The sequence below is a fragment of the Pelagimonas varians genome (genome assembly GCF_003208435.1).
Lineage (GTDB): Bacteria > Pseudomonadota > Alphaproteobacteria > Rhodobacterales > Rhodobacteraceae > Pelagimonas > Pelagimonas varians.
Window position 1 is genome coordinate 56675 of sequence record NZ_QKMF01000013.1, and the last position, 55570, is coordinate 112244.

The following is a 55570-nucleotide window of genomic DNA, read 5'->3' on the forward strand; positions in this document are numbered from 1 at the left end:
GCAGTGCGGGCCTTGGCCACCAAAGATTTGACCGGTGCCAATGTCTGGCGCGTGATCAGGCGTGAAATTTTGGTGGGGTTTGTGAACGGGGTGGTTTTTGCCGTGATCATGGGGGCGGTTGGCGTCTTTTGGTTTGGTTCGCCGGGTCTTGGCGCGGTGATTGCGGCGGCGATGGTGATCAACCTTGTGGTTGCCGGGCTGTCGGGAATTGCTGTCCCGCTTGTGATGGAAAAGGCCGGGGTCGATCCTGCTTTGGCATCGGGGACATTTGTCACGACGGTAACCGATGTGGTTGGTTTTTTTGCCTTTTTGGGCTTGGCCACGATTGTTTTGCTTTAGGGGGCGGGAATGACACTAGACGATCAAAAAGCGCAGGCGCGCAAGGATGCTTTTGCACGGCGCAAGATTGCCTTTGACACCCGTCTTGGAGGTGCCTCGGGCCATTTGAGTTCAGTTTTAGCGGGATATCGCGGCGTACCATTGTCTGGCTACATGCCCATCCGGACGGAAATCAATCCTGTCCCAGCAATGGAAGAAGCCGCAGCGCATGGACCTGTCGGGGTTCCAGTGATTACGGCCGCTGGTCAGCCATTGCGGTTTGCCGAGTGGGAGCCGGATTGTGCATTGGAAGATGGGCCATTTGGCGCAAAAATTCCTGCGGATTTGGTTTATTTCGAGCCAGAGATTTTAATTGTCCCGCTGGTTGCCTTCAGCCGTGACGGTGGCCGTTTGGGCTATGGCGGCGGGTTTTATGACCGGACTCTGGAAGGGCTGCGCGCCAAGCGTGCGACGCTTGCCATCGGGTTCGCTTTTGCCGCGCAAGAAGCAGACAATCTACCGCTCGAGGCCACCGATCAGCCGCTAGATATGATTGTCACCGAGAATGGTGTTTTGCAGATCAGCTAACGTTGGGAGCCAGAACCTTTGTCAGCCCTTCGACCGATATTTGCACGGGTTTGCGCCACGGTCCGTTGGCTTTAACGATAAAAGCACCCAATCCGATCAGCAAAAGCACAGGCATTGCAACGGCGCTTAACCGGTCGCTGCTGAGGCCCGAGATCCCGATGGCAATGGCAAGACCCAACCCGCCAGCCAAGGTGAGCAGGCCAACTGCAAACATGGCCCATTGTGCACCGGGGGAGTCGCCCAGATACACCGGCAAAGCGGAATTGTGACTGGCAAGCAGCTGCGCAACGCTGGCACACAAAGCCAAATGCGCTGCGCGGTCGGGATCATCGTCGCCAGCGGCTGACCCGATGTTCAAGGCGATTTGAGTGGTTCCCGTTGGGGAAACCAAGTCGAGCCGGGTCATACGGCTGTCGGCGATCCGGTGGTTTACCCAACGCAACCGTGTCACAGATCTTAGATCGCAATCGCCATCCGGCCCCGTCAGGGTGTGACCGGCAATGTGCCAGTCAGCAACCCTGCGCAAGAGGGCCGGGCGAAAGGAAAAGACCTCAGCCAAGGGCGCGCCACCCGATATCACGGCGCACAAAGCCGTCTGGCCAATCTACACCATCCACCAAAGCGTAAGCGCGATCGCGGGCCTCTTGCAGGGTCGCGCCGCGCGCTGTTGCGTTGAGAACGCGGCCACCGGTGGCCAATATCTGTCCGGCCTCAGACGCGGTGCCTGCATGGAACATCATATTGGTGCTGTCATTGGCCAGCGCATCCAAGCCATTGATCCGTGACCCTTTTTGATAAGGCCCAGGGTAACCGTTTGCCGCCATAACAACGGTTACAGCATGGTCATCAGCCCAAGTGACCTGCGCCTCTTCCAAGCGGCCTTCGGCGCAAGCTTGCATCAAATCCAGTGCTTGTGCGCCGAGGCGGAGCATCAAAACCTGACATTCGGGGTCGCCAAAGCGGACGTTATATTCCACCAAACGAGGCTGGCCGTTTTCAATCATCAACCCGACATAGAGCACACCTTGATAGGGCGCACCGCGACGGGTCATTTCCGCCATTGTCGGACGCACGATTTCATCCAGCGCCTTTTGAGTGACAGCGTCGTCCATGATCGGGGCAGGGGAATAGGCACCCATACCACCGGTGTTCGGGCCGGTATCGCCTTCGCCAACACGTTTGTGATCTTGGGCGGTGCCGATGGGCAGGCAGGTGTCGCCATCGACCAGCACAAAGAACGACGCCTCTTCGCCGGTCATGAATTCTTCGATTACCACCTCAGCACCCGCAGCGCCAAAACTGCCACTAAACATATCGTCGATGGCAGCTTCGGCCTCTTCAACGGTTTCGGCGATGATGACGCCCTTGCCAGCAGCCAACCCGTCGGCTTTGACAACAGTCGGCGCGCCGGTCTGGTGTACATGCGCTTTGGCAGCATCCGCATCGGTGAAATGGCCGTAGGCTGCAGTTGGGGCTTTTGCCGCGTCGCAAATTTCTTTGGTAAAGCTTTTGGATGCTTCAAGTTTGGCTGCCGCAGCCGACGGCCCAAAGACGGATACACCGGCTTCGCGGAGGCGATCAGCCACACCGTTTGCCAAAGGGGCCTCTGGGCCGATGATCACCAGATCAATGGCGTTTTCGCTGACGAATTCCGCCACGGTGCCGCCATCGTCTATATCAAACTGGGCGCATTCCGCGATCTGCGCGATGCCGGCATTTCCGGGGGCAACGATCAACTTGTCGCACTTGGGGTTTTGCAAGGTTGCCCATGCCAAAGCGTGCTCTCGCCCGCCGCTTCCGAGAATAAGGATGTTCATGGCGCGCTCCTGTCTTGGCCTTGCTTGCTCGGCGTTCTAAAGTCACAAGGAGCCAAGGGCAAGCGAGGCATCATGGACCTTTTCGACGACGGACCAGAAGACGTGGGCGGCAACGCACCGGAATTTACCGTGACCGAGCTTTCGGGGGCGGTCAAACGCACAATTGAGGGCGAGTTTTCATTTGTCCGGGTCCGCGGTGAAGTCGGGCGGGTCAGCCGACCACGATCAGGCCACATCTATCTTGACCTCAAGGATGACAAATCGGTCATCGCGGCGATTATGTGGAAAGGTGTCGCATCGCGGCAGCAAACCCAACCCGAAGAAGGAATGGAAGTCATCGCCACCGGCAAGATGACAACCTTTCCGGGGCAGTCGAAATACCAATTGGTGCTTGAGGAAATTCGCCCCGCTGGTGCCGGAGCGCTGATGGCGATGCTGGAAAAGCGCAAGGCGCTTTTGCAATCCGAAGGGCTATTCGCGCCGGAGCGCAAGAAAAAACTGCCCTATCTGCCCGACGTCATTGGAGTTGTAACATCCCCCTCGGGCGCTGTTATTCGGGATATCCTGCACCGGCTGCGGGACAGGTTTCCGCGCAAAGTGTTGGTGTGGCCAGTGGCGGTGCAGGGCACCAAATGCGCCCCCGAAGTGGCGCGCGCAATCGAAGGTTTTAACGCAATGACGCCCGGCGGCGCATTGCCTAGACCGGATTTGTTGATTGTTGCACGTGGTGGCGGCTCGGTCGAAGACCTTTGGGGGTTTAACGAGGAGCTGGTGGCGCGGGCCGCGGCGGCCTCGGACATTCCTTTGATTTCGGCGGTTGGGCATGAAACAGATACGACCTTGATCGACTTTGTTTCCGACATGCGGGCCCCAACACCGACGGCGGCAGCTGAACTGGCTGTGCCGGTTCGGATGGAGCTTTTGGCAGGGCTGCGTGATTACAACGCCCGTATAACGCGGGCAGTTGGACAGCGGTTGGACCAACGTGGCCAGCGGTTGCGCGATGTATCTCGTGCCTTGCCGCGTGCCGACACCCTTTTGGAAGGGCCGCGACAACGGCTTGATATACAAGGCGATAAATTGCCACTGGCCCTGCGCCGCTTGGTGGATCAGCAGAGACTAAGGTTGTCTGAGAGCGCCGGAAGTTTGCGGCCGTCTGTTCTGGGGCGAGCAATTGCAGTAGAGCGCGGCCGGGTATCGGACCGGGCCATGCGGCTGTCCCCTGCGCTTGCAAGGCTGGTCGCAACCCGGCGTGAAGCCTTGGCGCGGCGATCGGACGGTCTGTCTTTGCGGCCAATCCGTCGGGAAATCTCGGCCCAATCAGATAGATTGACGGGCCTGTCCCGCCGTTTGGACGAAGCGCAAAATCAACGCATCGCCGAGATTCGCCAAAGGCTGGGTGCCTTGGACCGGTTGCGCGAAACTTTGGGGTATAAAGAAACGCTGCGCCGCGGCTATGCGGTGGTGCATGGCGACGGGCATGTGGTCACCAACAAAGCGGCGGCCGAGGCTGCATCAGGTCTGGAGATTGAATTTGCAGACGGAAAGATGCGAATTGGCGGCGGCCCAAGCCCCCGAAAAGCAGCCAAAAAACCAAAGCCGGAGCAAGGCAGCCTGTTTTAGTGATACGGAAGTGCTCCTATCCTTATGGCAGGCTTTCTTTTTGTGCTGCACTCGCATAGGATTTGCTGCGATGCTGCATCGTAGGGGAGGCGAAGATGGCCGAAACAATTAAACCGCTCTTGATAAAGCGCTACGCCAGTCGGCGTCTTTATAACACTGAGACGTCGGACTATGTGACCCTTGAGGACATTGCGGGCTTTATCCGTGATGGCCGCGACGTTCAGATTATTGACCTGAAATCGGGTGATGACCTGACCCGTCAGTATCTTTTGCAAATTGTGGCCGAACACGAAAGCAAGGGCGAAAGTGTTCTTCCGATCAATATTCTGACCGATCTGGTGCGCAGTTATACCACCCAAGCAGGCAGCTCCGTTCCGCAGTTTCTGGCGGCCAGTTTCGACATGTTCCGTGACAGCCAATCCCAATGGGTTGAGAAAATGGGTGGCATGAACCCCATGGCCAAAATGAACCCGTTGTCGGGCATGCCGGGTTTTGAAGCCATGCAGGCGCAGCAAGAGGCCTTTATGAAGGCGATGACCGGCGGCGCTGCAGCTGGTCAGACAGGTGCCAAGAAGGATGTTCCTGAAAAGGAAGAAGACTTGGATGCCATTCGCAAACAGCTGAGCGATCTGCAGGTCAAATTGTCGAAAATGAACAAGTAGTTTTCTCAAACTCATGTTTGAGCGGCGACACGAGAAGGCGGGGTTTGCCCCGCCTTTTGCTTGTAAAAAGCCCTAGGTTCCGTAGACGCGTAGCGGTCCCATCACTTGTTCCACAGCCTGTAGCAACACTTCCGCGACCATATCGCATTCGCTCTCGGTGAGACGGGCGGGCAACCTTGTGTCGCAGGCTCGCATCAACATTGAACGGGTTTGCGGCAGGTCGGTTTGCTCTGGCAGGAACTGCCAGTTCCAAAAGGCACGGGCATTGTCTGAAGACAAACCAAAGACCTGAATTTTGACTCCCAAAGACTCTGCAGCGGCGACAATGGCCAGAACATCTTCGTCCTGCAGGCCGACAAGGTTGAATTGCAGCGAATCCGGAGCCCTCTGTTCAGCCGGTAGTTTTTCCGGAACGCTGATCCAAGGACTGCGATTGATGGTGCTGGCCACGCGGTCATGATTGCGCCGGCCATCATTTACCCGCTGGGTCAGAACAGTCAATTGCGGGCGGATCACAGCGGCTGACAGGTTGGACAGGCGCAAGTTGTACAGCGGCAGTTTGTTCTGCGAAAGCGCAAACGCGGCCTCCAGCTCAGGACAATTGTCTTTGCGGTCCATATGCTTGCGCCAGTTGTGTTCATAGGCTCCGGACAAGATCACGGCGCGGGCGATCAGATCGGCGTCATCGGTTACCATGATACCGCCTTCGCCAGCGTTGATCATCTTGTAGCTTTGGAAGCTGAAACAGCCGACTTTGCCAATGGTGCCGATGTTCTGACCATTCCAAGTGGTTCCCAGACTATGCGCGGCATCTTCAATCACCGGAATGTTGCGGGCAGTGCACAGAGACATGATCGCATCCATATCGGATGTGTGGCCACGCATATGGCTGATGATCACGGCTTGGACCCCTTCCAGTTTGGCCGCGAAATCCCCTAGATCGATCCGGTAGTTGTCTTGGACCTCACACAGAACCGGTACGCAATCCGCGTGTATGACCGCAGATGGTACAGCCGCAAAAGTAAAGGCCGGGATCATCACACGCGCATCGCGGGGCAAGCCAAGCGCCTTGAGAGACAAGAACAAGGCCGCAGAGCAGCTGCTGACCGCCAAGGCGTATTTACTGCCCAAAAGGCTGGCAAATTCCGTTTCCAACAAAGCGACAGGGGCATCCTTTGGGGCGGTGTAGCGAAACAGATCTCCTGACTGCAAAAGTCGGTCAATTTCGGCGCGGGCAGTTGCAGGGATGGGTTCGGCATCGTGCATATTGGGAAGCATGAATTTCAATTTCCTGAATTCCAGTTTCCGATATTCTTAATGTATAGCGGTGCGCAGGCCAAGAATTTTCCGCCAATATACGCGAATTTTCATCGTAACGTCATGTAAAGGTATGAAATTTAAAGGCCGAACCGATCGCGCATCGCAAACCACGTCATTGCCAGTGCCAGTAGCGGTGATCGCAGCCCCGCCCCCCCGGGAAAGCTGGGGCTGGGTAGCGCTGCAAAGGCATCAAAACCGTTTGACTGGCCCTTGATAGCCTCAGCCAGCAAGCGTCCGGCTTGGATGGCATTGCCGACACCGTGGCCGGAATAGCCCGAGGCCGACAGCATATTGGGGCCAACCCGTGCCAAATGGGGCATGCGTTTGACCGTGATCGCCAGCGTGCCGCCCCAGGCATAGTCCAGCTCGACATCTTTGAGGCTGGGGAACACCTTTAACATCGGTTTTGACACCACGGCGCGAATGTCGCTCGGAAAGCGGTAGCCATAGCTTTCGCCGCCGCCAAACAGCAGGCGCTTGTCTTCGGACAGACGGAAATAATTTACGACAAACTTGTCATCTGCGACTGCGACATCGCGGGTCAGCACGTCGGCGGCGCGCGGGCCAAGCGGTTTGGTCGCTACGATAAAGTTATTGATCGGCATCACCCGCGCGGCGACCTTGCGGTTCAACCCGCCCAAGTATCCGTTGGCGGCAAAGATCACATGATCGGCCTCGACATGACCGGCGTCCGTAGCGATCCGCGCTTTGCCCCCGGGTTTGACATGATGGACATGGGCGCGTTCATAAATCCGCGCGCCCGCATCTGCAGCGGCCCGTGCCAGCCCCAAAGCCAACCGCAACGGGTGCAGATGCGCGGCCCCCTTATCCAGCATTCCGCCTTGATAGTCGGGCGACGGACAGAGGCTGTGAAACTGCTGTCGATTCAAAATCTCAACCGGATAGTTATAGTGCTTTGCCAAATGCTCGGCGTAGCCATGTGTCCAAGCTGTGGACTTGTCCGAGGTTGCAGCCCAAGCGACACCATCCTTTAGCGCGCAGTCAATGCTGTGCTTGGCAATTAGATCGCGCACCAACGCCTTGGCGTCTTGGCCCAAATCCCACATTCTATGGGCTGCGTCATGGCCCACCATGGCCTCTAGTGTTTCTTGGTCCTGCCTTTGGCCTGATCCCAACTGCCCGCCGTTTCGTCCCGATGCGCCAAAACCGACGCGGTGTGCCTCCAGCAAGACGACATCCACACCTGCCTGTGCCAAATGCAAAGCCGCTGACAGGCCGGTAAAGCCGCCGCCAATGATACAGACATCCGCCGATGCCGCGCCTTTCAGGTTGTCGAACTGGGGATAATCACCGGCGGTGGCCGCATACCAGCTGTCTGGATGCGAGCCGCGTTTGTCATTGGAAAACAGGAGGTTCACGCCGTCCCCCTATACGTTCAGAAGCAAATGTTCACGCTCCCACGGCGAAATCACTTGCAAGAATTCATCATATTCCGCCCGCTTGACGATTTCATAGACCCGCGCAAAATCAACTCCCAACACCTCGTGCAAAGACTCTGCCTTGGCAAAGAGATCCAAGGCTTGTCCCTGAACGCGGGGGATATCACCAGCACCTTGATAGGCATCACCGCGAAATTGTTTGGAGGGGTGTTTCTTTTCCATCAGACCCAAATATCCGCAGGCCAGTGAGGCGGCGATGCCCAAATACGGATTGCAGTCCATTCCCGCGATGCGGTTTTCCACCCGCCGCGCTTGCGGATCTGACAAAGGCACCCGAATGCCGGTGGTGCGATTGTCACGGGCCCATTCCAGATTGATCGGCGCGGCATGGTCGCGGACATAGCGGCGATAGGAATTCACGTAAGGCGCAAGGACGGCAATCGCTGACGGCAGGTGTGTTTGCAGCCCGGCAATAAAGTGGAAAAACGCGTCGGTTTCTCCTTCTTGCGGGCCAACAAAGATGTTTTTACCGGTCTTCACGTCCAGCACCGAGTGGTGGATGTGCATGGCGCTGCCCGGTTCGTCAGCGATCGGTTTGGCCATGAAAGTTGCAAAACAATCGTGACGCAGGGCGGCTTCGCGGATCAGGCGTTTGAAGTAAAAGACCTCGTCCGCCAATTTGACGGGATCGCCGTGCCGCAAGTTGATTTCCAGCTGACCGGCACCGCCTTCTTGGGTGATACCATCGATCTCAAACCCTTGGGCTTCGGCGAAATCATAGATGTCATCGATCACCGGGCCAAACTCGTCCACGGCTGTCATGCTATAGGCCTGACGGGCGGCGGCGGGCCGACCGGATCTGCCGGTCATCGGTTTGATGTCTTGGGCAGGATCCAAGTTGCGGGCGATCAGGAAAAACTCCATCTCGGGGGCAACAACGGGTTCCCAACCTTGGGCATGGTACAAATCTACAACCCGCTTGAGGACGTTTCGCGGCGCGTATGGAATGGGCTCCCCATGCCGGTCAAAGGCGTCGTGGATCACTTGCAGTGTCCAGTCTCCGGTCCAAGGGGCGGCAGTGGCTGTGGTCAAATCGGGACGCAACACCATGTCTTTTTCGATAAAGCCATCATCATCTGCGGCTTCTCCCCAATCGCCGGTGATGGTTTGGAAAAAGACTGAATCCGGCAAATGGAAATGCTTTTGGCGTGCGAATTTCGATGCCGGAACGGCCTTGCCGCGGGCGATACCGGGCAGATCGGCGATGATACATTCCACCTCGTCCAGCCGGTGACCGGTCAAATAGGTCTGTGCGGATTCAGGTAGGGTCTTGATCCAATCGCTCATGCGATTCTCCCTTCTCGGAAAAATAAGGCAAATTGATCGGCCAATGCTTTTTGCGACAATGGTGTGCCGATTTTGGCGTCCGCGTCGTCCAGAATGTTTTGTGGGACAATGCCGGGGCCGCGTGTGTCGATCAGCCCTTTGGTATAGGCGTCGCTAAATTCCGGGTGCGGTTGCACGGAATAGGCTTGCCCGGGGTAGAGCAGGGCCGCGTGGGCACAAAAGTCATTGCTGCCCACGGTGATTGCGCCTTTGGGGGGCGATGTGACTTGATCTTGATGCCATGCGTTCAGCGTAACTTGAGCACCGTTGAGGTCATAGACCTGCGGGCCAACGGCCCAGCCGCCCTGAAATTTTTCGACGGTGCCGCCTAAAGCCTGCGCGATGATCTGGTGGCCAAAACAAATTCCTACCACTGGTTTGCCTGCCGCGAAAGCGCCGCGCACCAAATCTTCAAGCGGCGCGATCCATGCGTGATCTTCATAGGCTCCGTGCCGCGAGCCGGTGATCAACCAGCCGTCGGCGGCTTCTGGCCCGCTGGGGAACTCGCCGCGCACAACAGAATACGTTTCAAAGTCAAACCTGTTTCCTGCAAGGAAATTCATAAAGACTTGCGGGTATTCGCCATGTTCCTCGCTTAGATTTTCGGGAACAAGGCCGGTTTGTAATATGCCAATTTTCACGGTGCACCATGGTGTTGCGCCCAATCGTCGGGGGCTTGGCACCCGCCGGGATCGGGGTGTTTTGAGGTCAGACAGTATCGAGGTAGATTTCAACCTGCTCGGCCGGTGTCAGGTCCTGCATATCACGATGCTCTTGTTTCTTGGTCATCAGCAGGTTGCTGATCAAAGTCTCGGAAAAGATGCGCGGGACATGCGGGCTGGATTCAAACCGGTCGATGGCAGTTTTCCAATCAACGGGCACTTGCGGCAGGTTTTGGTCATAGGAGTTTCCGGTAATTGGTGCCGGCGGCAGTTCGGCATCCTCAATCCCGTTCATCGCAGCGCCCAGGATGGCAGCCAGAACCAGATAGGGGTTCACATCCCCGCCCGCAACGCGGTGTTCGATCCTGCGGGCAACCGGTGCACCTGATGGCACACGGATCGCAGCCGTGCGGTTTTCATAGGCCCAGCAAACACTTGTCGGCGCATGAGATCCCGGCACCAAGCGGTCATAAGAATTCGCATGCGGGGCGAAAACCAAGGTGCTGTCCTGCAGCGCGTTCAAACATCCGGCAATGGCATGTTGTAAAACCGGTGTCCCTTTGGGACCACCATCATCAAAGATATTGGTGCCGTCTTTGTCCAGAACCGAGAAATGCGCATGCATACCGCTGCCGGAATAATCATCATAGGGTTTCGCCATAAAGCTTGCGGCGAACCCGTGTCGCCGCGCCAGCCCTTTGACCAACATTTTGAACAACCAAGCATCATCGGCCGCGCGCAAGGGATCCGCGACATGGACCAGATTGATTTCGAACTGGCCCAGACCGGCTTCGGAAATCGCGGTATCGGCAGGGATCTCCATGGCTTCGCAGGCGTCATAAAGTTCGGTGAAAAACTTGTCGAAGGCGTCCAGTGCCCGAATAGACAGAATTTCGGCACCTTTGCGACGCTTGCCGGATTTCGGGCTAACAGGCATCTGCAAATTGCGGGTGCTGTCATCAATCAAAAAGAACTCAAGCTCAACCGCGACAACCGGGGTCAGACCCATCGCCGTATAGCGATCAGCAACCCGGGCCAGTGCATGGCGCGGATCGCCGTCATAAGGGCGGCCGTCTTCGTGGAACATCCAGATCGGCAAAAGACCAGTCGGCGCATCCAGCCAAGGCATGGGAACAAAACCGCGATCTGTCGCGAACAATTGACCGTCTTCATCGCCGGTCTCAAAGACCAAAGGGCTGTCTTCGATATCTTCGCCCCAAATGTCGAGATTCAGAACTGACATTGGAAAGCGGGTGCCATCGGTCAGGACTTTTTCAGCGCTGGGAATGGGCATTCGTTTGCCGCGCGGCACGCCATTTAGATCGCAAGCCGCAGCGCGGATGGTTCGGGCCTGCGGATGGGCGCGAAGCCATTCAGAAGTGGGGGCGGACATCGGAGTTCCTGAGCTTCAATAATTTGATCATATTCACCGTAACGCCAACAGAACTCTACTGGCAAGAGCCAATATCGAGCAGGTAGTTTGCTTGATCAGCGCAAAAGGCGCGGGCGAAAGCGTAGTTTCGGTCTGGCGTTTTGGGGAAGGTGTCGGTTCAACCGGTTGTTCACAAGACTGAAAACCCAGATGACCACCAGCGTCAACAAGATGAAATATCCCGCCAAAATCGGGTATGGGACAAACGGATTGAACGTCTTGTCGGCAAAATAGTTGGCATAATACAGCGCGTCTCCGCGTTGTTTTAGTGCTGGAAACCCTGAAAAATAGACCAATGTTGTGGCGTGGAACAAGAAGATAGCTTCGTTAGTATACGCGGGCCAAGCCAGCCGCAGCATCGTAGGCCACGTGATTTTGCGAAACTTGTTCAGTCCGGAAAACCCATATGCATCAGCTGCTTCGGTGTCACCTTTCGGGATCGATAGCAGTGCGCCATAAAAGATTTCACCGGAATAGGCGGCGGTGTTCAGGAACAAAACCGTCAATGCCCCAAGCCAGGGCGCAGTAAAGGCCCCCAAGGCAGGCACGGATCCTTTGAGCGCGACGAACAAGAAATAGGCAAAGAAGAACTGGATAAACAGCGGTGAGCCGCGAAACAAAAAGATAAACCAATCCGAGCACTTGCGCAGAACCCAAGTGTTGCTTGATTTCCCCAAAGCGAGGGCGGTGGCGAGGAAGAACCCCGCCATGAGCGCCAGCACGCCAAAGTAGATGTTCCAAATCATACCAGAGCCGATCAGCGTAAACTGTTGGCACAAGGTGAAATCGCCGCGCGGGAGCAGTCGTTCGCCATAACCAATTGAACGCAGACTATAATCCGCAATTGTCTGCCAGCAACTCATGCCGCTTTCCTTTGCGCTTCGCCGCCAGAGGTGGCTTGACCTTTTGTCAGCCGTGCCATGATGCGATCCAAAAAGACCTCGGACACTTTTGTGAAGGCGAGGTAGAACACGAGCAGCGCAAAGAAGTACCACATCCGCCAATCACCGTGCGGATAGTCTGTAAAGCGCGCTGTTTTGGAGCCGCCAAGTTCGCGGGCCCAATAGACGATGTCTTCAACGCCAAGCAAGAACAACAGTGGCGTGGCTTTGATCAAAACCATCCAAAGATTGGACAGACCAGGTAGGGCGTAGACCCACATTTGTGGCACCATGACCCGCCAGAATGTCTGACGCGGAGACATGCCATAGGCGGCTGCGGTTTCCAGTTGGGCATGGGGGACCGCCCGCATTGCCCCAAATAGGACATTGGCTGCAAAGGCCCCAAAGACGATGGCAAAGGTCAATACCGCCAAGGTCAGGCCATAAGCTTCGTGCAACCATTGTGCCGAAGTCGACAAGGGCAATTTGGCTTGGGCACAGACAACAAAATCATTGCCCTGCCGAATGGGTTGATCCCAATCAGGGCAAAGCGCTTTGTGGCGCATCCATTCAAAAGCCTGATCCAAAGCGATGACAAAGAACAAGAAAAAGGCAATGTCAGGAACGCCGCGCACAATAGCGATATAGCCGCGCCCGAACCAGCGAAGCGGGGCTATGGGCGATCGCGCGGCTGTAGCACCGCCAAAGCCGAACAACAGGGCTGTCGGGGCGGTGATCGCCAGCAAAAGAAGGACCGTGCCAAAGGAGCCATAGAATGACAGGTGCTTGCCTGTGGTCAGGTAGCACGACAGCCATTTGATGCCTGCAAGCGTATCGGGATCTGCGCAATATGCGAAAATAACGGACCTCATCATGTTGGCGGCTTTGACGCATGGGCGGCTTGCCGTGTCATGAAAAGGGCGCGCGGGATTGCGCGCGCCCCTAGATTAGCTGATCAGAAACGGGGGCTGTCTTCGCCCAGCCATTTGATGATCAATGCATTCAGCGTTCCGTCAGCCTTCATCGAGCCAACCGCCGCATCAAATTTTGCCCGCAATTCGGGGTCGGATTTGCGGAATGCCATGCCGATGCCGCCGCCCAAAGGCACATCGTCGCCAACGAACATCAACTCAGCCGACGCTTCGACTTCGGGGATCAGATAGTCTTTGTCGGCGATAACCGCGTCTGCTTCGCCATTTTTGACGGCAGCAATCGTTTCATCGGGGCTCGGGAATTCCAACAGTGTCGCGCCAGTGTCGACAACGTGGTTGGCCTGGATGGTGCCGGTCTGGGCTGCGATCACGCCGCCTGACAGATCGGTATCTGCTGACATGGCTGCATAAGCCGATGGCGACGGAGGTGTGTAGTTTTGCGAGAAATCAACAACTTCTGCGCGCTCTGCCGTGATCGACATGCCAGCAATGATCGCGTCATAGTTCGAAGACACCAAGTTTGGAATGATGCTGTCCCAATCGTTGGTCACCCATTCGCAGGTCACTTCGGCACGTTTGCACAGCTCGTCGCCCAGCTCGCGCTCAAACCCGTCAACTTCGCCAGCGTCGTTGAGAAAGTTATACGGAGGGTATGCGCCCTCAGTGCCCAAACGAACAGTGCCTTCGGCCATTGCCGCGCCTGCCAACATCGCCAAGGCGGCGGTTCCGATCACTAGATTTTTCATGAATTTCTCCAAGTTGGTATTTCCGGCTATTGGCCGGTCCGCCCTTTTCCTAGGCGTGTGTTGTTGACCGCAAGAACCCTTGCAGCCGCTCTGATTTGGGTGCGCCAAACAGATCCGCTGGCGAACCTTCTTCTTCGATCAAGCCTTGATGCAGGAACACAACGTGATCGCTAACATCGGCAGCCAATTTCATATCATGCGTCACAATCAACATGGTGCGCCCTTCGGCAGCGAGATCCTTGATGACCTTGATGACTTCTTGTTCCAGTTCCGGATCCAGCGCGCTGGTAGGCTCATCGAACAGCAACGCCTCGGGCTCCATGCACAGTCCGCGCGCAATCGCGGCGCGTTGTTGCTGGCCGCCGGAAAGTTGCGCCGGATAGGCGTCACATTTATCGACGATTCCAACTTTTTCGAGATGCTTGCGGGCTGTTGCTTCTACTTCGTCACGGTCACGGCCCAGTACTGTCACTGGGGCCTCCATCACGTTTTGCAAGATGGTCATGTGAGCCCACAGATTGAACTGTTGAAACACCATCGACAGATTGGTTCGAATACGCAAAACCTGTTTGGCATCGGCAGGCTGACGGCTTAGCGCTTTGCCTTTCCACGACACGGGTTCACCTTTGAACAAGATGTCGCCCTGTTGGCTGTCTTCCAGTAGATTGCAGCACCGCAGCAAGGTGGATTTTCCGGATCCGGAAGACCCGATCAAAGATACCACGTCGCCGGCATGGGCGGTGATATCGACACCCTTGAGAACCTCAAGCTGGCCATAGGCTTTGTGCAGATTTCGGATCTCGATGACAGGGCTTTGTTCGTTCACGGCTGACCTAAGCAATATTGTTTTGCCACGCAGCATGGAGCGAAACATATGCCGTATGCAATGGACAAAACGACTGCAATGTCGGGGGAAATGATGGTTTACGACACGTTAACCTGCGCAAATTGTAGCGCTGGCGGCGTCGAAAGATCCAAGTAGGTTGATTCGTTCAAAGTCTGAATTCCGTGTAGACTGATCTTTGAGCGGGTGTCTTCGTCCAGACGGGAAATGGCGCGCCCCAGCGCAGAGCGAATCGCCCTGACGTTTTGGTTCAAACCAGTGATAAAAGGCGTGGCCGGGGTCGGTGTAGTGCGAGTAACTTCACGCAGGTTTGCGGCGTGGGGATCGTACCGTTTGATCAAACGCCAACTGAGCGCGTCAATGGCAGCGAGATCGCCGTCGCCGCGGGAAATCATCAACGCCGACAAGGCATGGCCACCGCTTTCACCGACAATGTGTGGCACGGCACTGCATGCTTGAGCGTGAAACCATAGTGCGCCAAAGCCGGATTGGCTGTGGTTTTGGTTGATAATAACACGCGCCTGCAACAAGGCATCGAGGGGGCGATCATCATCCGCGCGAGCAATCAAAACGCTGTTGTAATATCCAGGGGGGCAGCCGGGCAACTGATAGTCTGGACTGCCGACAAGCTGCACTTTGCCACGCAATTGTAGCCTGTACGGTAGGTTACAGGTCTGCCCAAGAAGCAAATCCGGTGCTGTCCATTGCTGCCAAAGATCACCAGAGCGGGTCAGCGTCTTGGGTCCAAACCCCAGTTCCTCGCGGGTCAATCCCCACAGTCTATCATTGGCCGCAGCTGTTTCAACGCGGTCGTACATCGGCAGAGCGGCGATCATTCAGATCGTTCAACCCGTTGGCGAGCCAATGCGGAATCGCGATCACTCACACCCAGCATGGAGGCAACAAGGCGGACCAGCGCGTCTTCGAACTGATCCCGCTCACCGTCTGATAAAGCCACCTGCCAAAGCGCTTCGATCACGCCAACACGGTCTTCGAAGGGCACGGCTTCCTTGATTGCGCGGGTAAAACGCACGGTATCGGGGGCTTCGGCCTCCAGGGTTTCAGCCTCGGCACGCAGGGCTTTGGTTTCTGGATCGGAGAGGTTGAAACGGGCGGTGACCACCTGATCAATCCGCGCCTTTTCGCTGGCGGCATAGGCACCGTCAGACCGGGCCACACGAACCAAAAGCGCCGTCAGCGCAAGGCTGGATTCATTTGCCGCAAGCGGGTCAGGCTGGGCGGCGGTGATGCGGGTGAGAAATGATCCAAACATAGGGTTCGATATAGGGCGGCTGAGGCCGATAGACAATCCGCCCTATAACATCACTAGGTTAGACTTCACGCGATGGATGCGGCCAAACGGGCGGCATCAGAGTCGTTGCGATCGACGCCAAGGACTTTTTCAACAAGCTCAACCAGCGCCATTTCACGTTCGTCCGAAATGCCATCCGCAAGAACAACTTGCCAAAGAGCTTCGACTTTTTCGCGCCGATGCTCATATTCGACATTGTCGCGGATCAATTGCGCCATTTCGACATCGTCCTTGATCTCAAAGGCCAACCTCTCGCAGGAGGCGCGCATTTTCGCCGCTTCGATCGGTTTTAGATCATAGGCTTTGGCCAAAATGCGGTCGATCTGTTCAATCTCTTCAAACAAATACGCTTTGTCGGCCATGGCGACCCGCACCAAAAGCGTTCCCAATGCCACGCGTGCATCTGGTGCCGGCAAGGGGGCCTCAGGCACATGTTTGCGTTGAAAAAATGCGGCCAACTGCTCAAGCATCTGGATTTCCCTTCTTGTTATCCCTGCGACATTTGGTTCGCCGCAGACCGAAGTCTAACACATCTTGTGGTTCTTGGGCCACATATTGTCACATGTAGACAGATAGGGCCGGTCCCCTAGTTTTGCAAATAGGGAAAACTAGCGCCTTGCGGCCAGTTTGGAAAACCGCTTGCTCAATGTGTTGGTAAACTCTGCCAGCCCCCAAGGAGGGTTGATAACAAACATTCCCGAACCAATCATACCGTGACCTTCACGCGCAGGCGGGAATTTCACCTCATGGTTCAAGGCGTCTGGATAGGCATCGCGCAGGCCCTGCATCATTTCGCCATGACGGTTATCTGTCAGGATGGGATACCAAAGCATCACAATGCCAACATTCCATTTGCGGGTCACATTGTGGATGGCAGCTGGAATGACCTTGTAGTCGGTTTTGATTTCCCATGACGGGTCAATCAACAACACGCCGCGGCGCGGGGTCGGGGGGGCAAGGCTCAGCGCCAGCTCGATCCCGTCTTGCTCATAGATTTTGGTGTTACGCGCCCAAGCCACACGCCCAAGAGCCTTGTTTTCGCCGGGGTGCAGTTCGGCCAGATGCAGGCTGTCCGTCGGGCGCAAGAGAGCCTGCGCAATCAAGGGAGAGCCGGGATATGCCGTTTCGCCATGTGTGTCGCGACTGGCAGCCAATGCACGCAAATACGGGTTCTTGCGGTCAAACCAATTGGAGACCTTCAAAATGCCTTGGGCAGCTTCACCGGTTTTTTGGGCGTCTTCATCGGTCAAATCATACAGCCCGCGCCCCGCGTGGCTTTCGATATAGCTGACGGGTTTGTCTTTTTGCGTCAGGTAGTCCAGCACAAAAGCCAAAATGGCGTGTTTTTGCACGTCCGCCAAATTTCCCGCATGAAAACTATGTTGATAAGACAGCATAAAACGCCCCGGAATGTTGGATTAGAAGGATCGGTTTCGACGGATACTTCGACACATCCGGCAGCAAAACGCCCCGAGGATGATCTCGGGGCGTTTTGTATTATACCAAGCGTGAGGCTTCTTTGGCAGCCCGTACAAAATCTTTGAACAAGGGGTGCGGGTCGAACGGTTTGGATTTTAGTTCGGGGTGGAATTGCACGCCGATAAACCACGGGTGGTTTGGCCATTCCACAATCTCGGGCAGTTTACCATCGGGTGACATTCCCGAGAACCGCATGCCAACCTTTTCAAGCTGTTCACGATAGGCTGTGTCAACTTCGTAGCGATGCCGATGGCGCTCATCAATCGTTTGTTTGCCGTAGATTTTTTCAACCAGCGACCCTTCGGTCAAAACCGCATCATACGCGCCCAGCCGCATTGTGCCGCCCTTGGCATCAGTCACCTTGCGGTTCACCTTTTCGTTGCCTTGAACCCATTCTTTGAGGTGGTAAACCACTGGCTCAAATCGTTTTTCTCCGGCTTCGTGGTCAAACTCTTCTGATCCGGCTTTGGCCACACCCGCAACATTTCTTGCGGCTTCGATCACGGCGACCTGCATGCCCAAACAAATCCCAAGATAGGGCACATTGTTTTCACGCGCGAACTGCGCTGCTTTGATCTTGCCCTCGGTTCCGCGTTCGCCAAACCCGCCCGGCACCAAAATGGCGTTGTATTTAGCCAGATGGGGGGCGGCGTCTTCGCGCTCGAACATCTCGGCGTCGACCCACTCGATGTTGACCTTGACCCGGTTGGCCATTCCGCCGTGGGTCAGAGCTTCGGCGATCGATTTATACGCGTCTTCAAGCTGGATATATTTGCCAACGATGGCAACTGTGACTTCGCCTTCGGGGTTGAACACCCGATCCGCGACGTCTTCCCATTTTGTCAGGTTGGGCTTGGGGGCTGGCGCGATGCCGAATGCATCCAGAACCGCCTGATCCATACCTTCGCGGTGATAGGCAAGCGGGGCTTCGTAGATGGACTTCAGGTCTTGGGCCGCGATCACGCTATCTGGGCGGACGTTGCAGAACAAAGCCAGCTTTTCGCGTTCTTTCTTTGGGATCGGCCCTTCGGATCGGCACACCAGAATGTCGGGCGCAAGGCCAATGGACCGCAGTTCCTTGACGCTATGCTGGGTTGGCTTGGTCTTTAGCTCGCCCGAGGCTTTGATAAACGGCAGAAGCGTCAGGTGCATAAAGACACATTGGCCGCGTGCCTTGTCATTGGCGAATTGGCGGATGGCTTCAAAGAAAGGCAGGCCTTCGATATCGCCTACAGTGCCGCCAATCTCGCACAGCATAAAATCTACGTCGTCTTCGCCAATACTGATGAAGTCTTTGATTTCGTTGGTCACATGCGGAATGACCTGAATGGTTTTGCCCAGATAGTCGCCGCGGCGCTCTTTTTCCAGAACATTGGTATAAACGCGGCCTGAGCTGATGGAATCCGTACGTGTCGCGGGAACGCCGGTGAAGCGTTCGTAGTGGCCCAGATCCAGATCGGTTTCAGCGCCATCATCGGTGACAAACACTTCGCCATGTTCAAAAGGCGACATCGTGCCGGGATCGACGTTTAGGTAAGGGTCCAGTTTGCGCAAACGGACCGAATAACCACGTGCCTGCAGCAAGGCACCCAAGGCCGCAGATGCAAGGCCCTTGCCAAGCGAAGAAACCACACCGCCGGTGATAAAGATAAAGCGTGCCATGTGGAGCAACCCCGTGAGTTTAGCATGAGTAGGAATCTCAAAACACTGCGTTGCAAGCCGTTAAAAAACGACTGCATCACGGGATTTGAGCTGTAGTGGATTCGCAAGCAAATGTCCAGCCAAGCGCAACATACTGTTGCGGCACCTTAGCTGGAGCCAATTTCTTGTAGAAGTTAGTCGGCGGTTGGCACCAAAGGCGCATCCGCATCACCACCAGCCGAAGGAGGCGGCAACAATGCGTCGGTATCCAATTCACCAGCAGGATCAGCTGTTTCTTCTACAGCCGGAGCACCGCCGCCAACACGATCCAAGATCGAAGAGCCAGAAGCGTTTTTCGCGGAGATGACAGTCAAAGAAATCGAGGTGATGATAAAAGCAATGGCAAGGGCCCAGGTCACTTTGCCCATGGCTGTCGCAGCTGAGCGTTGGCTCATGGCCCCGCCGCCGCCGCCGCCCATCCCAAGGCCACCGCCTTCGGAACGCTGCAAGAGCACTACGCCAATAAGGCCTAGCGCAAGAAGAAGGTGGACAATGAGAATTACGTTTTCCATGGGGCCTGCAGCATGCTTTCGGTTTCGCCGGTATGTAGGGGATGCAGCCGCGCGGCGCAAGCCGAAGTCGCGCGGGTTTGTGCGAAACCGCTGGACGCAGTGCAATGCTTTGGCCATGATCTGCCCATGCCACATGATATCCATGACGACGATCACGCCCATTCCTTGCTGCCGCCAGACCCTGCACTGAGGGTGAAGGCGCTGGAAACATTGTTAGAACGCAAGGGGTTGCTGGATCCGGCCGCCTTGGATGAAATTATCGAAACCTATGCTCATAAGGTTGGTCCGCAAAACGGTGCACAGGTTGTGGCGCGCGTTTGGACGGATGCGAATTTTCGCACTCTCTTGATGAATGACGCCACCGAAGCGGTGTCCCAGATGGGGTTCTATGGCCGTCAGGGTGAACATATGGTGGCGATTGCCAATACGCCCGAGGTTCACAACGTCGTCGTTTGCACCCTGTGTTCGTGCTATCCGTGGCCTTTGTTGGGAATCCCGCCAGGCTGGTATAAATCCGACGCCTACCGCGCCCGTGTTGTGCGTGAACCGCGCAAAGTATTGGCCGAATTTGGTGTGATATTGCCTGAAACGCAAAAAATCCGCGTTTGGGATTCCACTGCTGAGGTTCGCTATTTGATAATCCCGCAGCGGCCAGCCGGTACGGATGGGATGAGCCAAGCGCAATTGACGCAATTGGTCACCCGCGAATCTATGATTGGCACCGGGCTGGCACAGGTGCCGCAATGAGCCGGGTGCATGACATGGGTGGCCGCTTTGGTGATGGAGCGGTCGGATTTGAGCCGGACGGTGAAGCAATTTTCGTAGAAAATTGGCATGCGCGCGCGCTGGCACTGACATTGGCAGCTGGTGGTTTAGGCAAATGGAATATCGACATTTCCCGCCATGCCCGCGAATGCCTATCCCCCAAAGATTATGCGCGCTTTACCTATTATGAAAAATGGATGGCGGCGTTGGCTGTTTTATTGGTGGACAGCGGTGTGGTCACCAAAGCCGAGATGGCAGGAGCCGAGCCCTCCCCATCTGATTTGACCGACAAAACCTTGCGTGCAGACAAGGTTGCTGCTGTTTTGGCATCGGGCGGGCCATCTGCCCGTGATGGGGCCGCGCCTGCGTTCAATATTGGTGATCGGGTACGAACCCGCCATGTCGCCCGCAATGTTCTTGTCTCTGGCGGGCATACCCGCTTGCCCGGATATGCCGCTGGCATGAAGGGAGAGGTCATCTTGTCCCATGGCTGCCACGTCTTGCCGGATGCGTCGGCGCACCGTTTGGGGGATAGGCCCGAACCATTGTATACCATTGCATTTGATGCGGCGGATCTTTGGGGAGAGGCAGAGAGGGTAGGCGACGAGGTCACCTGCGATTTGTGGGAAAGCTATCTGGAGCCCGCGCCATGAGTGGCGCGCCATCCCCTGTGTTCGAAGCCCCATGGCACGCCCAAGCCTTTGCTCTTGCTGTTTATCTGAACGAGCGCGGAGTTTTTGACTGGCCAGAATGGACACAGGTCTTTGGCGCTGTCTTGGCCGAACATGGCCTGACCAAGGAATTGGACGGTGGGGACGACTATTTTCTAGCCTGGGTGGGCGCTTTGGAGCGTATTTGCTCAGAAAAAGGTGTTGCAGAACTGGAGGCGCTCAGTGCGCTAAAAACGTCTTGGGAGCGGGCCTATTTGGCCACACCGCATGGCGCGCCGGTGCGTATTGCGACAGGTGAGGCGGGGTAGACCCCCGCCAATAACGCTTATTCGTCGATGTCGTCGGCATCGATCTGGCCAGAGAGTTTGCGCCGGATGATCGACCAGCTGAGGCCAACGCCCAATACAATGGACAGGGCCAGAATGCCGACCCATGTTGCCAGTTTCGGTTTGGTGAGGTCGAGCAAGCCAAAATCCCAAAGCACCCAGAGAATCGCAGCAACCAGCGCGAAAACCAACGCCATGCCAAGCCCGCCAATACTGCGCAAAGTGGCGCGAATGTAGATTACGTAGCCAATCACCAACAATAAACCTGACAGGGCAATCAGCGGCAGGTCAGTGTTCCAACTTGTCGTTGCCCAATGGACAAAGCTAATTTGGGTGGGGTTATAGGTGGCGGCCAAAAGGACAAAGGCAAACAGCCAACGTAAGGCAAAACTCATAGGGTTCTCCGAGGGGACTTCGAAATTTATGGGTTCAGGTCTAGCGGATTGCCCCGTCAGGTCCAGCGGTTTCGAGCGATAGGCGCATCAAGGCCCGCGGCAACTGCTGGCCCAAACGTTCAACGGTTTCATGTCGAAGCAGATCAAATCCGAGCGCGGCAAAGGGCGCTTGGGCTGTAAGGCTGGCATGGGTTGTGATTGCCACTAGCTCCAACGACAAGGCGCGGGTTTGAATCATGGAAACCATTTGGCGCAAATGTCCATTTCCGCGGGCTTCGGGCAGCAGAAACGCCAAATCCAGATAGCCGTCTGGCCCTAAAGTGACCATTCCAAGCAAGTGCTGTCCCTGCACGGCGACGGCCACATGTTGCGCGGTAAGCTTGGCGTTCCAGTCAGGTCCGCTTGGGGGTTTTGGGCACCATGCTTGACGCTGTGCAGATGAATATGCACTGGGCTGCGCATGGATCGCATCATACATGATTTGCCCCAAGGTTTCGTAATCTTCAGGCCGCGCCCAGCGATATGAAACAAAGCTTTCTGCAGATGCGTCCATTTAGCGGTTTCCTGTTTCGATACGCTTGGATATACCGGCGCGGGTTTGAAAACCATCACCGAAGAGGATGTGTTATGGCGAATGTGGTTGTCGTGGGCGCTCAGTGGGGCGACGAAGGCAAAGGCAAGATTGTGGACTGGCTGTCAAGCCGCGCAGATGTAATTGCGCGGTTTCAGGGTGGTCACAATGCTGGCCATACGCTGGTAGTGGACGGAAAAGTCTATAAATTGCATGCACTTCCATCGGGAGTGGTGCGCGGCGGAAAGCTGTCGGTGATTGGCAACGGCGTGGTGCTGGACCCTTGGCACCTGATCAAAGAGATCGAAACTGTGCGGGCTCAGGGGGTCGTTATTTCCCCTGAAACGCTGATGATCGCCGAGAATACTCCGCTGATCCTACCGATTCACGGAGAGCTGGATCGCGCCCGTGAAGAGGCTGCCTCAAAAGGCACCAAGATCGGCACCACCGGTCGCGGCATCGGCCCAGCCTACGAAGACAAAGTGGGGCGCCGGTCGGTTCGTGTTGCAGATCTGGCGGATGAGGCAACACTGGAATCCCGGGTTGATCGCGCGTTGCAGCACCATGATCCTCTGCGCAAAGGCTTGGGGATTGAGGCAGTTGATCGCGATGCGCTTGTCGCGCAGCTCAAAGAAATTGCAAAAGAAATCCTGCCTTATGGGGCTCCGGTTTGGAAAGTGCTGAATGAAAAGCGCAAGGCCGGAAAGCGAATCTTGTTTGAAGGCGCTCAAGGTGCCCTTTTGGATATCGATTTTGGCACTTATCCCTTTGTGACATCATCGAATGTGATTGCAGGGCAGGCGGCAACCGGGGTTGGTATGGGCCCTGGTGCGATCAACTACGTTCTTGGGATCGTTAAAGCCTACACGACTCGTGTTGGCGAAGGTCCGTTTCCGACGGAACTGGATGATGACAATGGTCAACGTCTGGGTGAGCGCGGCCATGAATTTGGCACCACAACCGGCCGAAAGCGCCGCTGTGGGTGGTTTGACGCCGCTTTGGTGCGCCAAACCTGTGCGACGTCTGGTATCAAAGGCATTTGCCTGACAAAGCTGGATGTTCTTGACGGGTTTGAGACCCTTAAGATTTGCACCGGCTATGAGTTGGACGGCAAGCAACTGGATTATTTGCCCACAGCGGCAGATCAGCAGGCGCGCTGCAAGCCGGTGTACGAAGAAATGCCCGGATGGTCTGAAAGCACGGAAGGTGCGCGCAGCTGGAACGATCTGCCTGCCAATGCGGTGAAATATGTGCGCCGTATCGAAGAGTTGATCGAATGTCCGGCTGCCTTGGTGTCGACCTCGCCTGAACGCGATGATACCATTTTGGTAACTGACCCGTTCGAGGATTGAGCCTGTGGCCCTAAGTTACAAAGCCAGACGGCGCTGGGCGCTGTTTATCTTGCTGATAGGCATGCCGATCTACATCGTGGTTGCGGTTACAATCGTGAACCGGGTTGACCTTTCTGCATTACCACGGTTGGTGCAGTTTTTGGTCTATGTGGTTTTGGGTGTGGCTTGGGTGTTGCCGTTCAAGCCAATCTTTTTGGGTATTGGTCAGGCGGACCCGGATGCTGAGGACCAAGATCCTTGATGGAACTCATGCGATTGGGTGTTCTGCACTAGGTTGGTTTGGCGGTGGTTTCTGGAGCGGTGGATCGGCGCTGTTTCCTTCGGAAATGCGCCCCGCCCACCGTCCCGCTAGATAAAAAAAGGCGGCTCCTTGCGGGGCCGCCTTTTTATGTGGTGCTGTGGGGTTACCCGGCAGCGCGTGAGGGTTTGAAGCTGATCCGCTCAGACGCGGTAAAGCGGCCGCCGCTGGTCTTTTCAATTTTGCCTTCACGCAGCAGTTGTCCGAAACTACGCAGGCGGTCTTCGCGGCTGGATTCTTTGGCTTCTGCTTGGCGCACGGTTGTCATCAATTGCGGACGCGAGAATTGCTCAAGCCCTTCAACATAGGACATATAAGCCGCTGCAGCTTCGAGTAATTCCGGCAGTTCATTCGCGCCGACGCTTTCAGCATAGGCCGCGAAATTTCCATCCACAGACCGAGGAGCAATTGGTGCGGGCGCAGCATTTTCCTGAGGGCGTACGGACCGCGCCGCAGGCGATGCATCTGAAGCCGTGCGGTTCACCCGACGCGGACGAACCGGCGCTGCGTCGGCGACGTCGGCCACACGTTGCTCTGCAACCAGCTTCAACGGAGCTGATCGAGCAGGTTCTACGCTTGGGCGTTCCGTACGGGCCGGGCTTGCCTGAGGGCGGCGAGGGCGCACGACATTGGCGAGATCTTCGCGGTAGGGTTCAATCTCTTCTTCTTCAACCGGTTTGCGGCCCAAAAGGCGATCGGCCTTGGTTGCCGCGACAGCTGCACGCAGGTGTGCAATGGCGCTCCGGCGGCGGTTGCCTTCTGGTTCTTCCAATTCGGTATTGGTCTGGTCAAGAATGCGAGACGTATCATTGTCTTCGACGCTTTGCTCGGTCAGCATGGCACGGGCAGGACTGGCCATTTTGATCGCTTTGCGCGCTCCATCTATGGCCGCTGCAAGGTTTGCGTCGTCCTGACTGTCGTCTTTGGAGGTCCAATCTTGATCTGATGCTGCAACCGGGTTGTCGAGACGCAGTGGTGCCGGGCTGATGTCGGACAGATCGTCTTCTTGGTCCTCGTCCCAATCCCAGTCATCATCATCGTTGGCGACTGTCGATGCCGGAGTAGCGGCTTCAACGTCGTCATCCCAATTGTCCATTTCGCCCGCCAGCTCGGCTTTGACCGCAGCCAGTTCACGGGCCAGCTCTTCTTCTTCTTCAAGGCTTAGGCTGCTTGTTGCGGCCAATGGCGCAACCGGCGTGTCAGAGGGGGCTTCTTCCGCAACTTCTTCGAGTTGCCCCGCTGCAATGGCTTTGTCAAAATCGCTGCGTTTTACCTTAATGACCCGGGCTTTGACGGGAACTGCAACAGGGGCTTCGGGTTCGTCGGCCTCGTCGTAAAACTGACCGTCGTCGTCTTCGTCGTCAAAAACTGTCTCTGACAGATCCGCTGGGGCAGCTTCAGTGTTGTCCTCGCCAGTGTCGTCTTCGTCTGCATCCCATGCTGCAAAGGCACCTTCTTTTGCAGTTTCGATTTCATCGACCTGATCAAGTGCCGAAGCCAAATCAAAGTCTTCGCCGTTTTCATCAAAGGCGGCTTCAAGAACCTTGTCGACATCCGAAAGCGTGTCTTCTTGTCCGGTGCCTTGATCGGCTTGCATCAAACCGGCAATCGTGTCGGCAAACAGATTGTCGTCTTCGCTCGTCTCTGACAACGGGTCTTCCAACCCGGCTTCATCCTCTGTGGGGATGTCTTTGTGCAAGGCTTCCAAGACGTTACTGTCAAAATCGGCGTCGGCTTTTTCAGACGTGTTGTCATCGGTTGCTGTCTCAGAGACAACGGCGCGGATACGGTCCAGTTTGGCAGCAACACTTGCGGCACCGGCGGGACGCGGAGCAGGCGCGTCCCGAACCGGCTCGGCCATCAAGGCCGTTTGATCTGCATCCTCAACAAGCAGCGCGTCAAGGTCGAGATCTTCCGTCTGGGGTGTTTCTATGGCCAAATCGCCATCAGCCAAATAATCCTGGGCCTGAGCATCGTCAGGGATTTCCGGCGCATAGGCCGTCGCATCAATGGTATCATCGTCAGGAAGGGCAAAGTGTTCTTTGGGCTCCGCTTTCGCACGAGTCGGACCGGCAGCAAGGGCTGCGGCCAGGGCACCTGACGATGCTGCTACTCCGGCGCCTGCGCCGGGCAAGTCCAGTCGAACTTGTCCGCCGTCCGGAATCGTTACCTGCTCTCGCATCAGCTCACTTGCCAATTCGGGGTCAAATTGCGGAGGTTCCGCACCAAAAAATCTGTCTTCGCCCACTACGGAGCGAAAAAAATGTGTCGTATCCTTCATCACCGCCAAGGGATCTTCGAACCCTTCTGCCGTGCATGAAAAAGTGCCATAAGACACTGTAAGTATCTTGCTCGAACTCACCATGTGCTGCTCACTTTCATTCGTACTGCAACAATGTGTTTACCATGTAGACCGCGTCGAAAGCTGATCGAATCTGTGATCATCAGCGTATCATTTCGTGGCTAGATTGTGATCTGTTTCCCAAAAGGCCATTAATCCGACATGAATTCTAAAATTGTTCACTCTTTGAGCCCTGTTTTGTTGGTCGGTGGCGGGGACTGCCCGAAAGGGGCGTTAACCAATGCATTGACACTGCCACATTTGGTTGTGGCAGCTGATGGCGGCGCTGCGCGGGTGCTGGGCCTTGGACGGATGCCCGATTCGGTGATTGGCGATATGGATTCGCTTGATCCGGCCTTGCAGGCGCAATTGGCCCCGGGTGTGCTGCATCACATATCTGAGCAGAACAGCACCGATTTTGACAAATGTCTTCGAAACATCGATGCGCCCTTGATCTTGGCGCACGGGTTCCTTGGGGCACGGGTAGATCATCAGCTGGCGGCTTTTACGGTTTTGGTGCGCAGGCCCGAGCAGCGTTGTATTCTTGTAGGCGCGCATGACATCGTTATGATTGCTCCGCCGCGGCTTGCGCTGAGCTTGCCCACTGGAACGCGGTTTTCCTTGTTTCCAATGGGGCCGGTGTCAGGACAATCACAGGGGTTGCGCTGGCCGATCGATGGGATCGGGTTTGAACCAAATGGCCGTATCGGCACTTCGAACGAAGTGTCGGGGCCGGTGGAGCTGACATTTGACACGCCGCAGATGTTGCTCATTCTGCCGCCCGAATGCCTCGAGCCGCTCCTGGACGGGCTTACGACGACTGGCGCAACGTGGCCCGCTCGCGGAGTATAATGTAAAAGCCCGATGCCATGGTAATGGCGATCCCAACGCTGGCCAGCGTGCCAGGCAAATCGCCAAAAATCATCCAGCCGACAAAAGTGGCCGCCGGAATTTCCAGATACTGCATCGGTGCCAAGGTTGCGGCAGGCGCATAGCGCAGGGACCATGTCATCAGCAGATGGCCGAATGTGCCGACAAATCCCATAGCCACCACCAATAGCCAGATATCAGCCTCGGGCATGACCCAAGTCAGCATCGGTAAATCCAATGGCATCAAATGGAGCGGGATCAAGACCAGCAGCGCCAGAGGTGCCGATAGCGCCTGCATCCCGACCGGATCGGTTGCACCCGAGATTTTGCGCGTGATCAGCATGAAAGCGGCAAAGGCCAAGGCAACCCCAAGCGGAAGAAGGGCCGGCCACCCGACATCACTAAACGCAGGTTGTACCACCAACAAAGTGCCGACAAAGCCGACGCCGCAGGCAATCAGGCGTCTGGCACCCACTTCTTCGCCCAAGAACCAATGGCCCAATAGCAACATGATAAAGGGCATAACAAAGGCGATTGCGACCGCATCGGCCAGCGGCAAATACATCAGTGATGAATACATCAACCCGATCCCAAGCACTTGCAACATTGTGCGCGCAAAGATCCAGCCAAGGGTTGCGCCGCTGGCCCGCCAGTGCCGCCGGGTTGCGATTGTCAGCGGAATCAAGATCAGGCCTTGGAAGATAAAACGCAGGGTGACCAACTGCCCGACAGACAGATGTGGGCCCAACAGCTTGGCCAAGGCGTCGCTGTAGGGGATGAGGACACAAAAGCCGAGCATCAAACTGATGCCAAGCAAAGGGCGATCATTGTGGGAAGTGGTCATGCGTGCACGCTAGGCGCGGCGGATGCGGTCTGCAAGGCGTAAGGCGGCTAGGGCAGCAGCATCAACCAGACAGCGACCGATAGAACCGACAGCGCAGTTGCCAATAGGACCGATGACGCGGCGACTCTCATGGCGCGGCCATACATATTGGCAAAGACATAGGCGTTGATGCCTGGCCCCATAGCGGCCGTCAAAACCGCAGATCGGAAGGCCGGTGTCGAAAGCTGTGTTGCTGATCCCATCATCCAGACAATAGCCGGATGCAGCAGCAGGGAAATAACAACGATAAATGCGATCACACGGCCATCACCTTGGGGGCGGTACCGAAACAGAACGCCCCCCATCCCGAACAAAGCAGTGGGCAGAGCGGCGCGCACCATCATGTCCAGCGCATCGGTGACCGTGCTCGGTACATATATATTGCTCAGGTTGGCAAAGGCTCCGAGCATAATGCCAATCACCAATGCATTGCGAAACATGGCGCGGATGATTTTGCCGGGGACATGGCGCGCGGGGGTGCCGCGTGCGCGGGCCAGCTCCATTGCGGTGATGCCCAGGCCGTAGCAAAAGGGGGAATGCATGGCGACAATGACATAATTCGCCTGCAAGGCATCAACCCCATAGGCGCGTTCGGTTATAGGCAATCCGGTCAGGACCGAGTTGGTAAACAGCCCGCAAAATCCAATTGCCACTGCGTCTTCCCAATCGCGATTGAAAATATAGCGCGCGCCCATAAGGCCTACGGCAAAACACGTAGCGGACCCTGTGTAGAAACTGAACAAGACATTGGGATCAAAGTCAGGGCCGGGGTCTAGCGTCCAAATGGCGCGAAACAAAAGGCATGGAATGGCAAAGTGTTGGGTAAAGGACATCAGCCCGTCAACAGAGGCATCAGAAAACCAGCCCATGTAGACCGCACCGTAGCCCGCTCCGATTACAAGGAAGACCGGTAAAATGACGTCAATCAGCGCCTGCATGGTAATGTCGTCCCGTAAAAGTCAAAGCGCTGCAGAAATTACAGCGCGTAGCGGATAACCATGCCGTCATAGGCAGGTGTTATGTGATCGGCGGTCTCGGCCTCGATTTCGGCATAATCCAGATCAATGTGCATATTGGTCAATATGGCGCGGCGGGGTTTCATCCGGTCAATCCATTCCAACGCCAGATCAAGATGGGCGTGGGTTGGATGCGGCGCGCGGCGCAGTGCATCCAATATCCAGCAATCCAGATTTTCCAGATGTGGCCAAACCTCATCCGGGATCGTGGCAACATCGGGCAAATAAGCCAGATCGCCGATGCGAAAGCCGAGCGCATCGATTGCGCCATGATTGACTTCGAACGGGGTCAAAGAGATGTCGCCGCCAGCGCCTGAAATCGTCACTGGCCCGTCAATTGTGTGCAAGTTCAGGATCGGCGGGTAGGGGGATCCTTCGGGCTGGACAAAGACATAGCCAAAACGGGAAATCAGATCGTTTTGCGTGGGACCGTCTGCCCAAACACTCAGCCGTTCGCGGGTGTTGAAAACGATCTGGCGCAAATCATCAATGCCATGCACGTGGTCGGCATGTGAATGCGTCCAGATCACAGCATCCAGATTGCCGACGCCGGCATCCAAAAGCTGGCTGCGCATATCCGGCGTGGTGTCGATCAGCACCGTGGTTGTACCGTCTTGTGTCTCGCGCTCGATCAATAGGGAGCAACGGCGGCGGCGGTTCTTGGGATTGGCGGGATCACAGGCCCCCCAATGCCCGCCAAGACGCGGAACCCCGCCCGAACTACCGCAGCCCAAAATGGTAAAGCGCAGCTCGCCGCTCATGCCGGGGCCTGCACAGCTTTTGAAAACAGCCGGTCGAAATTGGCTTCGGTGGCTTTGGCGAATTCCTCGTAGCGCAGTCCAAAGACATCCGCCCCGATTTTAGCCGTGTTCACCACATAAGACGGTTCATTGCGTTTGCCGCGAAAGGGGGGCGGGGCCAAATAGGGGCTGTCTGTTTCCACCAAAATGCGGTCCAGCGGCGCGGTGGCAAAGATATCCCGCAACTCCTGACTTTTTGGAAAGGCAGCAATGCCCGACATAGATAGGTAGAACCCAAGATCCAATGCGGCGCGGCCAAGTTCAGCCGAGCTGGAAAAGCAGTGCATAACACATGTATAGGGCTTGGCTTTGTGCATCTCGCTTAAAATGCGTGCCATATCGTCGTCGGCAGCACGGGCGTGAATGATCAGCGGAAGGCCGGTTTCTTGGGCTGCTTCGATGTGAACGCGCAGGCTGTCCCGCTGAATTTGACCGCTTTCGGCGGTGTAGTGATAATCCAGACCGGTTTCGCCAATCCCTACAAATTTTGGGTGCTGGGCCATGGCCACCAGTTCATCCACCGTGGCCAGCGGCTCTTCGGCGGCGCTCATCGGATGGGTGCCTGCGGCATAGAAAACCGGTGCGTGTGCTTCGGCGATGGCGCGAACCTGCGGTTCATTGCGCAAACGTGTGCAAATCGTGACCATCCGTGTCACGCCCGCCTCAACCGCGCGGGTTATGATCTCGCTCCGCTCCTCGTCGAAATCCGGAAAATCTAGGTGGCAGTGGCTGTCAGTGATGGTGATGGTCATGGGAACTCCTTGTTCGGAGGTATCGGGGAAGCTGCGCGCAGGGTCAAGACGGGGTGGGGCGCAGGGCTGCCGCAATGGACTGTTTCCTGCAAAAACACCGGAGCGACCAACAAAAAATAGCGCATTTCGTATCAGCGTGGCGGTAGTGTGAAAATTGCGATAACACTCGGATGCAACAAGAAAGCAGGCTGAAATGACACAACCTCCTATCGTGCATGAACCTCAAAGGCGTCGGTTGATGACGCCCAGTGTTGTGGGGGGATCGCTGTTTGTTTTCCTGCTTGTCGCGAGCCTTTATTTTGCGCGTGGGATCTTGATGCCAATTGTCGTTGCCATCCTGTTTTCCGTGCTGTTGGCGCGGGCGGCGGATTGGTTGGGCACTTTGCCGATCACTGGCCGGTTTCCGCGCGGGTTGCGCCGGGCTTTGGTCTTGGCGCTTCTGGCCGCAGCCTGTCTGGTGTTGGGGCTGTATCTGGCGGGTATGTTTGACCGCATAGTGCAGGTTTTGCCAACCTATGAAAAGAACCTCGAAGCGTTGGTGACACAGGTCGCGGGGCAGTTTGGTCTGGCAGAATACCCCGTCTGGCCGAATGTTTGGGCAAAGATCAGCGATTCTCTGGATCTGCAAAGTGTGATGCTCAAAACGTTCAGTTCCGTCGGTAGCGTTGGCGGCACGCTGTTTCTCATTTCGATGTATTCGGCGTTTCTTTTGTCGGAATTTGAAACCTTTCCCCGCAAGATCGCACGGGCTTTTAAGGGGTCTGAACAATCGCTGCGCGCGGTTGAGATTATTTCAACGATCAACGGCCGCATCGCCGACTATTTGTTGGTCAAAACGCTGATCAATATCATTCTGGCTGTGATTTCTTACGGTGTTCTACGCTTGTTCAATATTGATTTTGCGCTGTTCTGGGCGGTGCTGATCGGTGTGCTGAACTACATCCCCTACCTTGGATCTTGGATTGCGGTTTTGTTTCCGGTGCTGATCAGCCTCGGCCAGTTGGGTGCGTTCAGTGTAACATTGCTGTTGGCGGCCTCGATGACGGCTGTGCAGGTTGCAATCGGCAACTTTATGGAACCGTGGCTGGTTGGGCGGCGGGTCAATATCTCGCCGTTTGTGGTTTTGGTCTCTCTCGTGGCCTGGACGTCGCTTTGGGGATTGGTCGGGGCGATTTTAGCCGTCCCTTTGACATCGGCGATTGCGATTATCTGCGCAGCATTTCCGGGGACTTTTCCGATCGCGGTCTTCCTGTCCGGTGATATTGACATCCCCAATATTCAGGCCGAGCCCCTGAAGGAGGTTAGCGAGTGACCCAAAAACCAGTGAATACAACTGAACCTGTGCCGGAATGGGAAAAATATGGTCTGGTCCGGTTTCGCTCTTTGTCAGAAGTCGGGTTGCTCTTGGCCTCGCTTTTCTTTCTGGCCTCTTTGATGCCGTCTTTGTCGGCCCGGCTGCCTTTTATTCAAGGGGTTGCATCAGGTGTTATCACGGGGGTCGGCTATGAACTGGGTTTGGGGCTGGTATGGCTGGTGCGGGCTTTGCAATTTGTTGTCCCAAAGGAAAACCGCAAGACGTTGCCGAAATGGGTGGTGCTGCTGGCCGCGACGGTCATTGTGACTTACGCCTTGTTGCACGCGGACGGATGGACAAATGCAACCCGCAAAGTGTCCGGACTGCCGGATCTGGATGGTGGATTGATTTTCGCGATCATATCGACAGCAGCAGCGGTTTTTGCAGCTGTTTGGGTGTTGGCCCGACTGTTCTGGATGGCCGTCAGCCGCATTGACCGGCAAATCAGTCGGGTGGTTCCACCGCGAGTGGCATTGGTCTCCGGAATTCTGGCTGGCGGGTTGTTGTTTTGGTCTTTGATCGAGGGCACCGCTGTCCGGTTTGCAATCCAGGCTGTGGACAAAGCCCAAGAGGCCGCCGATCACTTTGTTGACCCTGATATTCCACGTCCAGTGCAAGCCGTGCGCACGGGCAGCGACAAATCCTTGTTGGAGTGGGATGAATTGGGGCGTCAGGGGCGGGCATTTGTGGCCTCTGCCCCGACCAAGGCCGAAATCGAAGAGCTTACAGGCGCGCCCGCGATGGACCCGATCCGTGTGTATGTCGGCAGGCGATCAGCCGAGACCTATCAAGAGCGGGCTGATCTTGCTTTGGCCGAACTCATTCGTGTTGGCGCATTTGACCGGTCTGTGCTTGTTGTCGCCAGCCCGACAGGCACGGGCTGGATGGATCCCAATTCGCATGATCCGCTAGACATTATGCTGGGCGGCGATGTGGCGACGGTTGGGGTTCAGTTTTCTTATCTCAGCAGCCCGCTGGCATTGGTGCTTCATCCCGAATTGGGGCTTGAACAAACCGAGGCCGTCTTTGACACGATTTATAAATACTGGACCAACCTCCCGAAAGACACACGGCCCAAATTCTATGTATTCGGTCTTAGTCAGGGGGCCTTTAACACCCAATCGACCGTGCGGTGGTTGGATATGTTGTCCGATCCAATCCAAGGGGCGCTGTGGGTCGGTTCGCCTTTTCTGAGCCCTGTTTGGAAAACCGTCCGTGATGGGCGCGGGGCGGGTAGCCCGACGTGGCGTCCGCGTTTTGGCAACGGGTCTTTGGTGCAGGCGATTGATCAATTCCATGATTTCGAAAGCGGTTTGGCTGATTGGGGGCCAATCAGAATGGTCTTCTTGCAGTACGCCAGTGATCCAATTGTGATGTTTTCCTACGAATCTGCCTTTAAACGCCCCGATTGGTACAAGGAAGACCGGGCGCAAGATGTGTCTCCCGATTTGCTCTGGGTACCGGTTGTCACAATGCTGCAAACGGCTTTGGATATGACGATTGCGGTGCAGGTACAGGGGTTTGGTCACAACTATGCGCCCATAGACTATATGCGAGCGTGGCACGGATTGCTTGAACCAGAGACATGGACCACACAAAAATCAGAAGATTTGGCAGACCATCTAAAGGCGCGCTCAGCGCAGTAACCCCGCCGCGCGCACTTAAAAGCGGTTTGGAATCAGACCTTTTCAATCCGCAATGCGACAGGGTCAGTTGCCATAACACCTGTGGCAGGTAGCGCGGCCAAAGCGTGATCCAGTGCGGAGCGCGTTGTTTTATGGGTGACGATCAGCACCGGCGCGCTGGCATCTTCGTGGCTGTATTGGCGCATCCGGTCGATGGAAACGCCTGCCTCGCCCAAGACAGTCGCGACTTTGGCCAACGCGCCGGGCTTGTCCTGCAAGGCCATGCGCAGATAGTAGGGCGCTGACACGGCTGCCTTGGCGGGTGTCGCAGCGCGCAATGTTGTGGCGGGCTGGCCGAAAGTGGTCAACCGCAATCCGCGCGCGATGTCCATCACGTCGCCCATCACCGCACTTGCGGTCGGGCCTTCGCCTGCACCGGCACCGCGCAGCACAATCTGGCCAACCTGATCGCCCTCGACCACCACCATATTGGTGCCGCCTTGCAGCTGCCCCAAAGGAGACGCCGCCGGAACAAGGCAGGGAGTCATGGTTTGCTCAAGCCCGCGGCGGGTATACCGTGTGACACCCAACAGTTTGATGCGATAGTCCATGTCCGCTGCTTGGCGGATGTCTTCGATCGTTACGCGGCCAATGCCTTCTAGCTCGACCGCGTCAAAATTGACCTGTGTGCCGAAAGCAATGGCCGCGATCAAAGACAGCTTGTGTCCAGCATCAATGCCGCCAACGTCCAGATTTGGATCAGCCTCCAGATACCCAAGCCCGTCCGCTTCGGCAAAGGCTTCGTCGTAGGACAGACCTGCGTCTTCCATCCGGGTCAGGATGTAATTGCAAGTGCCGTTCATCACGCCCATCACTCGCTCGATTTGATTGCCGGCAAGGCTCTCGGTCAAGGTTTTGATGATTGGAATGCCGCCAGCAACCGCAGCTTCGAACCGCAGGACTGCGCCTTTGGACTCGGCCAGTTCGGCCAGCGCCTGCCCGTGGTGCGCCAGCATCGCCTTGTTGGCTGTGACAACGTCTTTGCCAGCACTTAACGCGGCTTCTGTCGCGGCTTTGGCCGGACCATCGCTGCCGCCCATCAATTCAACAAAAACGTCAACGTCATCGCGGGTGGCCAGGGCAACGGGATCATCTTCCCAGGCGTAATCAGTCAAAGGGACACCGCGATCTTTGTCGCGATTGCGGGCCGATACGGCGGTCACGATAACAGCGCGGCCACTGCGGGCCTCAAGCAAGGCCGCCTTTTGGCGCACGATCTTGACCACGCCGGCCCCGACAGTCCCAAGACCGGCGATACCAAGGCGCAGGGGGCTGGATTGCTGGTCTGACATCAAAGGCTCCTTCGGAATTTATCTTGTTTATGCTCGCTTAGCGGCAGAACGGATCGGGTGCAACGGCAAGAGGCTTTTGATGGCCAAAGCGTGGTTACTGTGCCCTTAATTGCGCCGCTTTTTGTCGAAGCTGTGCAACACGGCGGTCAGTTCCGGAAGAAGGCCCCACAGGCAAACGTTTGATCCGCACAGCCCGTGCGCGCAAGCCAGCGGCGCGCCCTGTCACGCTTCCGATCATGTCGGCCGTGGCACGCGGTGGTGCCCCGTTGATCAAATCGTCCAATGGAACAAGCTGGGGGTAGGGTGCATCGAACACGCCCGGGGTCTGGCTGCTATCCAGTTCGGGGAACTGCGTACAGCCAGCCAGCAGAGCGCTCAAAAACAATGCGGAAAGGCACGAGTAGATTGACATGTTATACTCATGCCGCAACCTCGCGCGCGGGGCAAGCATTCGGGTTGATTTGAACGCGTGTTCATATAATTATGCCATATGGCACGTACCCAAGGCAGTCACTCTGAAATCACAAGGCCGCGCGTTCGCGCAGCGGCGCTAAAGCTGTTTGCCGAACATGGCTATGCGGCAGTATCAATGCGCCAGATCGCCCGCGAAGTCGGATTGCAAGCCGGAGCGCTGTATAACTATACCCCTGACAAGCAAGATCTGCTGTTTTCGCTGATGAAGGCCCACATGGATGAACTGCTTGCTGCATGCTCCGAGCGGGTATCTCAAGGGGATGCGATGGCCCGATTGCGCGCATTTGTCGATTTCCACATCACGTTCCACATGGGCCGCGCCGATGAGATTTTTATCGCCTATATGGAATTGCGTAACCTAACGCCTGAGAATTTTGAAACCATCGAGGCGCTGCGCCGGTCATATGAAAACCACCTTGAGGCGATTTTGGCGGCGGGCCTGTCCGAAGGTATCTTTGATGTGCCTGATTCCAAAGTCACCACTTTGGCGGTGATTGCCATGCTGACCGGGATTACGACTTGGTATCGGCCGGATGGCCGTCTGTCTCCGGAGGAGGTCTCGGAGCTTTATTGGAATATGGTGCGCAAGGTTGTAGGGGCCTGACCCGCTCCGGGGGGATGCGACAAACGATGACGACCGAAACTGCCTGTGTTTGCAAGTTCCGGTCGCCCCGGTAACAACGACATCAAAAATTGGTTTGCGTTGCTTCTAACCATTCAGGAAATGGCAAAATTACGGGAGCTGTTTTTCGATAGCGTCCACAGCAAGCCAGTTTTCCGGCCAAACCGATGTGCCGCCAAAATAGTGTTGGGACCGCGCAACAGGGCCCGCAATCGGAATCACCTTATTCTCTGGGGTTTCAAAACTGTCCAGCTTCATGAGGTCATCGCGTTTATCCTGCGTGTCAGGGAAGCCGAAGTCTTCAGCCATGCGAGGCAGCCCCCATCGTTTACCACCGCTATTGACTGTAAAAGATTCTAGCGCTGTGACACCTTCGGTGTAGCGATCCAAGCTGCCAAGAAGGGCTTTGGCACCCTGCGTACCGCAGCTAAAGAAGATGTCCGAAACCCCAAGCTGGTTTGGTCCATTCAGCGGGAGGCCTATGGGCCCCGGTACAAAATCACCGGCCAAACCGTCTGTATCAAGCGCGGTTCGCACCAACGGGGCGCTGACACCCAAAGTGCCGGTTCGCAATGTCCACGCCGTTGCGACCTCAATTTTGTTCAGTATAGGGGGGAAGGCTTGGGTCACCATGAATGGAACGACGGGTTCTTCGGCCCCTAGCGGGCCAAATACAAACGATGTGCCGTCATCGATTCCGGTGAATTTTCCGTCTTCTCTGTCGTCAACTTCAAAGGTGCTATATCCGGGGGTGATGGTTCCGCCATACAAGAACCCCATGCGTGGCAGCAGTTCTTGCCACATCAGACACCGTGCTTGGGCGCGTGCGATGCGCACCTGTGAGATATAGCGCGATTGTAAAATGTTTTGAGCCGCAACAGCGGGCAAGTACTGGGTGGCGTAACCACTTGCTTTCAAAGGATCGGACGGTTGAGAGATCAATCCGCGTTGATCGAGACAGGCTGCACGGGTGCGCGGGCTGGCCAAACAGACCTGACGCGCAAAACGGATGGCTTGTTCGCGCTGGTTGAAAGCGGTCTTCAGTTCCGTATCCAGTGCGGCCGCCACCTGCAACGCGCTGAATCCCGCAGCTTGCGGGTTGGCTATGACGCGGGGGGTGTCGCTGGCTGATCGGGCCTGTCCCAACGCAAAATTGGCAATATTCAGAAATGTCGCCGCAAAGGGAACCTCTGACACCAAGGCCGCGACACCGCTCAAAATAGCGTCTCCTGTAGGGGTTCCATCCCCGCCGACCGTGGTGGTTCTACTGGTAAACCCGCCGGCCTCCAGACGCAAAGCCAGCCGGAATTTTGCCAGATCCAAGGCCGTGAGTCGCCGGGTGTCTGCAACGCCCGCAAGATAGGTGTCCATCACTCCGGCCAATAGATCGCGTTCCTGAATTGCGTCGCTTAACATGCTTTTCAGGGTCAAAAGAGCGTCCGGTGCCGGGCGCAGGTTCCCTTGGGTTGCTGCCGAAAGGGGCGGGGCTTGGTAATGACGCATCCGACCTGAATGTAGCAATACCCACACCCCGGATTTGGTGCCGGTTGCGGCGACCAGATCCCGGTCAAGCGGTGTCCAGTGCAATTGAGAAATCGTGTTGTACGTCCGAAGGGTCGGAAATCCGGGGGTGAAATGAGGCAAGGGACGGTCCGCATCCTTTGCTTCCTTGACGCCTTGATTGAAGGCTTGTCTGGCGCGCTCGACTTCATCTGACGCGCGTTCGCGGGCCAGATCGAAGGTGGAGTTGTCGGTTGCTCGGCTGTCCAGATCTACGGAGTAGAAAAGAGTCCCGATATCATCGACGGCATAGGTGATCTGACCATCTCCGCCGTGAAACACACGGCGAAACTGGGCTTTGAGGTCTTGGGAAGAGGTTCGTTCAAAGGCAAACCCTGTCTCGCTATCGCTGAAAACTGCAATGCTTGATGGCCCCCAGCTATCCAGTACATCGCGTCGCCATGCGTTAAAGTCTTCTTCGGATCGGGCAAGAATGTCGCGCGGGCGGGCATCTTGGGGCAAGACCATGGCCGCCCGCCGGACTGTTGCAGCGCCTTGCCCAGACCCGGATGTTGCGACAGGGCGCACTGAAAAATCCGCCACCGGATCTTTGTTGCCATTCCATTCGTCCAAATAGGGGGCAGAGAAATATTCCGTTTTTGCCGCAAAACTGTCACGCGTGGAAATCAGATTGTCCAACCGCAGCTCGCCCAGATTTCCACCTGAGAAAGATGCATAAACAAGGTCTGGATCGGTGGGGTGGGACCGAAAAGCGTGAATGGTTTGAACAGACCTGCGTTTGTTCCAAACCAAGTCTTCGATCTCAGCAGCGCTGGGCATTTCTCTTTCATCAGAGAGAGATTCGAACAGTTGTATGACTTGAGCGCGCAATCGGGCATCGTCAAATCCGCGGCCGCGCATCACGTCTTTGCGCCCTTCGTCAAATGCAGGGTCGTTGCGGGCGACCTTGCGCCAATCTGCTCCGTCATTGTCGGATACCCAAATGGAATCGCCGCTACTGGAGATTGCAACGAGGCGGCTTCCGACACGGGCGGCGCTATTGGGATCAAGTGTTACGCCGTCAGCGGCATCGGCCAATACCGGTGTATCGACTTGCCATTCGTTGCGGCCATTTTCGGAAAGGTCGAGAAGCCAGCGTTGGCCGTCTTCATCAAGAATGATCACCTTTATTGATTGTTCGTTGCCTTTGCTTAGCCCTCCAGGGGCGAAGTCATTGCGCGGATCCACTATCAATCGGGCAGTTAACGGCAGGCGGGTTCGGGCGGGCAGGCGGGTCTGCAAATCATCATGGGCAAACCCCGTGCCCATGGTGACGCTTTGTCCTTCCAGATTTATTTTGGTCCAGGCAGAGCTATAACTCGTTGCGAAAGAATTGGTAAAATCGGAGGCGAAATCGGTTTCGAAATCTGGGTATAGTCGCTTGAAGTACTCATATGTTTGGGTTTCGGTTTTGCTTAGGTTGTCCAGCACAAGGGATTGGCCGGACCGCAATTGCGCCAGATCCTCTGTCGGTACACCAAGAGACGAGGCGATTTGTGCCGCACCGTCATTGAGGACAGCTCCCGCCGAGACTCCGGCAATTTGGTTTTGTTGAAAAACAAGCTCTGCGGCAGCGGGCATAGAGATCGAGCTTGCAAAGCCCGTAAAGAAAACAAAAAGCAGCGGGCGCATGTCGCGCCTCCTTTCAAAAAAAAAATCAAAAATGGGTCGTTAGAAACGGGCGAAAAGCGCCTAATGCAACCTAAGTGATGCTTTTGTTGGCTGTCGAGTCATTTTAAACGTGTTGCCACAGGGCGCGAGCTAAACCCGAAATGCCGGCGTTGGACCGGGCAAGTTTGGACCAAGTTTGGTGTCGGGAATACTCAGTTTTACAGCGATACTGGAAAAGCGCGGAGGACACCGGAAATATGTCAGATAGCATTGCAAGTATTGGAACATTTCCGCCGGTAAGTCTGGTAGAGGCAGCTGTGCCAAGTTTTACACAAAGTGTCCTAACCAGGTCCCTTTTGCTGATTTGGCGTCGAAGCAGTATTCCCGTGGTCTGATGGGCAGACTGCGCCAAAAAGCCTTTGTAAACAGGGCTTCAAACACCTGTTTGAAAGGGGGCAAGGTGGCCTTTGACGGTAAAGTTGCATTTGGAACTGTACCGGCACGGGGAAACTTGAAGATGGCCGGTACAGTTGCCAGTTTGTTTGATTACATACAAATATTGGCGTGTTTCGGGTCGCCCGCAGTGAGATTGTCAACTGAACCGGGTTTTGGGCCGGACCGCCTGAATTCGACTTTGTCTGATGCTGAAAATGCTGCGCAGAAACCTCACCAAAGCAGACGTTCATGAATAGGGTTCGGAACGTCTTTTGACAGCGGAGATGATCTGTCAAAATTGGGATTGAAAAGTTTCAATACCAAACGGCGAGGTTCTCTGCAGGCAGTGGATTTCCACTCAAGTTGGGGCCTCACTTGCGGGCTGACCATAGCGCTGACTTGGTTCAGGCTTGACCTAAAACGCCACGCGGTCGCCCCCCTTCAAGTCAAGCAGCTCACGTGCCTCATCAGGGGTGGCCACTTCACAGCCAAGGTCCTCGACGATGCGCCGAATTTTGGCGACCTGGCTGGCGTTGCTTTCGGCCAGTTTTCCGCGTGAGATGAACAAGCTATCCTCCAAACCAACGCGAACATTGCCGCCCATCTGGGTGGCCGTGGTGCCTAGTGACATCTGTGAGCCTCCGGCACCCAAAACCGACCAACGATAATCATCGCCAAACAGACGGTCAGCTGTCCGCTTCATAAAGACGAGGTTGTCGACCTCGGGGCCGATGCCACCGAGGATGCCAAAGATAAACTGAATGAAAACCGGGGCCTTGAACAACCCGATGTCCATGCAGAATTTCAGGTTGTAGAGATGCCCGACATCGTAACACTCATGTTCGAATTTGATGTCATGCGGAGCAAGCGTTTCAGCTGCTTCTTTGATATCGCGAAAGGTGTTGCGAAAAATGTTGCCGTCGGAATTGGCGACATAATCCTTTTCCCAATCGAACTTCCAATCATCGTCCTTGTAGCGGTTCGCCAGCGGGTGGAACGAAAAGTTCATCGACCCCATGTTCATCGAACACATCTCTGGGCTAAAGGTCTTGGCCGGGTTGATCCGATCCTGAATGGACAGGGTCAGTGACCCGCCGGTCGAGATATTCACCACTGCATCCGTCGCCTGTTTGATCCGCGGCAGGAAAGGGGCAAAATCCTTGATATCGACCGAGGGTGCGCCGGTTTCATTGTCGCGCGCATGCAGGTGCAGGATCGACGCCCCGGCCTCGGCCGCATCCATGGCCTGCTGCGCAATGTCGTCATAGGTATAGGGCAGGGCGTCCGACATGGTGGGCGTATGGATGGCCCCTGTGATGGCGCAGGTGATGATAGTCTTTTTCTGGCGTGCCATTGGGCGTGCTCCTTAGGATTTGTCGGATTTGCCGGGGGCGATAACGCGATAGCCCAGCGGGAAAAGTTGCAGGTCAAAGCGGCTGCGGATCAGGCCCCAAATGCCCTTGGGGGCTTTGAGCATCATCACAATGGCCACCACGCCCAGAACGATCAGGTAAATGGTCCCCAGATCGGCAAGGGTTTCGCGCAGGGCAAAGAACACCAGCGTGCCGATGATCGGGCCTTCGATCGTACCGATGCCACCGATCACCACGATAAAGATCACGAAGGCGGTCCAGTCGTTGACAGAAAATGCCGCGTCCGGTGAAATCCGCAGTTTTTGCAGAAAGATGAGCGCGCCGATCATTGCCGTCAGGGCTGAGGTGACAACATAAACGATGAATTTGGTACGCCAGATATCGATGCCAAGGCTGCCTGCCGCCAGTTCATTGTCGCGGATCGCGGTCAGGGCCAGCCCCTTGCGGGAGCGCAGGAACAAATAGACAGCAGTGACAACAATGACTGCGGCCCCAAGCGCCAACCAATAGCTTAGCGATTCACGCATGGCGCGTTTCGAGGCCAAGGATTTGACGATAGCCACCGGAAGCGATGAGCCCGATCCGCCGCCGAGGGAGGAGATTTGCGCAAACCCAAGGCGGAACACTTCGGCGATGACCCAAGTGCCGATGGCGAAATAGGCCCCGCGCAGACGAAAGATCAGAACCGCCACGGGGATCGAGACCAAAGCCCCAAGCACACCGGCGCAGACTATCGCGGCAATCGGGTGCAGCCCGGCAAACATGGTCAGGGCGAACAACATATAGCCACCAAACCCCACAAAAGCCTGCTGCCCCACCGAAACCAATCCGGCATAACCCGCCATCAGATTCCACAAGCTCGCCAGAGCAAGATAGAGAAACAGCTCCCCCATCAGCCGCATATCGGCGCGGCCTGCCCACCAAGGCGCGGCCACAAGGATGACAAGGGCAAGCGCGCCTAGAATGGCCGCGACACGGGCCGCATTTGAGGATCGAGTGACGTGATAATCCTGTAGGGTCATGCTGAAATCCTCGGGAAGAGGCCATTGGGGCGGATGGCAAGGATGATTAGAAAGGCGATGTGACCAGATAGGACCTGCCAACCCGGATCAATCTTGGCCCCGACGGTTTGCGCCACCCCAAGGATCACGCCACCGGCCAGTGTCCCCCAGAGATTGCCGAGCCCGCCGATGATCACAGCCTCAAAGCCAAAGATCAAACGCCCGCCGCCAATGGATGGGTCAAAGCTGGTGCGGATGCCCAGCAGGATTCCGGCAATCGCCGTCACCCCCAGCGCCAGCGCCATTGCGACCCCAAAGATGTGGCGCCGGTTCAGGCCCATCAGCTGCGCAATGTCTTGATTGTCTGAAACGGCGCGGAACGCACGGCCCAATGCGGTGTGGTAAAAGGTCCATTGCAGACCCCAGATCACCGCGACGGCGACCGCAAAAGTCAAAACTGGCAACACACCAAGGTTAAGGCCGCCCACGGCAAAGCTTGCAGTTTCAAGCGCGCCTGCTTCCAACTTTTGTGGGTCGGCGGAGTAGATCTCGAGCAGACCATTTTGCAAAATGACGCTTAGTCCGAAAGTCACCAACAAAGGCGGCAACAGATCGTCGCCCAGCGTCTGGTTCAACAACCCGCGCTGCAGCACGTAGCCAATCACAGCCATCGTCGGCACCACAACAATCAGCGCAAAAAGCGGATGCATTCCCGTTGCGGTGGTGACGGTCAAACCCAGATAGGCCGCCAAAACGATAAGATCGCCATGCCCGATATTGACCAAGCGCATGACCCCAAAGATCAGCGACAATCCGGCGGCGAACAGGGCGTATAGCCCGCCCAGCAAGGTCCCCTGTACAACAGCATTCAGCCAGTCCATGTCATTCAATCCCGAAATAGGCGCGGGAAATATCCTCGCGCGATACAGTATCCGACGCACCTTCGAGCGAGACACGCCCCTCTTGCAGGCAGTAAACCCGCGAGGAAACAGACAGCGCTTTGCTGATGTCTTGCTCAACTATAATAGCGCTCATGCCTTCGCCGATGATGCCCGGCAGCGCGTCGTAGATGTCTTTGATGATAATCGGCGCGAGCCCGAGGCTGATCTCGTCGAACAGGATCAAATCGGGGTTGGCCATCAAAGCGCGGCCAATGGCGACCATCTGTTGTTGCCCGCCAGACAGCGATGTGGATTGTTGGTCCTTGCGTTCGTCAAGGATCGGAAACAGCTTGTAGACTTCGTCCAAGGTCCATGGCCCCTTGCGCCCGACCTGCGCCCCGATCATCAGATTTTCGCGCACCGAAAGTGACGGGAACAGCTGCCGCCCCTCGGGTACCATGGCCAAACCGCGCATGGCGACTTCATCGGCGCGCAACCCGCTTATGTCTTCGCTGCGGTACTTGATCTGGCTTGGTCCATTGGACAACAAGCCGGTGATCGACCGCATCAAGGTTGTCTTGCCGGCCCCGTTTGACCCAATGATGGCAAGAACCTCACCTTCGGAAACCTCCATATCGACGCCGTAAAGCGCTTGAAAGTCACCGTAATGCGCGTCAAGCGCTTGTATCTGAAGGATGGGTTCAGGCATCAGCTTCTATCCCCAGGTAAATCTCTTTGACTTCGGGGCTGTTCATGATCGCATGCGGCTCACCCTCGGCAATCTTCTTGCCAAAATCGATCACAATAAGCCGATCCACGACCTCCAACAGCGCATGCACCACGTGTTCGATCCAAATGATCGTCACGCCCGAGGCGTGGATGTCTTTGATCGTCTGCACCAGCGAGGCGCATTCGCCCTCGGTCAATCCCCCGGCGATTTCGTCCAACAACAACAGTTTCGGTTTGGCACAAAGTGCGCGGGTCAATTCAAGCCGCTTGCGTTCCAACAAGGTCAGGCTTCCGGCCAGCACATTGGCTTTGGGAAGCAATTCCGTCTGTTCTAGAACCTCAAGGCAGAACCGCTCGGCCTCATGCCCATGCAAGCCCGCCGATTGCGTTGCGGCGATCATTGCGTTTTCAAATACGGTCATGCCCGAAAACGGCTGAGGCACCTGAAACGACCGCGCGACACCCGCGTGGCTGCGCCGTGCGGCATTCCATTTTGTCACGTTTTGCCCGGCAAACTCTACTTTTCCGGAGTTCGGTGACAGGGTGCCGGTGATTAGGTTGAACATCGAAGTCTTGCCCGCCCCGTTCGGCCCGATCACACCTAAGGCTTCGCCTTGCTGCACGTCGTAACTAAGCGCATCTGCGACGGTCACAGCGCCAAATGCTTTGCTTAGCCTGTCTAATTTCAAAATTGAGCCCATGAAATCCTCACCTGAAAACTGGGCAGCACAAGGCGCGCCGCCCATAGGAATTTAGCCGAGCAAATTCAGCTCGCCGGTCAACGGAATGTTCGGAGCCGCTGAGTTGGCTACGATTTTCAGGTCCATCGCGTCACCGTCTTTTTGCCATTGGCCTGCAACCAAAGGTGTCTTGCTAACGTTGTTGATCGGCCCGTTTGCCCAGTTCACATTGCCAACGATCGTGTCGAGGTTGGTGCCGTTGATTGCGGCTACAATGGCCTCCGGATCTTCGAGGTCTTCGGCGCGTTTGGCCACATCGGCGACAACTTCAAACAGCGCGTGTTTAAAGCCGATGGGTTGGGTCCAAGGGCGACCAGAGGCTGCGGAATATCCCTCGGCCAGCTCTTTTGAGGAAGCGCTCGACAAAGAGGAGGAGAACGGGTGGTTTGGCGACCACCACACCTCGGATGACAGACCGTCACCCCGCTCACCAAGCGAGGCAATGACCGATGGGAACAACAGCGCTTTGCCGATGGTCACGATCTTGGGGTTGAACCCTTGCTGAGCCGCCTGCGCCCAGAACGTCGCGAAATCCGGTGCAATCATATTCCCGGTCACGATCTCGCAACCGGACTCTTTGAAGGCCGCGATATAGTTGGAGAAATCATCCGAAAGGGGCTGATACCGACCCGGATCTACAAGATTGTATCCGGCTTCGGCCAGAGGTTTGGGCAGGCCCAGCTCAGGGTGGCCCCAAGCGTTGCCATCCGCGTCATTGGGGAACAATCCGCCGACGGATTTGGCGACTCCGGATTGGCCCCACATGTCAAGGAAGGAACCAATGACGTCTTCGAGCCCCCAAAAGAAATGATAAGTCGAGGCAAAGCCTTCTCCGGGCACGCCATTGCGACCAAAGAAATAGGGCTGCCATGGGCAATCGGTGGTGATGCAGGGCACTTCGTTGATTTCGGCCTGATCCGCGACGGGGTTCACGGTGTCAGGGGTCGAGGCAGCAACGATGATGTCTACCTCATCGCCAAGGATCAGATCCGCGGCAACTTCTGCGGCGCGGTTGGGGTTAGACTGACTGTCTTTTGAAATGATCTCGACATTCCAGCTTTTGCCATTGTTCTGCAATCCGCCAGCCAAGGCTTTCTCGATGCCTGAAATCACATAGTCATCCGCTTCTGCAAATCCGGCCAGTGGACCAGTGCGCGGGCTGACATGCCCAATCCGCAAGGTCGGCGTTGCTGCATAGGCCCGTGTTGCGCTCAATAAGGCCGGAGCCGCCAAGGCGGCTGTGGCCCCGGTTAGAAAGCTGCGTCGCGATGGACGTTTGAAAATCTTGGTCATGTCTTCCTCCCTATCGTCGACCTCCTCGCCGACGTTTTCATTTATTATTCGAGTATGGTGCCAAGCTTCGTCAGATGGCTGGCGACGCGCGCGCGGGTCGCATCGGCCTCTTGCGGTGTCCATTTTCGGAACCCTTCCCCCGACTTCATGCCCAATCGCCCCTCCGCCACGAGCTTTTCGAGGTAAGGCGATGGCCCTTTGCGGCTTTCGAGATCGTGAAGGACGTTTTCGTGAATATCGAGCGTCAGGTCCGTGCCGACCAGATCGGCATTTTCCAATGGGCCAAGCACGGCAAGACGACGGCCAAAACACGACTTCACCACGGTGTCGACGTCTTCGGCCGCGCAAATACCGTTTTCGACAAGGCTGATCGCTTCGCGCCACAAGGCATGCTGTAAACGGTTGCCGATAAAGCCCGGAACATCCTTGTCCACCATCACCGGTGTCTTGCCAGCATCGGCCAACAGGTCGAACGTTGCTTGTGCAACCGCCGGGTCTGTCCATTCGGTTTTGACCACTTCGACCAATGGGATCAAATGCGGCGGGTTCCACCAATGGGTCCCCACAGCCCGGTTTTTCAAGCGCAGTTTTGACATGATCTGCGTGATCGGCATGACCGAGGTGTTTGAGGCGAGAATACAGTTTTCCGGCGCATGCGCCTCAATCTCGGCAAAAATCGTTTGCTTCAGCTCCAGCTTCTCTGGCGCGGCTTCAAACACGACATCCACGGAATGCACAGCACCCGCAGTGCTATCGAAAATCTCGATCATCTTTAAGGCTTTGGCGATGACCTGTTCATCATCGCCCATGGCTTGCATGCTTTGGCGGATGCGCGTGGCAACTGTCGAGCGGGCCTTTTCAAACGGATCGGTGATCGCTACGTATTGCCCGGCTTTGGCGAGGGTCAAGGCAATGCCATGCCCCATAAGACCCGCCCCAATGACGGCAATTTTCTGTTTTTTGGCAACCATTATTCAACCCGCCGTATAACCACCGTCGGCATAGAGAATATGCCCGGTGTAAAAATCAGATGCCTTTGAGGCGAGGAATAATAGCGGCCCGGCCAAATCTTCGGGTTCGCCCAGACGGCCAACGGGCACGCGGGCCAGGAACCCGTTACGCACCTTGGTCGCCTCTTCGGAATCTTCGAACATCCACGCGGTGAGCGGCGAGCGGAACACGGTTGGCGCAATTGCATTTACGGTGATTCCATGCGCGCCAAGTTCGCAGCCCAGCGACTTGGTGATCCCGTCGGTCGCGGCCTTTGATGCGCAATAGGCGGTGTAGCCCGCCGGATGGCCCAACAACCCGCGCGCCGAGCTGACCAAAACGATCTTGCCGTGACCTTGGGTTTTCATCTGGCCAGCGGCGGCACGCGCCAAGAGCCAGCTTTGATTGACATTGGCGTCCATGACCGCATTGAAGGTCTCGGGTGTCATGTCGTTGATCAGTGCGACCTTGTTCATGCCCGAGGCGACGACCAGTATGTCAAGCTTGCCATAGGCTTCAATTGTCTGCGCAACCAAGCCATTGCAGATGTCTTCGTCAGTGGGGCGGGTGTTGATCGTGGTGACCTCCGCGCCCATGCCGTGGCATTCGTCGGCGATGTCATCCAGCGCAGCCTGATTTCCGGCCACCAAGACAAGCTTGCATCCGGCCCCAGCTAGAATACGCGCGGCGACCATCCCAAAGGCACCCGAGGCACCAGTGATAAGGGCGACGTTGTCCTTGATGTCAAACATGGACAAAGGGTTTGCCATAACGTTCATTTCAACTCTCCGGAGGATTGGGCCGAGGGATAGGGAATGACGACCAGCATCTTGCTGGTCAGGTTCGAACGATTTTCCAGCAGGCGGACTTCACCCGGGGGGATCGTGCAACTGTCCATCGGGCCAAGCGTGGTTGCGGTGCCATCAACGGTCAGCGTCATCTCGCCTTCGAGCACAACGTAAACTTTTTCGAACGGGGTGGAATCCGGACCGGCACCACCACCGGGAAGGAACTGGCTGTATCCCACCCATTGGTTCGTGGGGCCGCCGTCTTCAAACCCTTGCAATCGCAGGCCGTGGCACCCGAAATGGTTTGGGGCCTCATAGGGTTGGGCGTCGTTAAAACGCTTGATGTGCATCTGTCACCTCCCGGAATTTTTGTTTTAAAAGGTGGCCGCCGGTTGCCCGGCGACCAGTCTGGGGGTGATTAGAATTCTTCACCTGCTTCGATGCGGTAGTTCTGACCCTTGTCAGCCATGGCGACCAACCGGATGATGCAGCCGTCACCGCGATCCCAATTCCAAGGGAAAAAGGCAAAGGTCACACGTTTGCCGGTCACTGAATCCAGATCGCCGCCAACGTTTTCAATCCCCATTATTCCATGCGAGAACAGCGTGTTGTGAACAGGCTCCCACTCAGGGAAATCGTCTTTCCAATCGTTGCCGCCAGACCATTCTTTGTATTCTTCCTCAAGGTGGGGAAGGATCGGGCCGTTGCGCTGAGGTCCGATGGCCGTGGCAAGCGGGTGGTCATTGGCCTGCGTATCGTGGCCAACAACCTTTACACCCTTTTCCACCATCCAGTCGGCAGCGGACTTCACCAAACCGGGGCAATAGGCAAAGTAGTCGCCATCTTCGTATTGTTTGTGCCAGCCGGTGTTGATGATCAGAACATCGCCCTTGCGAATGGCGTGACCACAGGCTTTTTCCAAATCGTCTCCGGTGATGGATTCCCATTTCTTCTTGGGAATAGACACCACAAGACCCGATCCAAAGAAGTGCGGCAGAGGCACTTCGTCGATAAAGGGCGTGCCTTGCACCACATGCGCTGGGGCGTCGATATGGGTTGTGACGTGCATCGTTGTGGTGATCGTCTGGCTTAGCACGCCGGACTTGGCCATGTAGTGCGTTCGGTCGATTGCCACATCTTTGAAGTACGGCCAGTTCGGGCATTGGTGCCCGAACCTATGGCTTAGGTTCACAAACTCCAGCCCCATGTCGTTATCATCATTGGCCTGGAACTCGATTCCACGAATTTCAACCATTGGACACACCTCCTCTGTTCGCCGGAATTCCGGCGTTTCTGGTTTCAAATTGTCTGGGTGGCTCCTCCACCTGTCTCACATAGTGATGCATGTGCATCGCATTGCGGTCAAGAAGAAAATTCACGATGCGGTTGACATGTATCACAATGCGGGACAGTAATGAGTGGGAAGCAACCGCGCTTACATGCAAAACAGTCAAAATAAAGGGGTCTAAATGTCTGAAAGAAATCCGAAAAGCGATCGGTCTGGAATTCAGGTGATTTCCCGCGCGGCTTCAATCCTGCGGGTCCTCAAGGATGCGCAGCCGGGCATGAGCCTCGGCAAGATCGCGGAACAAGCCGGTCTGCCCCGCTCCACGGTACAAAGAATCACAAGCGCCTTGGCAGCAGAGAACTTCGTCATTGCCGATATTCAGGGCGGCGGTCTGCGATTGGGTCCCGAACTCAGCTCTCTGGCGGGGGCGGCGCAATACAACATCGTTGAACATTGCCGTCTTTTGCTCACCGAACTGACCCAAAAGACCGGCGAGACAACGGATCTTGCGGTGATGCGGGGCATCGGCATGGTGTTCTTGGATCAGGTTCCCGGCACTCACCGCCTGACCACCGTCTCCAAAGTCGGAGAAGTTTTCCCGCTAACCACAACCGCAAACGGCAAAGCCTGCCTTGCTTTGATGGATCAAGACGAAGCGGTCAAACTGATCCGCAATGAATGGGATCGCAACGGGGTTGAGCAGGATTTGACACAGCTTCTAGACCAACTCCAAGACGTGCGCCGCACTGGGTTGGCCTATGATCTGGACGAACATGCCTCGGGTGTGTCGGCGATCGGCTTTGCGTTTCATGATTGGGCCGGTGACCTGCACGCGATTTCTATTCCAGTCCCTTCGACACGATTTGCCGACCAAAGACAGACGATCGAAGAAGCGCTGATAGATACAAGCAACAATATCCAGCGCACATTTGACTAGCTGTTTGCTTAACGGCTTGGCTCGATCAATAGGCGGGACGCATCGATGACACCTCCCCAGACGTTATCCAATGCTTCTTGTAAGGACATGTTGTCAGCGTGTTCCCAAAGGAATATCGCCCTTCCGATTGCATCGGTGGCGTAGCTTGCCAATGCGGCGGCGGTTTGACGACTGCCAGCGCGGGTATTCAGGCAATCTGTTAGTGCGTGACGTTCTGACATCAAAAAACCATCAAGTATACCGCGGGCTTTTTCGTTTGATCGAAGGACTTTTCCCACCATGCGAAGAATGGCTTCGTCACCGGCCAGCGTTTGCATGTGCGTGTCCAAAAACAGTTTCAGATCCGTTGCCAAAACGCCGGTCCCACTGCGCAATGCCTCAAGTTCTTCGTCGCGAAAGCTCGGCGGGTGCCCAACCGCGGCCGCTTCCTTGTTGGTATAATAGTTAAAGAACGTGCGTGTACTTATTCCCGCCGCCGTGGCGATCTCCTCGGTCGTTACGGTGTCGAGGTCGTGCGTCACGGCCAGCTCCAGCGTTGATTTCTGAATATCGCGCGCAGTTTCCTGCCGTCGCCTTTGTCGTAACGAAAGTGTCATCGGTCAAAACCTTGCGTAGTGTGCAACCTTTGCATATTCAGCACCTATCACCACGGATAGTCAAGGACGGGTCGAAAATGAAATACACAGGAAAAATTGCTCTTCTCGTCGTTTGTCTCGGCGCGCTGGGTGCGGGTTTGATGCTTTTGGGCGCGCGCACCGGATTGTGGGAACCCATCACCGGTTTCGGCCTTTATCGCACCTATTTCAATCCGCTTGCTATGATTGTTACCGCCGTGGGCCTGTTTGCGGTGATCGTTCACGCCATGCGCAAAGAAAAAAGCGGGATCATCGCCGGGGGAATCGCGGTTCTGTTTGGCGTCCTATGCTTGATCCCGATGGTTTCAGGGGCAATCAACCCGCAAAAACGCGCGGCCCCGATCCACGACATTTCAACCGATACGGCCAACCCGCCTTTGTTTGAAACCTTGGATGATACCCGCGCAGGTGCCAAAAACACGCTTGTTTATGCTGGCCCTGAATTGGCCCAAGCTCAGGCCGCAGCCTATCCTGATATCGCGCCCTTGGACACAGACCTGACTGTTGACGCTGCTTTTCAACACGCTTTGACCGTCGCGCAGGATATGGGTTGGGAGATTGTCTCGTCTGATCAGGACCGCCGCCGTTTTGAGGCCACGGCGCGGACCACTGTCTTTTACTTTGCCGATGACGTGGTGATTGTTGTCACCCCGCAGGGCGACGGCAGCCGCGTTGATATGCGCAGCGTCTCACGCGTCGGTCGCAGCGACCAAGGCCTCAACGCTGCCCGCATTCGCGCGTTCCAGCAAGCGTTCGGGGCATAAGGCAGCAAACCCTTTTGACTGCCCGCGACATCAAATGGGTTTCCATCGTGAATAAAGTGACACGTTGCGATGGATGCCTAAAAGAACTGCAAACGCTTCCCCCTCTTCTCAAAGGACGGACTTATGACAAACATGTCTCCTGTTTACACCTCCATTCTCGCTGCATCAGTGGGTTTGGCATTCCCTCAAATGGCCCTTGCCCAAGCGCCGAATATTCAGACCAAGGGCGCGATAATCCACCTAGCCGACAACCTGAGCGAAGAGGCCATGCTCGGCTGGTGTATCGACACCCAAGGCCGTGGATTGGGGGAACTGCTGCATGCGCATTCGTGCAAACCAAACGGGGACGACGTGTTGTTTTCCTTTGCGCAGTCCAGCGGCCTGATTGAATCCGTCACCTACGAGGGCCGGTGCATGGCCTATAACGCGCCTGACAACGCAGCCACCCCGTTTGGCTTGGTCACCTGTGACGAAACGGACCCAGCCCAAAAATTCACCTATGATAACGCGAGCATGGAGCTGCATTTGGCCTCCCAGCCGGCCCGATGTGTCACAGTTGCTGAAAACATTGACGATGCTGGCCCATACCAATCGCGCTATCTTCTTCTTGCGCAGTGCGCGGATTTGGCCTCCGGCTTCAAGCAATGGGTTGTCAAAAACGCCGATCAATAACCATTTCAGGGCCGCCGATGATGGCGGCCCGTATCCGTCAGATCTCAAAGGCTTCTGCGGTTGCCTAAGTTTCCTCAAGGTCGACGCACAAATACCGAACAGCGCTGTCCATTTTTGAGTGCCCAAGCAGCAACTGCACGGCTCTCAAGTTACCAGTTTTCTTGTAGATCCGCGTTGCTTTCGTGCGGCGCATAGAATGGGCTCCATAGGCGCTCGCTTCGAGACCAATGGATGTTATCCAATCTCGCATCAACCACTTTCATTTTGACCAGATCACAGCCGCGCAACTTGCTGTCTATGGCCAGAGTGAACAAAGCCAAATCACGATGGTTCTCAGCCAATTCAAGTCTGACCCGAATTGCCCAAACATGCTTTGGCATCAAGGGGCGTTTTTTGGCCGACAATGCGCCCCTTGTTCCAAGCGGATCGCACGGCGCGAATGGCGGGTAGGTTTTACGTTTCCATGAGTGATCCTCCGATCCGCCATATCCTCCCAAATCGACAAGCCAACGCCCACGAAGTCGTCTATCACACAGCGCAACATCGCTGGTGTATCCGTTCCTGGATTTTCTTTTTGCGCATGAAGGCGGAAGAAGTTCTGACGTCGAAGTGGCTCAGGGGCAAACACAGTCGTTTTGTCGATTGGACGCAAACGGGGAAAAACCAAAGGCCCCAGTCTATCAAGAAAGTTGAATAAACGGGCCCACGCGCATGCTGCTTGCGTTGCAGCCAATGCCCCCACCAGCGGCGACAGCGGGCAATTCAAGTCACTTTACCAATCTTGTTACCTACTCAAAGAAAACCACGATGACCGTCGGCGTTGGGAAAGTCATTTCGCCATTAAGACCCCGCCGCGTTGTCGCAAGACCACCGGCCATTCATGTGCTCTGCAAAGAAGAGCCGGAATCTAAGCGCGGAAAAACAGGCATTCGAAATGAACTGCCGAGTGCCTATTTGTTAAAACCTCTATTCTAGTCCGTAACCTTCTATGTCCCACCAATCAGAACGCATAAATTCTGGAGACGCCTGTGTAGGGCCGTTCAGTTTTTTCAAGGTTCCAGAAGTTAGCTCAAGCACCATCCACGCATCCGTTGCTGCCTGTCGTTCCGGATAAGGTGTCTGTTTGTCAGTCGGAGCGTACCCGTATCGAGGGTAGAATGTTGGTACCCCCATCACGAATACTGCATCTGCTCCGATAGACTTCAGGTGTTCAGTACTGTTTTCCATTATCTCTTTGCCAACGCCTTGACCTTGATACTCTGGCAACACTCCGCAGGGCGAAAGAAGGTAGCATTTGGTGTTTGGGTGATCTTTAAAGATGTACGGTGAGAACATCACGTTGCCGACAACCTTCCCATCGCGCTTTGTGCTGATTGAAATTGTTTCTGGGTGATCGAATAGATTTTTAGCGAGCTGAGCTATTGTGTCTCCCTCTGCTTCACCAAACGCCAAACGGTGGATTTCGATTGTGGCGTCGATATCTGAATGGTTCATCGGTTTTACCTATCTTTGATTCATTTGGGCGCGTACGGATTTTATCCCCAACGCGGAGGCGCGGTAGGGGCGGCCATTCTTTGAGTGGATGAAGCGCCGCTTTAGTAGGCGCTGGAAGACGCTGAGCGTGCAATCTTCGAGGACATGTCCGTCGCGGGTGAAGCAAGTAACATCATGGATTTTTCCGTTGTCCAAACGGTTATGATGGATGGCCCCGCCGCGTGCGAGTTCATGCAAAACACGTTGCTCGTGCTTTGAGATATTCATTGATTATTCTCGGTTTTATGAAAGCATACAATTTGGTCACTCAGCGTTGCGCATGAGTGTGACCGTCAAGTAGTGTTCCTGAATTTGGTTCGCCAGGAACGGGCGTTATGCCCGGGACTCTTTCATAAAATCTCCATTGAACAAGGCATTTCGCCCCGCATAGCCATGGGCATTAGGCGATGAACACCAGCAAGTCAACAAGTCGGGTGGTGCCGCAATGCGTGTGCCAAAGCTGATGTTTGCAGTCGGATGCAATGCGGGGCGGCAAGGGCTTTGGCCACGCTGTCAAAACGCGTCGTCAGGATCAGAAACTTTTCCAGAACAAGCAAAAGCCGCGTTTCTCCTGTGCCCAAAACTGGTGGGGAGCGATGCATTAGGTTTTCTCGAGGGGGGCTCAACCCGCTTGCTCCGGCGCAATAAAAGAAGAGCGACACCTGCCGACAATGCTCCCCCTGCAGAGTGTCCCTGTGGACGTGGGGAAGCTGTGCAATGGTCATGAACCTTGACCCCAGCGCGGAAACGGGTCCGTCATGGCGGCCCATTCTTGTGGCTGAAACTCGTCAACATCCAATAGAGCTGCATTTAGGCGGGCTGAAATTGCGTCACGGTCCAATCCGACGCCAATGAACACGATTTCCTGACGACGATCCCCCCACGGCTCGGCCCAGTTTTGGGCAATCTCGGCCTGTGCCTGAGGATGTGTTGGCAAACGTTCCTGCGGCACGGCGGCCCACCAAAGCCCCATGGCTTTGACCGAAGACAGCGCCCCCGCCAAACTGAACTCCGCCGCCCAATTGGGTTGTGTCGCAATCCAGAAATGTCCTTTGGCCCGAATAGTGCCGGGCAAGGCACCGGTCAGAACGGTATGCAGTTTTTGAGGGTCAAATGGCGGGCGGGCATGAAATACAAAGGAGGTGATACCGTATTCTTCATCTTCTGGAGTGTGATTGGCAAAGCCGTATAGTTCCTTGGCCCACATCGGATGTTCATGCGCAGTGTCAAAGTCGAAAAGACCGGTATCCAAAATGGCTTTGGTAGGCACGTCTGAATGGTTCGTTTCGATGATATTAGCGTCGCCGTTCAAACTGCGAATGATTTTTCGCGCGTTGCTGCTGCGCTTTGGTCCAGCATCAGCGACCTTGTTCAAGATCACGACATCGGCAAATTCAATCTGTTCCGTCAAAAGGCTGACAAGGCTGCGGTCATCCTGATCACCCAAGAACTCCCCGCGATCCGTCAGAAAATCATGGGACGAGAAATCTTCAAGAAGATTGACGGCATCCACGACGGTGACCATCGTATCAAGGCGCGCCACATCCGAAAGGCTTTGCCCGTTTTCATCCCGGAAATCAAAGGTGGCCGCGACGGGAAGTGGCTCAGATATCCCGGTGGATTCAATCAGCAAGTAATCAAATCGCCCTTCTTCTGATAGGGTGCGGACCACTTTCAAAAGGTCATCGCGCAAGGTGCAACAGATGCATCCATTCGACATCTCAACCAGCGTCTCTTCGGAGCGCGACAGCTCCGAACCTTCGCGGACAAGATCGGCGTCTATGTTGACTTCGGACATGTCGTTAACAATTACCGCGACACGCCGTCCATCGCGATTGTTAAGAATGCGGTTCAAGAGGGTGGTTTTCCCGGCTCCTAGAAAGCCGGACAAGACGGTCACAGGAAGGCGGGAATCTTTGATGCCAGTGTCTTTCATAGTGAGTTGATCTTCCTAATTAGGGTGGGCGAATAGCCAGCGGAAACTCGCACTCCAAATAATTGACAAAAGGTGCGGCTGCGTCCGAGGAGATTAATTTGAAAATTGGTTATGTTATAACGTAACAAATGGCAAGCCTGTTTGATGTTGTGTTGGCTTAACTAGGAAGCGGCTTAGTTGCACAAAGCAGGGCGAGGCAGAGGAAGACCGGCGCAAATCCGAAAAAAAGGAAGGGCAGCATGGCGGCCGCATCCCCGACGGCGTGACATGGGCGGGGTAATGTTTTGATCACGATCTAAGTAAGCTACGCAGAACTAATGCG

General features: G+C 55.9%; 57 protein-coding genes and 1 pseudogene (1 of these 58 only partly in view). 16 read left to right on the forward strand and 42 right to left on the reverse strand.

The genetic code is table 11. The features are described 5' to 3' along the window. Together mgtE and C8N36_RS16295 are read left to right on the forward strand one after the other, a co-directional pair. A protein-coding gene (gene mgtE / locus C8N36_RS16290; RefSeq protein WP_097805910.1) for a magnesium transporter crosses the window boundary here: on the forward strand, positions 1-339 show its 3' end. 1047 nt of this gene lie to the left of the window's left edge; only the last 339 of its 1386 coding nucleotides appear in the window; the start codon falls outside the window, past its left edge; it ends in the stop codon at positions 337-339. Between the two features lie 9 nt (positions 340-348). Next, positions 349-906 carry a 5-formyltetrahydrofolate cyclo-ligase gene (locus tag C8N36_RS16295; protein ID WP_097805909.1) on the forward strand — a complete coding sequence of 186 codons (558 nt, stop codon included), beginning with the start codon at positions 349-351 and terminating at the stop codon, positions 904-906. On the opposite strand, the gene C8N36_RS16300 is transcribed toward C8N36_RS16295, so the two are convergent. Then, positions 899-1465, reverse strand: coding sequence for a hypothetical protein (locus tag C8N36_RS16300; RefSeq protein WP_097805908.1), 567 nt, complete (start codon positions 1463-1465; stop codon positions 899-901). The two genes, C8N36_RS16295 and C8N36_RS16300, sit on opposite strands and share 8 nt — an antisense overlap. Then, a complete protein-coding gene (purD, locus tag C8N36_RS16305) occupies positions 1458-2723 on the reverse strand; it encodes a phosphoribosylamine--glycine ligase (RefSeq protein ID WP_097805907.1) in 1266 nt (421 codons plus the stop codon). Before purD ends, C8N36_RS16300 begins: the two co-directional genes overlap by 8 nt. A gap of 72 nt (positions 2724-2795) precedes the next feature. Here purD and xseA point away from each other — a divergent pair, with 72 nt between their 5' ends. After that, positions 2796-4346 carry an exodeoxyribonuclease VII large subunit gene (xseA, locus tag C8N36_RS16310; RefSeq protein WP_097805906.1) on the forward strand — a complete coding sequence of 517 codons (1551 nt, stop codon included), beginning with the start codon at positions 2796-2798 and terminating at the stop codon, positions 4344-4346. Between the two features lie 95 nt (positions 4347-4441). Continuing rightward, positions 4442-5008: a polyhydroxyalkanoate synthesis repressor PhaR gene (gene phaR / locus C8N36_RS16315; protein ID WP_097805905.1), complete on the forward strand. Its 567-nt coding sequence runs from the start codon at positions 4442-4444 to the stop codon at positions 5006-5008. Between the two features lie 72 nt (positions 5009-5080). Here phaR and C8N36_RS16320 read toward each other — a convergent pair whose 3' ends face one another. From C8N36_RS16320 to secG, 15 genes are all read right to left on the reverse strand, one after another. Beyond that, positions 5081-6286 carry a DegT/DnrJ/EryC1/StrS family aminotransferase gene (locus C8N36_RS16320; protein WP_245910899.1) on the reverse strand — a complete coding sequence of 402 codons (1206 nt, stop codon included), beginning with the start codon at positions 6284-6286 and terminating at the stop codon, positions 5081-5083. A 119-nt stretch (positions 6287-6405) separates the two neighbouring features. Beyond that, positions 6406-7707, reverse strand: coding sequence for an NAD(P)/FAD-dependent oxidoreductase (locus C8N36_RS16325; RefSeq protein WP_097805904.1), 1302 nt, complete (start codon positions 7705-7707; stop codon positions 6406-6408). Positions 7708-7716: 9 nt separating this feature from the next. Beyond that, entirely contained in the window at positions 7717-9075 is a 1359-nt protein-coding gene (locus C8N36_RS16330; protein WP_097805903.1) for a glutamine synthetase family protein, read from the reverse strand. Next, positions 9072-9755 carry a type 1 glutamine amidotransferase gene (locus tag C8N36_RS16335; protein ID WP_097805902.1) on the reverse strand — a complete coding sequence of 228 codons (684 nt, stop codon included), beginning with the start codon at positions 9753-9755 and terminating at the stop codon, positions 9072-9074. Before C8N36_RS16335 ends, C8N36_RS16330 begins: the two co-directional genes overlap by 4 nt. A 67-nt stretch (positions 9756-9822) precedes the next feature. Then, on the reverse strand, positions 9823-11169 hold the full coding sequence (locus C8N36_RS16340; protein WP_097805901.1) for a glutamine synthetase family protein: 1347 nt from the start codon (positions 11167-11169) through the stop codon (positions 9823-9825). 95 nt (positions 11170-11264) lie between these two features. Then, on the reverse strand, positions 11265-12071 hold the full coding sequence (locus C8N36_RS16345) for an ABC transporter permease (RefSeq protein WP_097805900.1): 807 nt from the start codon (positions 12069-12071) through the stop codon (positions 11265-11267). Continuing rightward, the gene (locus C8N36_RS16350; protein ID WP_097805964.1) at positions 12068-12949 is read right to left on the reverse strand and encodes an ABC transporter permease; all 882 of its coding nucleotides are present in this window, start codon (positions 12947-12949) and stop codon (positions 12068-12070) included. The genes C8N36_RS16345 and C8N36_RS16350 overlap by 4 nt, the downstream gene beginning before the upstream one ends. Positions 12950-13044: 95 nt before the next feature. After that, positions 13045-13767, reverse strand: coding sequence for a transporter substrate-binding domain-containing protein (locus tag C8N36_RS16355; protein WP_097805899.1), 723 nt, complete (start codon positions 13765-13767; stop codon positions 13045-13047). A 49-nt stretch (positions 13768-13816) separates the two neighbouring features. Then, positions 13817-14629: an ABC transporter ATP-binding protein gene (locus tag C8N36_RS16360; RefSeq protein ID WP_176527112.1), complete on the reverse strand. Its 813-nt coding sequence runs from the start codon at positions 14627-14629 to the stop codon at positions 13817-13819. A 62-nt stretch (positions 14630-14691) separates the two neighbouring features. Next, the gene (locus tag C8N36_RS16365; RefSeq protein ID WP_097805898.1) at positions 14692-15447 is read right to left on the reverse strand and encodes a PhnD/SsuA/transferrin family substrate-binding protein; all 756 of its coding nucleotides are present in this window, start codon (positions 15445-15447) and stop codon (positions 14692-14694) included. Continuing rightward, on the reverse strand, positions 15444-15884 hold the full coding sequence (locus C8N36_RS16370) for a tellurite resistance TerB family protein (RefSeq protein ID WP_097805897.1): 441 nt from the start codon (positions 15882-15884) through the stop codon (positions 15444-15446). The genes C8N36_RS16365 and C8N36_RS16370 overlap by 4 nt, the downstream gene beginning before the upstream one ends. Before the next feature lie 65 nt (positions 15885-15949). Further along, positions 15950-16393, reverse strand: a complete 444-nt coding sequence (locus C8N36_RS16375) for a tellurite resistance TerB family protein (protein WP_097805896.1) — start codon at positions 16391-16393, stop codon at positions 15950-15952. 138 nt (positions 16394-16531) lie between these two features. After that, positions 16532-17320, reverse strand: a complete 789-nt coding sequence (locus tag C8N36_RS16380) for a 23S rRNA (adenine(2030)-N(6))-methyltransferase RlmJ (RefSeq protein WP_097805895.1) — start codon at positions 17318-17320, stop codon at positions 16532-16534. A 100-nt stretch (positions 17321-17420) separates the two neighbouring features. After that, positions 17421-19064: a CTP synthase gene (locus C8N36_RS16385; protein ID WP_097805894.1), complete on the reverse strand. Its 1644-nt coding sequence runs from the start codon at positions 19062-19064 to the stop codon at positions 17421-17423. Between the two features lie 173 nt (positions 19065-19237). Next, on the reverse strand, positions 19238-19615 hold the full coding sequence (gene secG / locus C8N36_RS16390; protein WP_097805962.1) for a preprotein translocase subunit SecG: 378 nt from the start codon (positions 19613-19615) through the stop codon (positions 19238-19240). Between the two features lie 126 nt (positions 19616-19741). On the opposite strand from secG, the gene nthA reads away from it, so the two are divergent. Genes nthA through C8N36_RS16405 form a run of 3 tightly spaced genes read left to right on the forward strand, consistent with a single transcriptional unit; the run spans position 19742 to position 21359 of the window. Continuing rightward, on the forward strand, positions 19742-20362 hold the full coding sequence (nthA, locus tag C8N36_RS16395) for a nitrile hydratase subunit alpha (protein ID WP_097805893.1): 621 nt from the start codon (positions 19742-19744) through the stop codon (positions 20360-20362). Continuing rightward, positions 20359-21033 (forward strand): nitrile hydratase subunit beta, encoded by a 675-nt coding sequence (gene nthB, locus C8N36_RS16400; RefSeq protein ID WP_097805892.1) that lies wholly within the window; start codon positions 20359-20361, stop codon positions 21031-21033. The genes nthA and nthB overlap by 4 nt, the downstream gene beginning before the upstream one ends. Beyond that, positions 21030-21359, forward strand: coding sequence for a nitrile hydratase accessory protein (locus C8N36_RS16405; protein ID WP_097805891.1), 330 nt, complete (start codon positions 21030-21032; stop codon positions 21357-21359). Before nthB ends, C8N36_RS16405 begins: the two co-directional genes overlap by 4 nt. A gap of 17 nt (positions 21360-21376) precedes the next feature. Here C8N36_RS16405 and C8N36_RS16410 read toward each other — a convergent pair whose 3' ends face one another. Further along, positions 21377-21772, reverse strand: coding sequence for a DUF6524 family protein (locus C8N36_RS16410; protein WP_097805890.1), 396 nt, complete (start codon positions 21770-21772; stop codon positions 21377-21379). Between the two features lie 40 nt (positions 21773-21812). Next, the gene (locus C8N36_RS16415) at positions 21813-22325 is read right to left on the reverse strand and encodes a GNAT family N-acetyltransferase (protein WP_097805889.1); all 513 of its coding nucleotides are present in this window, start codon (positions 22323-22325) and stop codon (positions 21813-21815) included. Between the two features lie 74 nt (positions 22326-22399). Here C8N36_RS16415 and C8N36_RS16420 point away from each other — a divergent pair, with 74 nt between their 5' ends. Both C8N36_RS16420 and C8N36_RS16425 read left to right on the forward strand, forming a co-directional pair. After that, complete coding sequence (locus tag C8N36_RS16420) at positions 22400-23695, forward strand: adenylosuccinate synthase (protein ID WP_097805888.1); 1296 nt, start codon at positions 22400-22402, stop codon at positions 23693-23695. 4 nt (positions 23696-23699) lie between these two features. Continuing rightward, on the forward strand, positions 23700-23936 hold the full coding sequence (locus C8N36_RS16425; protein ID WP_097805887.1) for a DUF2842 domain-containing protein: 237 nt from the start codon (positions 23700-23702) through the stop codon (positions 23934-23936). Between the two features lie 163 nt (positions 23937-24099). Here C8N36_RS16425 and C8N36_RS16430 read toward each other — a convergent pair whose 3' ends face one another. Next, positions 24100-26331 carry a hypothetical protein gene (locus C8N36_RS16430; RefSeq protein ID WP_245910901.1) on the reverse strand — a complete coding sequence of 744 codons (2232 nt, stop codon included), beginning with the start codon at positions 26329-26331 and terminating at the stop codon, positions 24100-24102. A 165-nt stretch (positions 26332-26496) separates the two neighbouring features. Between C8N36_RS16430 and C8N36_RS16435 the strand changes: the two genes are divergently transcribed. Next, complete coding sequence (locus C8N36_RS16435; protein WP_097805885.1) at positions 26497-27186, forward strand: thiamine diphosphokinase; 690 nt, start codon at positions 26497-26499, stop codon at positions 27184-27186. On the opposite strand, the gene C8N36_RS16440 is transcribed toward C8N36_RS16435, so the two are convergent. From C8N36_RS16440 to C8N36_RS16455, 4 genes are read right to left on the reverse strand one after another with little or no spacing between them, the layout of a single operon-like run. Next, a complete protein-coding gene (locus tag C8N36_RS16440) occupies positions 27146-28048 on the reverse strand; it encodes a DMT family transporter (RefSeq protein WP_097805884.1) in 903 nt (300 codons plus the stop codon). The two genes, C8N36_RS16435 and C8N36_RS16440, sit on opposite strands and share 41 nt — an antisense overlap. A 47-nt stretch (positions 28049-28095) precedes the next feature. Continuing rightward, entirely contained in the window at positions 28096-29025 is a 930-nt protein-coding gene (locus tag C8N36_RS16445) for an AEC family transporter (RefSeq protein ID WP_097805883.1), read from the reverse strand. A gap of 38 nt (positions 29026-29063) precedes the next feature. Beyond that, positions 29064-29864: an MBL fold metallo-hydrolase gene (locus tag C8N36_RS16450; RefSeq protein WP_097805882.1), complete on the reverse strand. Its 801-nt coding sequence runs from the start codon at positions 29862-29864 to the stop codon at positions 29064-29066. Continuing rightward, the gene (locus C8N36_RS16455) at positions 29861-30655 is read right to left on the reverse strand and encodes a TatD family hydrolase (RefSeq protein ID WP_097805881.1); all 795 of its coding nucleotides are present in this window, start codon (positions 30653-30655) and stop codon (positions 29861-29863) included. The genes C8N36_RS16450 and C8N36_RS16455 overlap by 4 nt, the downstream gene beginning before the upstream one ends. Before the next feature lie 193 nt (positions 30656-30848). On the opposite strand from C8N36_RS16455, the gene C8N36_RS16460 reads away from it, so the two are divergent. Together C8N36_RS16460 and C8N36_RS16465 are read left to right on the forward strand one after the other, a co-directional pair. Next, positions 30849-31967, forward strand: coding sequence for an AI-2E family transporter (locus C8N36_RS16460; protein WP_097805880.1), 1119 nt, complete (start codon positions 30849-30851; stop codon positions 31965-31967). Continuing rightward, positions 31964-33655 carry an alpha/beta hydrolase gene (locus C8N36_RS16465; RefSeq protein ID WP_211318247.1) on the forward strand — a complete coding sequence of 564 codons (1692 nt, stop codon included), beginning with the start codon at positions 31964-31966 and terminating at the stop codon, positions 33653-33655. Before C8N36_RS16460 ends, C8N36_RS16465 begins: the two co-directional genes overlap by 4 nt. Before the next feature lie 32 nt (positions 33656-33687). Here the strand turns inward: C8N36_RS16465 and C8N36_RS16470 are convergent, their stop codons facing one another. Both C8N36_RS16470 and C8N36_RS16475 read right to left on the reverse strand, forming a co-directional pair. Then, complete coding sequence (locus C8N36_RS16470) at positions 33688-34986, reverse strand: homoserine dehydrogenase (RefSeq protein WP_097805879.1); 1299 nt, start codon at positions 34984-34986, stop codon at positions 33688-33690. 94 nt (positions 34987-35080) lie between these two features. Beyond that, positions 35081-35398 carry a hypothetical protein gene (locus tag C8N36_RS16475; protein WP_097805878.1) on the reverse strand — a complete coding sequence of 106 codons (318 nt, stop codon included), beginning with the start codon at positions 35396-35398 and terminating at the stop codon, positions 35081-35083. Between the two features lie 78 nt (positions 35399-35476). On the opposite strand from C8N36_RS16475, the gene C8N36_RS16480 reads away from it, so the two are divergent. Then, positions 35477-36064: a TetR/AcrR family transcriptional regulator gene (locus tag C8N36_RS16480; RefSeq protein ID WP_097805877.1), complete on the forward strand. Its 588-nt coding sequence runs from the start codon at positions 35477-35479 to the stop codon at positions 36062-36064. Positions 36065-36193: 129 nt separating this feature from the next. On the opposite strand, the gene C8N36_RS16485 is transcribed toward C8N36_RS16480, so the two are convergent. The 11 genes from C8N36_RS16485 to C8N36_RS16540 all read right to left on the reverse strand — a co-directional run bounded on the left by C8N36_RS16485 (position 36194) and on the right by C8N36_RS16540 (position 48738). After that, positions 36194-39274: a hypothetical protein gene (locus C8N36_RS16485; protein ID WP_097805876.1), complete on the reverse strand. Its 3081-nt coding sequence runs from the start codon at positions 39272-39274 to the stop codon at positions 36194-36196. Positions 39275-40103: 829 nt separating this feature from the next. After that, positions 40104-41042, reverse strand: coding sequence for a 3,5-dioxohexanoate:acetyl-CoA acetone transferase (gene kce, locus C8N36_RS16495; protein WP_097805874.1), 939 nt, complete (start codon positions 41040-41042; stop codon positions 40104-40106). Positions 41043-41054: 12 nt separating this feature from the next. After that, on the reverse strand, positions 41055-42083 hold the full coding sequence (locus C8N36_RS16500) for a branched-chain amino acid ABC transporter permease (RefSeq protein WP_097805873.1): 1029 nt from the start codon (positions 42081-42083) through the stop codon (positions 41055-41057). Continuing rightward, a complete protein-coding gene (locus tag C8N36_RS16505) occupies positions 42080-42943 on the reverse strand; it encodes a branched-chain amino acid ABC transporter permease (protein WP_097805872.1) in 864 nt (287 codons plus the stop codon). The genes C8N36_RS16500 and C8N36_RS16505 overlap by 4 nt, the downstream gene beginning before the upstream one ends. Position 42944: 1 nt before the next feature. After that, a complete protein-coding gene (locus tag C8N36_RS16510) occupies positions 42945-43652 on the reverse strand; it encodes an ABC transporter ATP-binding protein (protein WP_097805871.1) in 708 nt (235 codons plus the stop codon). Beyond that, complete coding sequence (locus C8N36_RS16515) at positions 43645-44373, reverse strand: ABC transporter ATP-binding protein (RefSeq protein WP_097805960.1); 729 nt, start codon at positions 44371-44373, stop codon at positions 43645-43647. Before C8N36_RS16515 ends, C8N36_RS16510 begins: the two co-directional genes overlap by 8 nt. A gap of 51 nt (positions 44374-44424) precedes the next feature. Next, positions 44425-45705, reverse strand: coding sequence for an ABC transporter substrate-binding protein (locus tag C8N36_RS16520; protein WP_097805870.1), 1281 nt, complete (start codon positions 45703-45705; stop codon positions 44425-44427). A gap of 44 nt (positions 45706-45749) precedes the next feature. Then, positions 45750-46676: a 3-hydroxyacyl-CoA dehydrogenase family protein gene (locus tag C8N36_RS16525; protein ID WP_097805869.1), complete on the reverse strand. Its 927-nt coding sequence runs from the start codon at positions 46674-46676 to the stop codon at positions 45750-45752. Between the two features lie 3 nt (positions 46677-46679). Next, positions 46680-47474: an SDR family NAD(P)-dependent oxidoreductase gene (locus C8N36_RS16530; RefSeq protein ID WP_097805868.1), complete on the reverse strand. Its 795-nt coding sequence runs from the start codon at positions 47472-47474 to the stop codon at positions 46680-46682. Continuing rightward, the gene (locus C8N36_RS16535) at positions 47471-47833 is read right to left on the reverse strand and encodes a cupin domain-containing protein (protein WP_097805867.1); all 363 of its coding nucleotides are present in this window, start codon (positions 47831-47833) and stop codon (positions 47471-47473) included. Before C8N36_RS16535 ends, C8N36_RS16530 begins: the two co-directional genes overlap by 4 nt. Positions 47834-47901: 68 nt before the next feature. Further along, entirely contained in the window at positions 47902-48738 is an 837-nt protein-coding gene (locus C8N36_RS16540; protein ID WP_170125892.1) for a cyclase family protein, read from the reverse strand. Positions 48739-48952: 214 nt separating this feature from the next. Here C8N36_RS16540 and C8N36_RS16545 point away from each other — a divergent pair, with 214 nt between their 5' ends. After that, positions 48953-49708, forward strand: a complete 756-nt coding sequence (locus C8N36_RS16545) for an IclR family transcriptional regulator (protein ID WP_097805866.1) — start codon at positions 48953-48955, stop codon at positions 49706-49708. Between the two features lie 8 nt (positions 49709-49716). On the opposite strand, the gene C8N36_RS16550 is transcribed toward C8N36_RS16545, so the two are convergent. After that, positions 49717-50304, reverse strand: a complete 588-nt coding sequence (locus C8N36_RS16550; protein WP_097805865.1) for a TetR/AcrR family transcriptional regulator — start codon at positions 50302-50304, stop codon at positions 49717-49719. A gap of 77 nt (positions 50305-50381) precedes the next feature. On the opposite strand from C8N36_RS16550, the gene C8N36_RS16555 reads away from it, so the two are divergent. Both C8N36_RS16555 and C8N36_RS16560 read left to right on the forward strand, forming a co-directional pair. Continuing rightward, positions 50382-51107, forward strand: coding sequence for a DUF1499 domain-containing protein (locus C8N36_RS16555; RefSeq protein WP_097805864.1), 726 nt, complete (start codon positions 50382-50384; stop codon positions 51105-51107). Between the two features lie 123 nt (positions 51108-51230). After that, a complete protein-coding gene (locus tag C8N36_RS16560; RefSeq protein ID WP_110767927.1) occupies positions 51231-51779 on the forward strand; it encodes an RICIN domain-containing protein in 549 nt (182 codons plus the stop codon). Positions 51780-51843: 64 nt separating this feature from the next. On the opposite strand, the pseudogene C8N36_RS16565 reads toward C8N36_RS16560, so the two are convergent. The 4 genes and pseudogenes from C8N36_RS16565 to C8N36_RS16590 form a co-directional block, all read right to left on the reverse strand. Then, positions 51844-52220 (reverse strand): annotated as a pseudogene (locus tag C8N36_RS16565) (tyrosine-type recombinase/integrase). Between the two features lie 525 nt (positions 52221-52745). Beyond that, a complete protein-coding gene (locus C8N36_RS16575; protein ID WP_097805861.1) occupies positions 52746-53273 on the reverse strand; it encodes a GNAT family N-acetyltransferase in 528 nt (175 codons plus the stop codon). Positions 53274-53282: 9 nt separating this feature from the next. Beyond that, positions 53283-53540, reverse strand: coding sequence for a YjhX family toxin (locus C8N36_RS16580; protein WP_097805860.1), 258 nt, complete (start codon positions 53538-53540; stop codon positions 53283-53285). A gap of 493 nt (positions 53541-54033) precedes the next feature. Then, positions 54034-55248, reverse strand: a complete 1215-nt coding sequence (locus C8N36_RS16590) for a GTP-binding protein (protein ID WP_097805858.1) — start codon at positions 55246-55248, stop codon at positions 54034-54036. Between the last annotated feature and the right edge of the window lie 322 nt (positions 55249-55570).

Excerpts from the sequence above, each read along its gene's own strand:
- C8N36_RS16295 (WP_097805909.1), top strand. The coding sequence starts at position 349 with ATGACACTAGACGATCAAAAAGCGCAGGCGCGCAAGGATGCTTTTGCA.
- purD (WP_097805907.1), bottom strand. The coding sequence starts at position 2,723 with ATGAACATCCTTATTCTCGGAAGCGGCGGGCGAGAGCACGCTTTGGCA.
- xseA (WP_097805906.1), top strand. The coding sequence starts at position 2,796 with ATGGACCTTTTCGACGACGGACCAGAAGACGTGGGCGGCAACGCACCG.
- phaR (WP_097805905.1), top strand. The coding sequence starts at position 4,442 with ATGGCCGAAACAATTAAACCGCTCTTGATAAAGCGCTACGCCAGTCGG.
- C8N36_RS16320 (WP_245910899.1), bottom strand. The coding sequence starts at position 6,286 with ATGCTTCCCAATATGCACGATGCCGAACCCATCCCTGCAACTGCCCGC.
- C8N36_RS16330 (WP_097805903.1), bottom strand. The coding sequence starts at position 9,075 with ATGAGCGATTGGATCAAGACCCTACCTGAATCCGCACAGACCTATTTG.
- C8N36_RS16340 (WP_097805901.1), bottom strand. The coding sequence starts at position 11,169 with ATGTCCGCCCCCACTTCTGAATGGCTTCGCGCCCATCCGCAGGCCCGA.
- C8N36_RS16345 (WP_097805900.1), bottom strand. The coding sequence starts at position 12,071 with ATGAGTTGCTGGCAGACAATTGCGGATTATAGTCTGCGTTCAATTGGT.
- C8N36_RS16355 (WP_097805899.1), bottom strand. The coding sequence starts at position 13,767 with ATGAAAAATCTAGTGATCGGAACCGCCGCCTTGGCGATGTTGGCAGGC.
- C8N36_RS16360 (WP_176527112.1), bottom strand. The coding sequence starts at position 14,629 with ATGCTGCGTGGCAAAACAATATTGCTTAGGTCAGCCGTGAACGAACAA.
- C8N36_RS16365 (WP_097805898.1), bottom strand. The coding sequence starts at position 15,447 with ATGATCGCCGCTCTGCCGATGTACGACCGCGTTGAAACAGCTGCGGCC.
- C8N36_RS16370 (WP_097805897.1), bottom strand. The coding sequence starts at position 15,884 with ATGTTTGGATCATTTCTCACCCGCATCACCGCCGCCCAGCCTGACCCG.
- C8N36_RS16375 (WP_097805896.1), bottom strand. The coding sequence starts at position 16,393 with ATGCTTGAGCAGTTGGCCGCATTTTTTCAACGCAAACATGTGCCTGAG.
- C8N36_RS16380 (WP_097805895.1), bottom strand. The coding sequence starts at position 17,320 with ATGCTGTCTTATCAACATAGTTTTCATGCGGGAAATTTGGCGGACGTG.
- C8N36_RS16385 (WP_097805894.1), bottom strand. The coding sequence starts at position 19,064 with ATGGCACGCTTTATCTTTATCACCGGCGGTGTGGTTTCTTCGCTTGGC.
- secG (WP_097805962.1), bottom strand. The coding sequence starts at position 19,615 with ATGGAAAACGTAATTCTCATTGTCCACCTTCTTCTTGCGCTAGGCCTT.
- nthA (WP_097805893.1), top strand. The coding sequence starts at position 19,742 with ATGCCACATGATATCCATGACGACGATCACGCCCATTCCTTGCTGCCG.
- nthB (WP_097805892.1), top strand. The coding sequence starts at position 20,359 with ATGAGCCGGGTGCATGACATGGGTGGCCGCTTTGGTGATGGAGCGGTC.
- C8N36_RS16405 (WP_097805891.1), top strand. The coding sequence starts at position 21,030 with ATGAGTGGCGCGCCATCCCCTGTGTTCGAAGCCCCATGGCACGCCCAA.
- C8N36_RS16410 (WP_097805890.1), bottom strand. The coding sequence starts at position 21,772 with ATGAGTTTTGCCTTACGTTGGCTGTTTGCCTTTGTCCTTTTGGCCGCC.
- C8N36_RS16415 (WP_097805889.1), bottom strand. The coding sequence starts at position 22,325 with ATGGACGCATCTGCAGAAAGCTTTGTTTCATATCGCTGGGCGCGGCCT.
- C8N36_RS16420 (WP_097805888.1), top strand. The coding sequence starts at position 22,400 with ATGGCGAATGTGGTTGTCGTGGGCGCTCAGTGGGGCGACGAAGGCAAA.
- C8N36_RS16435 (WP_097805885.1), top strand. The coding sequence starts at position 26,497 with ATGAATTCTAAAATTGTTCACTCTTTGAGCCCTGTTTTGTTGGTCGGT.
- C8N36_RS16440 (WP_097805884.1), bottom strand. The coding sequence starts at position 28,048 with ATGACCACTTCCCACAATGATCGCCCTTTGCTTGGCATCAGTTTGATG.
- C8N36_RS16445 (WP_097805883.1), bottom strand. The coding sequence starts at position 29,025 with ATGCAGGCGCTGATTGACGTCATTTTACCGGTCTTCCTTGTAATCGGA.
- C8N36_RS16450 (WP_097805882.1), bottom strand. The coding sequence starts at position 29,864 with ATGAGCGGCGAGCTGCGCTTTACCATTTTGGGCTGCGGTAGTTCGGGC.
- C8N36_RS16455 (WP_097805881.1), bottom strand. The coding sequence starts at position 30,655 with ATGACCATCACCATCACTGACAGCCACTGCCACCTAGATTTTCCGGAT.
- C8N36_RS16460 (WP_097805880.1), top strand. The coding sequence starts at position 30,849 with ATGACACAACCTCCTATCGTGCATGAACCTCAAAGGCGTCGGTTGATG.
- C8N36_RS16470 (WP_097805879.1), bottom strand. The coding sequence starts at position 34,986 with ATGTCAGACCAGCAATCCAGCCCCCTGCGCCTTGGTATCGCCGGTCTT.
- C8N36_RS16475 (WP_097805878.1), bottom strand. The coding sequence starts at position 35,398 with ATGTCAATCTACTCGTGCCTTTCCGCATTGTTTTTGAGCGCTCTGCTG.
- C8N36_RS16480 (WP_097805877.1), top strand. The coding sequence starts at position 35,477 with ATGGCACGTACCCAAGGCAGTCACTCTGAAATCACAAGGCCGCGCGTT.
- C8N36_RS16485 (WP_097805876.1), bottom strand. The coding sequence starts at position 39,274 with ATGCGCCCGCTGCTTTTTGTTTTCTTTACGGGCTTTGCAAGCTCGATC.
- kce (WP_097805874.1), bottom strand. The coding sequence starts at position 41,042 with ATGGCACGCCAGAAAAAGACTATCATCACCTGCGCCATCACAGGGGCC.
- C8N36_RS16500 (WP_097805873.1), bottom strand. The coding sequence starts at position 42,083 with ATGACCCTACAGGATTATCACGTCACTCGATCCTCAAATGCGGCCCGT.
- C8N36_RS16505 (WP_097805872.1), bottom strand. The coding sequence starts at position 42,943 with ATGGACTGGCTGAATGCTGTTGTACAGGGGACCTTGCTGGGCGGGCTA.
- C8N36_RS16510 (WP_097805871.1), bottom strand. The coding sequence starts at position 43,652 with ATGCCTGAACCCATCCTTCAGATACAAGCGCTTGACGCGCATTACGGT.
- C8N36_RS16515 (WP_097805960.1), bottom strand. The coding sequence starts at position 44,373 with ATGGGCTCAATTTTGAAATTAGACAGGCTAAGCAAAGCATTTGGCGCT.
- C8N36_RS16520 (WP_097805870.1), bottom strand. The coding sequence starts at position 45,705 with ATGACCAAGATTTTCAAACGTCCATCGCGACGCAGCTTTCTAACCGGG.
- C8N36_RS16525 (WP_097805869.1), bottom strand. The coding sequence starts at position 46,676 with ATGGTTGCCAAAAAACAGAAAATTGCCGTCATTGGGGCGGGTCTTATG.
- C8N36_RS16530 (WP_097805868.1), bottom strand. The coding sequence starts at position 47,474 with ATGAACGTTATGGCAAACCCTTTGTCCATGTTTGACATCAAGGACAAC.
- C8N36_RS16535 (WP_097805867.1), bottom strand. The coding sequence starts at position 47,833 with ATGCACATCAAGCGTTTTAACGACGCCCAACCCTATGAGGCCCCAAAC.
- C8N36_RS16540 (WP_170125892.1), bottom strand. The coding sequence starts at position 48,738 with ATGGTTGAAATTCGTGGAATCGAGTTCCAGGCCAATGATGATAACGAC.
- C8N36_RS16545 (WP_097805866.1), top strand. The coding sequence starts at position 48,953 with ATGTCTGAAAGAAATCCGAAAAGCGATCGGTCTGGAATTCAGGTGATT.
- C8N36_RS16550 (WP_097805865.1), bottom strand. The coding sequence starts at position 50,304 with ATGACACTTTCGTTACGACAAAGGCGACGGCAGGAAACTGCGCGCGAT.
- C8N36_RS16555 (WP_097805864.1), top strand. The coding sequence starts at position 50,382 with ATGAAATACACAGGAAAAATTGCTCTTCTCGTCGTTTGTCTCGGCGCG.
- C8N36_RS16560 (WP_110767927.1), top strand. The coding sequence starts at position 51,231 with ATGACAAACATGTCTCCTGTTTACACCTCCATTCTCGCTGCATCAGTG.
- C8N36_RS16575 (WP_097805861.1), bottom strand. The coding sequence starts at position 53,273 with ATGAACCATTCAGATATCGACGCCACAATCGAAATCCACCGTTTGGCG.
- C8N36_RS16580 (WP_097805860.1), bottom strand. The coding sequence starts at position 53,540 with ATGAATATCTCAAAGCACGAGCAACGTGTTTTGCATGAACTCGCACGC.
- C8N36_RS16590 (WP_097805858.1), bottom strand. The coding sequence starts at position 55,248 with ATGAAAGACACTGGCATCAAAGATTCCCGCCTTCCTGTGACCGTCTTG.